Origin of the sequence: Streptomyces sp. SP17BM10 (assembly GCF_036322405.1) — a bacterium.
Taxonomy (GTDB): domain Bacteria; phylum Actinomycetota; class Actinomycetes; order Streptomycetales; family Streptomycetaceae; genus Kitasatospora.
In genome coordinates, this window is record NZ_JAQYXB010000647.1 from 54,715 (window position 1) to 109,305 (window position 54,591).

50 protein-coding genes and 2 pseudogenes (1 of these 52 only partly in view) are annotated in these 54,591 nt (G+C 73.4%); 29 read left to right on the forward strand and 23 right to left on the reverse strand.

The window, feature by feature from the left end:
* The 6 genes from PUR71_RS29805 to PUR71_RS29830 form a co-directional block, all read left to right on the forward strand.
* Positions 1 to 74, forward strand: partial view of a PP2C family protein-serine/threonine phosphatase gene (locus PUR71_RS29805; protein WP_329930272.1) — the 3' end only. 1,129 nt of this gene lie to the left of the window's left edge; only the last 74 of its 1,203 coding nucleotides appear in the window; its start codon lies beyond the left edge, outside the window; its stop codon occupies positions 72 to 74.
* Between the two features lie 189 nt (positions 75 to 263).
* A complete protein-coding gene (gene ku, locus PUR71_RS29810; RefSeq protein ID WP_329930273.1) occupies positions 264 to 1,319 on the forward strand; it encodes a non-homologous end joining protein Ku in 1,056 nt (351 codons plus the stop codon).
* Positions 1,320 to 1,376: 57 nt separating this feature from the next.
* On the forward strand, positions 1,377 to 1,619 hold the full coding sequence (locus PUR71_RS29815) for a hypothetical protein (RefSeq protein ID WP_329930274.1): 243 nt from the start codon (positions 1,377 to 1,379) through the stop codon (positions 1,617 to 1,619).
* Complete coding sequence (locus PUR71_RS29820) at positions 1,612 to 4,068, forward strand: SpoIIE family protein phosphatase (protein ID WP_329930275.1); 2,457 nt, start codon at positions 1,612 to 1,614, stop codon at positions 4,066 to 4,068. The genes PUR71_RS29815 and PUR71_RS29820 overlap by 8 nt, the downstream gene beginning before the upstream one ends.
* Positions 4,069 to 4,134: 66 nt before the next feature.
* Positions 4,135 to 4,440: a hypothetical protein gene (locus tag PUR71_RS29825; RefSeq protein WP_329930276.1), complete on the forward strand. Its 306-nt coding sequence runs from the start codon at positions 4,135 to 4,137 to the stop codon at positions 4,438 to 4,440.
* A complete protein-coding gene (locus tag PUR71_RS29830; protein WP_329930277.1) occupies positions 4,437 to 5,447 on the forward strand; it encodes an iron-containing redox enzyme family protein in 1,011 nt (336 codons plus the stop codon). Before PUR71_RS29825 ends, PUR71_RS29830 begins: the two co-directional genes overlap by 4 nt.
* On the opposite strand, the gene PUR71_RS29835 is transcribed toward PUR71_RS29830, so the two are convergent.
* The 3 genes from PUR71_RS29835 to PUR71_RS29845 form a co-directional block, all read right to left on the reverse strand.
* A complete protein-coding gene (locus PUR71_RS29835; RefSeq protein ID WP_329930278.1) occupies positions 5,406 to 5,651 on the reverse strand; it encodes a CDGSH iron-sulfur domain-containing protein in 246 nt (81 codons plus the stop codon). The genes PUR71_RS29830 and PUR71_RS29835 overlap by 42 nt on opposite strands.
* The gene (locus PUR71_RS29840; protein ID WP_329930279.1) at positions 5,635 to 6,285 is read right to left on the reverse strand and encodes a HemK2/MTQ2 family protein methyltransferase; all 651 of its coding nucleotides are present in this window, start codon (positions 6,283 to 6,285) and stop codon (positions 5,635 to 5,637) included. The genes PUR71_RS29835 and PUR71_RS29840 overlap by 17 nt, the downstream gene beginning before the upstream one ends.
* A gap of 320 nt (positions 6,286 to 6,605) precedes the next feature.
* Entirely contained in the window at positions 6,606 to 7,505 is a 900-nt protein-coding gene (locus PUR71_RS29845; protein WP_329930280.1) for a Rieske (2Fe-2S) protein, read from the reverse strand.
* 206 nt (positions 7,506 to 7,711) lie between these two features.
* Between PUR71_RS29845 and PUR71_RS29850 the strand changes: the two genes are divergently transcribed.
* Together PUR71_RS29850 and PUR71_RS29855 are read left to right on the forward strand one after the other, a co-directional pair.
* Positions 7,712 to 8,443, forward strand: a complete 732-nt coding sequence (locus PUR71_RS29850; RefSeq protein WP_329930281.1) for a GAF and ANTAR domain-containing protein — start codon at positions 7,712 to 7,714, stop codon at positions 8,441 to 8,443.
* A 199-nt stretch (positions 8,444 to 8,642) separates the two neighbouring features.
* Positions 8,643 to 8,867 carry a DUF6480 family protein gene (locus tag PUR71_RS29855; RefSeq protein WP_329930282.1) on the forward strand — a complete coding sequence of 75 codons (225 nt, stop codon included), beginning with the start codon at positions 8,643 to 8,645 and terminating at the stop codon, positions 8,865 to 8,867.
* Between the two features lie 22 nt (positions 8,868 to 8,889).
* Here PUR71_RS29855 and PUR71_RS29860 read toward each other — a convergent pair whose 3' ends face one another.
* Complete coding sequence (locus PUR71_RS29860) at positions 8,890 to 9,114, reverse strand: hypothetical protein (RefSeq protein WP_329930283.1); 225 nt, start codon at positions 9,112 to 9,114, stop codon at positions 8,890 to 8,892.
* Between the two features lie 161 nt (positions 9,115 to 9,275).
* Here PUR71_RS29860 and PUR71_RS29865 point away from each other — a divergent pair, with 161 nt between their 5' ends.
* Entirely contained in the window at positions 9,276 to 9,734 is a 459-nt protein-coding gene (locus PUR71_RS29865) for an SRPBCC family protein (RefSeq protein WP_329930284.1), read from the forward strand.
* 133 nt (positions 9,735 to 9,867) lie between these two features.
* Here the strand turns inward: PUR71_RS29865 and PUR71_RS29870 are convergent, their stop codons facing one another.
* The gene (locus PUR71_RS29870; protein ID WP_329930285.1) at positions 9,868 to 10,761 is read right to left on the reverse strand and encodes an SDR family oxidoreductase; all 894 of its coding nucleotides are present in this window, start codon (positions 10,759 to 10,761) and stop codon (positions 9,868 to 9,870) included.
* Between the two features lie 363 nt (positions 10,762 to 11,124).
* Here PUR71_RS29870 and PUR71_RS29875 point away from each other — a divergent pair, with 363 nt between their 5' ends.
* Both PUR71_RS29875 and PUR71_RS29880 read left to right on the forward strand, forming a co-directional pair.
* A complete protein-coding gene (locus PUR71_RS29875) occupies positions 11,125 to 12,591 on the forward strand; it encodes an aminotransferase class I/II-fold pyridoxal phosphate-dependent enzyme (protein WP_329930286.1) in 1,467 nt (488 codons plus the stop codon).
* 235 nt (positions 12,592 to 12,826) lie between these two features.
* Entirely contained in the window at positions 12,827 to 14,158 is a 1,332-nt protein-coding gene (locus PUR71_RS29880; protein WP_329930287.1) for an NADH-quinone oxidoreductase subunit D, read from the forward strand.
* 91 nt (positions 14,159 to 14,249) lie between these two features.
* On the opposite strand, the gene PUR71_RS29885 is transcribed toward PUR71_RS29880, so the two are convergent.
* The 3 genes from PUR71_RS29885 to PUR71_RS29895 form a co-directional block, all read right to left on the reverse strand.
* Positions 14,250 to 14,654: a DUF2267 domain-containing protein gene (locus tag PUR71_RS29885; RefSeq protein ID WP_329930288.1), complete on the reverse strand. Its 405-nt coding sequence runs from the start codon at positions 14,652 to 14,654 to the stop codon at positions 14,250 to 14,252.
* Positions 14,655 to 14,694: 40 nt separating this feature from the next.
* A complete protein-coding gene (locus PUR71_RS29890) occupies positions 14,695 to 14,988 on the reverse strand; it encodes an STAS domain-containing protein (protein WP_329930289.1) in 294 nt (97 codons plus the stop codon).
* A 135-nt stretch (positions 14,989 to 15,123) separates the two neighbouring features.
* The gene (locus PUR71_RS29895; RefSeq protein WP_329930290.1) at positions 15,124 to 15,561 is read right to left on the reverse strand and encodes an Hsp20/alpha crystallin family protein; all 438 of its coding nucleotides are present in this window, start codon (positions 15,559 to 15,561) and stop codon (positions 15,124 to 15,126) included.
* 165 nt (positions 15,562 to 15,726) lie between these two features.
* Between PUR71_RS29895 and PUR71_RS29900 the strand changes: the two genes are divergently transcribed.
* The 3 genes from PUR71_RS29900 to PUR71_RS29910 all read left to right on the forward strand — a co-directional run bounded on the left by PUR71_RS29900 (position 15,727) and on the right by PUR71_RS29910 (position 17,141).
* Positions 15,727 to 16,149 carry a hypothetical protein gene (locus tag PUR71_RS29900; protein ID WP_329930291.1) on the forward strand — a complete coding sequence of 141 codons (423 nt, stop codon included), beginning with the start codon at positions 15,727 to 15,729 and terminating at the stop codon, positions 16,147 to 16,149.
* A 16-nt stretch (positions 16,150 to 16,165) separates the two neighbouring features.
* Positions 16,166 to 16,378: a DUF6296 family protein gene (locus PUR71_RS29905; protein ID WP_329930292.1), complete on the forward strand. Its 213-nt coding sequence runs from the start codon at positions 16,166 to 16,168 to the stop codon at positions 16,376 to 16,378.
* 190 nt (positions 16,379 to 16,568) lie between these two features.
* Complete coding sequence (locus PUR71_RS29910; protein WP_329930293.1) at positions 16,569 to 17,141, forward strand: DJ-1/PfpI/YhbO family deglycase/protease; 573 nt, start codon at positions 16,569 to 16,571, stop codon at positions 17,139 to 17,141.
* A gap of 21 nt (positions 17,142 to 17,162) precedes the next feature.
* On the opposite strand, the gene PUR71_RS29915 is transcribed toward PUR71_RS29910, so the two are convergent.
* The 3 genes from PUR71_RS29915 to PUR71_RS29925 form a co-directional block, all read right to left on the reverse strand.
* Positions 17,163 to 19,346 (reverse strand): catalase, encoded by a 2,184-nt coding sequence (locus PUR71_RS29915; protein WP_329930294.1) that lies wholly within the window; start codon positions 19,344 to 19,346, stop codon positions 17,163 to 17,165.
* A 305-nt stretch (positions 19,347 to 19,651) separates the two neighbouring features.
* Positions 19,652 to 20,212, reverse strand: coding sequence for a hemerythrin domain-containing protein (locus tag PUR71_RS29920; protein ID WP_329930295.1), 561 nt, complete (start codon positions 20,210 to 20,212; stop codon positions 19,652 to 19,654).
* A 102-nt stretch (positions 20,213 to 20,314) separates the two neighbouring features.
* Positions 20,315 to 21,775: an aminotransferase class I/II-fold pyridoxal phosphate-dependent enzyme gene (locus tag PUR71_RS29925; RefSeq protein ID WP_329930296.1), complete on the reverse strand. Its 1,461-nt coding sequence runs from the start codon at positions 21,773 to 21,775 to the stop codon at positions 20,315 to 20,317.
* 105 nt (positions 21,776 to 21,880) lie between these two features.
* Here PUR71_RS29925 and PUR71_RS29930 point away from each other — a divergent pair, with 105 nt between their 5' ends.
* The 5 genes from PUR71_RS29930 (at position 21,881) to ctaF (ending at position 25,946) form a co-directional block, all read left to right on the forward strand.
* Positions 21,881 to 22,393, forward strand: coding sequence for a hemerythrin domain-containing protein (locus tag PUR71_RS29930; protein ID WP_329930297.1), 513 nt, complete (start codon positions 21,881 to 21,883; stop codon positions 22,391 to 22,393).
* Positions 22,394 to 22,505: 112 nt separating this feature from the next.
* Positions 22,506 to 23,108, forward strand: a complete 603-nt coding sequence (locus tag PUR71_RS29935; protein ID WP_329930298.1) for a hypothetical protein — start codon at positions 22,506 to 22,508, stop codon at positions 23,106 to 23,108.
* The gene (locus PUR71_RS29940) at positions 23,105 to 23,683 is read left to right on the forward strand and encodes a hypothetical protein (protein ID WP_329930299.1); all 579 of its coding nucleotides are present in this window, start codon (positions 23,105 to 23,107) and stop codon (positions 23,681 to 23,683) included. Before PUR71_RS29935 ends, PUR71_RS29940 begins: the two co-directional genes overlap by 4 nt.
* A gap of 185 nt (positions 23,684 to 23,868) precedes the next feature.
* Positions 23,869 to 25,560, forward strand: a complete 1,692-nt coding sequence (gene ctaD, locus PUR71_RS29945) for an aa3-type cytochrome oxidase subunit I (RefSeq protein WP_329930300.1) — start codon at positions 23,869 to 23,871, stop codon at positions 25,558 to 25,560.
* The gene (ctaF, locus tag PUR71_RS29950) at positions 25,557 to 25,946 is read left to right on the forward strand and encodes an aa3-type cytochrome oxidase subunit IV (protein ID WP_329930301.1); all 390 of its coding nucleotides are present in this window, start codon (positions 25,557 to 25,559) and stop codon (positions 25,944 to 25,946) included. The genes ctaD and ctaF overlap by 4 nt, the downstream gene beginning before the upstream one ends.
* Here the strand turns inward: ctaF and qcrB are convergent.
* From qcrB to PUR71_RS29965, 3 genes are all read right to left on the reverse strand, one after another.
* On the reverse strand, positions 25,918 to 27,633 hold the full coding sequence (qcrB, locus tag PUR71_RS29955; RefSeq protein ID WP_443077614.1) for a cytochrome bc1 complex cytochrome b subunit: 1,716 nt from the start codon (positions 27,631 to 27,633) through the stop codon (positions 25,918 to 25,920). The genes ctaF and qcrB overlap by 29 nt on opposite strands.
* A 206-nt stretch (positions 27,634 to 27,839) precedes the next feature.
* The gene (locus PUR71_RS29960; protein WP_329930302.1) at positions 27,840 to 28,400 is read right to left on the reverse strand and encodes a DUF1360 domain-containing protein; all 561 of its coding nucleotides are present in this window, start codon (positions 28,398 to 28,400) and stop codon (positions 27,840 to 27,842) included.
* 6 nt (positions 28,401 to 28,406) lie between these two features.
* Positions 28,407 to 28,574: a hydrophobic protein gene (locus PUR71_RS29965; RefSeq protein WP_329930303.1), complete on the reverse strand. Its 168-nt coding sequence runs from the start codon at positions 28,572 to 28,574 to the stop codon at positions 28,407 to 28,409.
* A 140-nt stretch (positions 28,575 to 28,714) separates the two neighbouring features.
* On the opposite strand from PUR71_RS29965, the gene PUR71_RS29970 reads away from it, so the two are divergent.
* Both PUR71_RS29970 and PUR71_RS29975 read left to right on the forward strand, forming a co-directional pair.
* Positions 28,715 to 29,029, forward strand: coding sequence for a helix-turn-helix transcriptional regulator (locus PUR71_RS29970; protein ID WP_329930304.1), 315 nt, complete (start codon positions 28,715 to 28,717; stop codon positions 29,027 to 29,029).
* Positions 29,030 to 29,187: 158 nt separating this feature from the next.
* Positions 29,188 to 33,759 carry a cation-translocating P-type ATPase gene (locus PUR71_RS29975; RefSeq protein ID WP_329930305.1) on the forward strand — a complete coding sequence of 1,524 codons (4,572 nt, stop codon included), beginning with the start codon at positions 29,188 to 29,190 and terminating at the stop codon, positions 33,757 to 33,759.
* 229 nt (positions 33,760 to 33,988) lie between these two features.
* On the opposite strand, the gene PUR71_RS29980 is transcribed toward PUR71_RS29975, so the two are convergent.
* A complete protein-coding gene (locus PUR71_RS29980; protein WP_329930306.1) occupies positions 33,989 to 35,179 on the reverse strand; it encodes a putative PEP-binding protein in 1,191 nt (396 codons plus the stop codon).
* A gap of 51 nt (positions 35,180 to 35,230) precedes the next feature.
* Positions 35,231 to 37,102: an FAD/NAD(P)-binding protein gene (locus PUR71_RS29985; protein ID WP_329930323.1), complete on the reverse strand. Its 1,872-nt coding sequence runs from the start codon at positions 37,100 to 37,102 to the stop codon at positions 35,231 to 35,233.
* 956 nt (positions 37,103 to 38,058) lie between these two features.
* Here PUR71_RS29985 and PUR71_RS29990 point away from each other — a divergent pair.
* The 3 genes from PUR71_RS29990 to PUR71_RS30000 all read left to right on the forward strand — a co-directional run bounded on the left by PUR71_RS29990 (position 38,059) and on the right by PUR71_RS30000 (position 42,895).
* Complete coding sequence (locus PUR71_RS29990) at positions 38,059 to 39,501, forward strand: hypothetical protein (protein WP_329930307.1); 1,443 nt, start codon at positions 38,059 to 38,061, stop codon at positions 39,499 to 39,501.
* A gap of 232 nt (positions 39,502 to 39,733) precedes the next feature.
* On the forward strand, positions 39,734 to 41,071 hold the full coding sequence (locus tag PUR71_RS29995; RefSeq protein ID WP_329930308.1) for a PP2C family protein-serine/threonine phosphatase: 1,338 nt from the start codon (positions 39,734 to 39,736) through the stop codon (positions 41,069 to 41,071).
* 210 nt (positions 41,072 to 41,281) lie between these two features.
* Positions 41,282 to 42,895: an MFS transporter gene (locus PUR71_RS30000; RefSeq protein WP_329930309.1), complete on the forward strand. Its 1,614-nt coding sequence runs from the start codon at positions 41,282 to 41,284 to the stop codon at positions 42,893 to 42,895.
* 256 nt (positions 42,896 to 43,151) lie between these two features.
* Here PUR71_RS30000 and PUR71_RS30005 read toward each other — a convergent pair whose 3' ends face one another.
* Positions 43,152 to 43,562, reverse strand: coding sequence for a hypothetical protein (locus PUR71_RS30005; protein WP_329930310.1), 411 nt, complete (start codon positions 43,560 to 43,562; stop codon positions 43,152 to 43,154).
* 347 nt (positions 43,563 to 43,909) lie between these two features.
* On the opposite strand from PUR71_RS30005, the gene PUR71_RS30010 reads away from it, so the two are divergent.
* Entirely contained in the window at positions 43,910 to 45,262 is a 1,353-nt protein-coding gene (locus PUR71_RS30010) for a RimK family alpha-L-glutamate ligase (protein ID WP_329930311.1), read from the forward strand.
* Between the two features lie 2 nt (positions 45,263 to 45,264).
* Positions 45,265 to 46,542: an MFS transporter gene (locus tag PUR71_RS30015; protein ID WP_329930312.1), complete on the forward strand. Its 1,278-nt coding sequence runs from the start codon at positions 45,265 to 45,267 to the stop codon at positions 46,540 to 46,542.
* A gap of 63 nt (positions 46,543 to 46,605) precedes the next feature.
* Here the strand turns inward: PUR71_RS30015 and PUR71_RS30020 are convergent, their stop codons facing one another.
* On the reverse strand, positions 46,606 to 46,794 hold the full coding sequence (locus PUR71_RS30020) for a hypothetical protein (protein WP_329930313.1): 189 nt from the start codon (positions 46,792 to 46,794) through the stop codon (positions 46,606 to 46,608).
* On the opposite strand from PUR71_RS30020, the gene PUR71_RS30025 reads away from it, so the two are divergent.
* Entirely contained in the window at positions 46,772 to 46,951 is a 180-nt protein-coding gene (locus PUR71_RS30025) for a hypothetical protein (RefSeq protein WP_329930314.1), read from the forward strand. The two genes, PUR71_RS30020 and PUR71_RS30025, sit on opposite strands and share 23 nt — an antisense overlap.
* Before the next feature lie 298 nt (positions 46,952 to 47,249).
* Here the strand turns inward: PUR71_RS30025 and PUR71_RS30030 are convergent, their stop codons facing one another.
* Entirely contained in the window at positions 47,250 to 48,230 is a 981-nt protein-coding gene (locus PUR71_RS30030; protein WP_329930315.1) for a pirin family protein, read from the reverse strand.
* 174 nt (positions 48,231 to 48,404) lie between these two features.
* Between PUR71_RS30030 and PUR71_RS30035 the strand changes: the two genes are divergently transcribed.
* Positions 48,405 to 48,818 (forward strand): carboxymuconolactone decarboxylase family protein, encoded by a 414-nt coding sequence (locus PUR71_RS30035; RefSeq protein WP_329930324.1) that lies wholly within the window; start codon positions 48,405 to 48,407, stop codon positions 48,816 to 48,818.
* Positions 48,819 to 49,014: 196 nt separating this feature from the next.
* Positions 49,015 to 50,509: pseudogene (locus PUR71_RS30040) on the forward strand (5-methyltetrahydropteroyltriglutamate--homocysteine S-methyltransferase); the annotation flags it as partial.
* Positions 50,510 to 50,594: 85 nt separating this feature from the next.
* On the opposite strand, the gene PUR71_RS30045 reads toward PUR71_RS30040, so the two are convergent.
* From PUR71_RS30045 to PUR71_RS30060, 4 genes and pseudogenes are all read right to left on the reverse strand, one after another.
* Positions 50,595 to 50,879, reverse strand: a complete 285-nt coding sequence (locus PUR71_RS30045; RefSeq protein WP_329930316.1) for a hypothetical protein — start codon at positions 50,877 to 50,879, stop codon at positions 50,595 to 50,597.
* Positions 50,880 to 50,889: 10 nt separating this feature from the next.
* Positions 50,890 to 51,966, reverse strand: a complete 1,077-nt coding sequence (locus tag PUR71_RS30050; RefSeq protein ID WP_329930317.1) for a glycoside hydrolase domain-containing protein — start codon at positions 51,964 to 51,966, stop codon at positions 50,890 to 50,892.
* A gap of 288 nt (positions 51,967 to 52,254) precedes the next feature.
* Positions 52,255 to 52,683 carry a hypothetical protein gene (locus PUR71_RS30055; RefSeq protein WP_329930318.1) on the reverse strand — a complete coding sequence of 143 codons (429 nt, stop codon included), beginning with the start codon at positions 52,681 to 52,683 and terminating at the stop codon, positions 52,255 to 52,257.
* Positions 52,684 to 52,811: 128 nt separating this feature from the next.
* A pseudogene (locus PUR71_RS30060) lies at positions 52,812 to 54,591 on the reverse strand (glycosyl hydrolase); the annotation flags it as partial.

A 54,591-nucleotide genomic window follows, 5' to 3' on the forward strand; every position in this document is an offset into this window, starting at 1 on the left:
ACCAGGACCACCGCCTGCGCGACGACGCCACGATCGCCCTCGCCGAATGGCACCCCGGCGGCCGGGACGGCTGACGGCGCCCGGATTCGGCGCCCGGAGTCAGAGTCCGGGGTCAGAGCCCGGACCCGTCCGTCCGGCACTCCCGGCCGATTCGCCCGGGACGGATTCGACCGTCCACGTGCGGGAACGAGCTGAGCAGGACGTCGTCCGCCCCGCGAAACCGGAGCCGGGAGAGGACGGCGGACGGCGGAAGGGAGACGGCCATGGCGAGACCGGTGTGGACGGGAGTGCTCACCTTCGGCCTGGTCACCGTGCCCGTCGCGCTGTACACGGCGACCGAGGACCACTCGGTGCGCTTCCACCAGCTCCAGCGGGGCACGTCGGACCGGGTCCGCAACAGGCGGGTCAACGAGCGCACCGGCAAGGAGGTCCCGTACGACGAGATCGTCAAGGGCTACGAGCTCACCGAGGGCGAGTACGTCATCGTCGAACCGGAGGAACTGGAGCGGATCTCGCCCGGCCGGTCGAAGACGATCGACATCTCCGGCTTCGTCGACCTGGAGCGGGTCGACCCGATCTTCTTCGACCGCACCTACTACCTCGGGCCGCGCTCGGCCGAGTACGCGAAGATCTACGCGCTGCTGGCGGCCTCGCTGGAGCGGTCGAACCGGGCCGGGCTGGCGATGTTCGCGATGCGCGGCAAGGAGTACCTGACCGCGGTGCGGGCCGACGACGGGCTGCTGGAGCTGCACACGATGCACTTCGCCGACGAGGTCCGCGACCCGCGGCGGGAGATCGACGGCCTCCCGGGCGACGACGTGAAACCCACCGCCCGGGAGCTCGACACGGCGCAGCAGCTGATCGGCATGCTCGAAGTGGACTGGGACCCGGACGCGTACCGGGACACCTTCGCCGAGGAGGTCCGCAAGCTCGTCGAGGACAAGGCCGCCGGCCGCGAGATCGCCGTCTCCGAGGGCCCGCCGGCCGAGGCCACCAACGTCGTCGACCTCATGGACGTCCTGCGCCGCAGCCTGGAGGGCGCCAAGGAGGGCAAGGGTGCGGGCACGCAGCGCACCCGCACGCAGCGCACCCCCAAGGCCGCGCCCGGCAAGAAGTCCACGTCGACGCGGACGGCCAAGGCCGGGAGCGCGCCGAAGAAGCGCGTCACCGCGAAGGAGGAGGACCTCGACGGACTCACCAAGGCGGAGCTGTACAAGCGCGCCACCGCCCTGGAGATCCCGCACCGGTCCACCATGGACCGCGACCAGCTCCGCGACGCCGTACGGAAAGCCGCCCGCAAACACCTGCGCGCAGCCTAGGCCGTCTCCGCGGCCGGTCGAGTGGGACGGCAGGGCCTAGCCTGGAAGAGGACCCAGGTGGCGAAGGTGATCCGGATGAAGGGCTTCTCCGAGCTCAACGGCTGGACGGTCGTCCCGCTGTCCGGCGGCGACCTCGACGACTTCGCGGCTCGCGGGCCGCGGAGGCTCCTCGACGTGCTGAGCGACGACGGCACGCCCCGGCTCGTCGTGGCCCCGACCGCCGTCGGCTTCGTCGTGGAGCCGAGCGGGGTGGCGGCGGTGCCACCGCTCTTCCCGGACGTGGCGGCGGCTTGTGGCTGAGCACCGGCCCCCCGCGGGCGACCGGGCCGACGACACGACCGTGCTGCTGGCGGCGGTGGACCGGCTGCGCGCCGAGGCGGAGGGGCTGCGCCGGGCGATGCGCACCCGGGGCGTGATCGAGCAGGCGAAGGGCATGCTCACCGAGCGGCTGGGCTGCACGCCGGACGAGGCCTTCGGCCACCTGGTCCGGCTGTCGCAGGACACCAACCGCAGGGTCGCGGACATCGCCGCCGGGCTGGTCGGCCTCGCGGCGCCGGTCACGGACCCCTCCGGCGACGAGTCGCTCCAGGAGGCCGTCGACGCGTTCGTCCGGCCCGCGCGACAGCCGCCCGAGCTCCTGGCCCCCGCCTCCGCGCCGCCCGTCCCCGCTCCGCCGGGCGCCACCCGGCTCGCCCCGGTGCCCGGCCTGGCCGCCCGCTACCACCTGGCCGTCTCCGCGCTGGCCGGCGCCGAGACACCGGAGGAACTGGCCCGGCTGGTGCACGAGGTGGCCACGGCGCCGCTCGGCGTCATCGCCGTCGTCCTCGGTCTGCTGGAGCCCGACGGCGCCCTCGTGCTGGTCGGCAGCCACGGGGTGGAGCCGGGCCGGGTCAGCCGGTGGCGGCGCATCCCGCCGGAGACCGGGGTGCCGCTGGTCACGGCCGCGCACGGCGGTGGCATGGTGTGGGAGTTCGACGCGGACGACAGCGGCGGCCGGTCGCCCGAGACCGGCCGGATCGTCCCCGGCCGGACGGCCTGCGCGGTGCCGCTGCGCAGCGGGGACCGGATCGTCGGGGCGATGAGCCTCGGCTGGGACGGCCCGCCCGAGCGGGCCCGCGCTGCGACCCGGTACCTCGACGCGCTGGCCGGCTTGGTGGCGGGGCACCTGCTGCGGGTGGCCGCGGCCGGCGGCGGGGAACCGGGGCTGGTGGTGCCGGGCGGCGAGTACTGGTTCCGCGGCGTGCTGGACGCGATGTTCGAACCCGTCCTGGTGCTGTCCGTGGTCCGCGAGGGCGGCGGCGCGAGGGCGGTCACCGATCTGCGCGTCCGGTACGCGAACGCGGCGGCCGGACCCGCCCCCATGGTCGGGCGGCGGCTGACCGAGATCCTCCCCGGGCTCGTCGCGACCGGGGTCTTCGCCCGGATCCTCGACGCCGCCGGGACCGGCGTCCGCTACGACGGGCGGGCCGGCGACTTCACGGGTGGAGGGCCGGGGACGGTCCTCGCCGTACGGGCGGTGCCCTTCCTGGACGGCCTGCTCCTCACCTGGCGCCCCGGTGACGGCGCCGCCGAGGCTGCGGCGCGGGCCGGCGCCACCGAACGGCTGGCCGGCGTCGGCAGCTTCGCGTGGTCGCGCGGCGGACCGGGTCTGGAGCTGTCGGCGGAGGCCCGGCGGTTGCTCGGTCTCGACCCCGGGCGGCCGGGCCCGGTCCGGGCCGCCGACGCACTGGCGGGCGTGCGCCCGCCGGACCGCGCCGCCGTGCGGGCCTTCGCCCGCCTGCTGCTGGGCGGGCGCCGCCCGGCCGCCGTGGACGTCGGCGTCGGGCCGGGCGACGCGGGCGCGCGGACGGTGCGGATCAGTGCGGAGCCCGTCGGCGATCCGGACACCGGCCGGGCGCGCGATGTGCGGGGCGTCCTCCAGGACGTGACCGAACGGCACCGCGCCGAGCAGGCCCTGGCCGGTGTCCGGAGCAAACTCGCCGAGCAGCAGCGCCGGACCGCCGCCGAACACCGCACCACCCGGGCCCTGCGGATGATGGCCGCCCCGGAGGAGCCGGCCCCGCCGATCGCCGGCCTCGACCACGCCGCCCGCTTCCTGCCGGCCGGGGACCACCACCGGGTGGGCGGCGGCTGGTACGACCTGACGGCGCTGCCCGGCGGCCCGGTCCTGCTCGCGGTCGGCGACGTCGGCGGGCACGGTCCGACGGCCGCCGTGGGAGCGTCCGAGCTGCGGCACGCCCTGCGCGGGCTCTGCGGCGGGGGCCTGGATCCGGCCGGTGCGCTGGGCCGACTCAACACCGTGCTCTGCCGGCACGGCAGCCGCCGACTCGTCGGCGTGCTGTGCGGCCTGCTCGACCCGGCCGCCCGCACGCTCACCTGGAGCGCGGCCGGTCAGGCGCCCCCGGCCGTCGTGCGCGGGGCCACCGCGGACCTCGCCAACGGCCCCACCGGGACCGCCCTCGGAGCCATCGCCGACGCCCGCTACCGCGACACCGTCCAGCCGCTGTGCTCCGGCGACACCGTGCTGTTCTGGACCGACGGCCTGCTCGACCGGCGCGAGGCCGGCCCCGACCACCCCGACCGCCTCTTGCGCGCCGCCGAGGAGAGCGCCGCCGAGGAGCTCGCGGCCGAGGGGTTCGCGGCGGCCGCCCTCGCCGACTTCCTCGAGCACATCGCCGACCGCCTCGGCGACCCCGGCCCCGCGGACGGCGGCTGCCTCCTCGCCGTCCGGCTCCAACCCGCGCGTTAGTCCGCGCCCGGACGGGGAAGCCGCACCGGCGGACCGGGGGACGGGCGCGCGAGGAGGCAGGACACGATGGACGGGCGGGAACGGGACGCATCGGCCGCGATGGGGTGCGAGCCGCGGCAGGAGCGCGGGCTCGACGCCCTGGCGAGCGGGCTGGCCTTCGGGCTGCGCAGCCGGGCCTGGGAGGTCATGCAGGGGGTGCGGCCCCGGACGGTCCTGGCGTTGGTCCTGCTGTCGCTGGGCCTGCTGGTGGCCGGACTGCGGACCGCGCCGGCGTTCGTCGTCTGGGCGTTCGCCGGCTGCTGGGGCCTGATGCTCGCGAGTGCCTGCGCGGTGCTCCGCGCGTGCGCCGCGGACGGCGGGGGCGGACGATGACCGCCCCGTTCGGCCCGCGCGGCCCGCTGTCCGCGGCGGTGCTGGGCCTGGTGACCGCCGGACCGCCGGGCGCGGGTCGGCTGCTCGCCCCGCCGGGCCCGTTCACGGACCCGTGGGGCGAGGACCACCAGCTGGCGCTGTACCTCTGCTACGAACTCCACGACCGGGGCCTCGCCGGTGTGCACCCCGGCTGGGAGTGGGAGCCCGAACTGCTGCTCCTGCGGCGGGCGTTGGAGCGCTCGTTCCTCGCCGCGGTACGCGCGGAGGCGGAGCCCGTCCCGCCGGTGCCGGACGCCCTGGACCGGCTGCTGACGGAGTCCCCGGACGACACCGGACCCTCGCACTTCCTACGCGACGAGGGCGAGCTCCGGCACGTCCGCGAGTACCTCGTGCACCGCTCGGTCTACCACCTCAAGGAGGCCGACCCGCAGGTGTGGATGCTGCCGAGGATCCACGGACCGGCGCAGGCGGTCCTGATGGCGATCCTCTACGACGAGTACGGCGCCGGGCGTCCCGAACGCGCCCACGCGGGGCTGTACGCCCGGATGATGACCGCCTTCGGCCTCGACCCGGGTTACGCGCACTACCTGGACCTCGTCCCGGCGCCCGCCCTCGCACTGGTCAACCTGATGACGCTCTTCGGCCTGCACCGGGCGCTGCGCGGCGCGGCCGTCGGGCAGTTCGCCGCCCTGGAGATCACCTCCCCGCCCGGCGCCGCCCGGCTGGCCGCCGCGCTGGAGCGGCTCGGCGGTGGGCCGGACGGGACGCTGTTCTACCGCGAGCACGTCGAGGCCGACGCCGTCCACGAGCAGTTGGTCCGCCACGGCGTCGTGGAGCGGCTCATCGCGGACGAGCCCGGTCTGGCTCCGGATATCGCCTTCGGCCTGGCGGCCTCGGAGCTCGTCGACGGCCGGTTCGCGGACCACCTGCTCGGCCGCTGGCGGGCCGGCCGCACGTCCCTGCGCTCACCCCTGCCCGAGCCCGCCGTCCGTACCCCCGCCGCTTGAGCGGCTCCGCCCACGCCGCCGGTGGCTGGTGTCGCAGAACGGGTAGCACCGGCTCCGGCGGCACGCGCACAGCGCCACCACCGGCCGTTCGGAGAGCCGGACCTCACCGTCCGGCAGGACAACCTCCACCGGTCCCTCGACCAGGAGCGGTCCGCCGGGCACGACGATCACCCGGGTCGTCGGCCGGTCAGCGTTCCCGGACACCGCGCACCACCACCAGTTCCTCCTGCCGCTCGCCCGGGGCGATCAGCCCGAGCCCCTCGAAGAGCGCGGCGCGCGCCGTCATGACCGGCCCGAAGGCCTGCCGCCGGCGAGCCACGACGGCCGTCCGAAGCCCGGCCGCGACGAGGGCCGCCAGCGTCGCCGGGACGTCCGCGAGGGAGGACTGAACGACCAGCAGCACGCCGCCGCGCGCCAGCCGTCGGGGCGCCTCCCGGCAGATCCGGTCCAGCACGAGGCGGCCGTCCGGCCCCGCGTCCCACGCGAGCCCGCGCCCGTGCCCGCGGCGGGCGGCCGGGGCCGGGACGTAGGGCGGATTGGCGGTGATCAGGTCGTAGTCCCCGCCCGGCACCGGGGCGAGCAGGTCGCCCCTGCGCAGCCGGATCGCGAGTCCGCGGAGCCGGGCGTTGAGCCAGGTCGCGGCGACGGCCTTGGGGGACAGGTCCACCGCCGTCACGCGGGCGCCCTCGTGCGCGGCCGCGAGGGCGACGGCGCCCGTCCCGGTGCACAGGTCGAGCACCCGGCTGGCGCCGTCGAGGCGCTCGTGGTGCAGGCAGGAGAGCAGCAACTCGGTGTCGCCCTGGGGCCGGTAGACGCCGGGCGGTCTGATCAGCAGCATGTCGGGGGGCCGCCTTTCAGCGCCGGGCCGGCAGCGCCCGGTGGACGCTCCGGTGGTGTACGTCGCGAGCCATCGGCGTCCGGCGGCGCGGCGGTCCGGGTCGGCTCGGTTCCTCGGGTGGACGCCGATCGTGAAGTGCGGCCGTCGGGGCCCGGGGCGGACAAGCGGGTGCGGCAGGACGAGCGGGCTCGGGCCTCGGCGAGGTGCGTTCGGCCAGGAGATCGTGGACGACGGCGGGCATGGCTCCTCCAGCGGCTCGTTCTGCGGCTCGTGCGCCGGGCGGCTGCCCGCGGCCGCGCGGGCGAAACGGTGAGGGCAGGTCAGCCGGCGCCGGGCAGCCGTACCTCCAGGTGCCCGGAGAGCACCCGGGTCTCCAGGACCGGCTGGGGCGAGGTGGCCGGGCCGCTCGCGACCTCGCCGTCACGGAGCCGGAACTCGCTGCCGTGCCACGGGCAGCGCAGGCAGCCGTCGGTCACCGTGCCCTCGGCGAGCGGGCCGGACAGGTGCGAGCAGCGCTCCGCGAGCACGTGGTAGCGCTCGCCCTCGTGGACCACGACCACGGGCAGGTCACCGGCCGTCCGGCGGACGGGCTCGCCCGGTGGGAAGTCGTCGACCGGCCCGAGGTCGACCCAGTCCGCGGGCGCCAGCCGGGGCACGGCTGCGGCTCGGTTGGGGCCGGCGGCCTGCGCGTAGGCCAGGTGCCCGCCGAGCGTGCCACCGACCGAGACGGCGGTGAGCCCGGCCAGGCCGAGCAGTCGGGCGCGGGCGCGGCGACCTCGGCAGCGGGCCAGCAGCGATCCGCCGTACAGCAGCACTCCGGCGGTGTTGGCGAGCGCGTGGACCAGGCCGGTGCGCCGGCGCGGCGGGTCGAGCCGCGCCCAGTCCACCCACCCGGACAGCGCGGCGGGGGCGGCGCCCAGCAGCCCGACGGCCACCATGGCGTCGGCCGAACGGTGCGCGCCCGGGAGGAAGTCCAGCAGACCGGCCGACGTCCAGCAGCCGATCGGCACCTGGACCAGCACCGGGTGCAGAGGATGGCCGAGCCACGCGCCGTGCAGGGCGTCGCGGTAGGGGCCGAGGGGGAGGGCTTCCACGGCGTCGGCGACCTTCCCCGCCGGGCGGTCCAGGACCTCCCAGTGCGCCGGAGCGTCGAGCGCGCGCCGCAGCCGACGGGACCACCGGTCGACGGGCAGGGCAGAGGCATACAGGTGTGCGTCCATGCCCGGCGGCTTGCCGGGTTCCGGGCGCTCAAACCCCGGGCCGGACGTGTGCCGGGCGCCGATCCGGGTACGCGCGCAGCGCCGGACGGGCCGTGACGGCGGCCCGGCCACCTACTGCGGTGATCACGCCGCGGTGCGGACCGCCGTGACCACCGACGACAGTCGGCCCCCTGAACGGCGGGGCGGAGGAGACACGAGGCGCGGAGATGGCCGATCTGACGCGCATCGCGCAGATCATGGCCGAGGCCGTCAACGGCCCGGGACGGCCCGCCCTGCCCGAGCGGCTCTGCGGGGCCTGCGTCGAGGCCCTGGCGGTCGAGGCCGCCTCCATCACGCTCATGGCCGACACCGGTCACCGCGCCGGTGTCTGGGCCAGCGACGGACGCGCCCGGCGGCTGGAGGAACGGCAGTTCAGCCTCGGCGAGGGCCCGGGCGTGGACGCCTTCCGCGGGCGGCGGCCGGTGGCGGTCGCCGACCTGCTCGCGCCGCACGAGGTGCGCTGGCCGGTGCTGGCGGCCGACCTCGCCTCTCCCGCGCTCGACCACCGGGGACTGCGCAGCGTCTACGCCACACCGCTCCACCTGGGTTCCTCCGGCATCGGCGTGCTGAGCCTGTACCGTTCCGAGCCGGGCCTGCCCGGTGCCGGGGAGATCGCCGACATCCGGGTCGCCGCCACCAGCGTGACCCTCGCGATCGTCGGCTCCTTCATGGCGCCGTCCGGCGGGGCGCAGGTCCAGCCGTGGCTGGACGACCCGCTGCTCAACGGCTTGGAGGTGGACCAGGCGGTCGGCATGATCATGGCGCGGCTGGGGGTGTCCGCCGACGAGGCCCTGGACCGGCTGCGCGCCCACGCGTTCGCCCACGACCGCGAGATCGACGAGGCGGCGCACGAGGTCGTGGAGCGGCGGCGGTTCATCGAAGGGACCGATGACGGCTGACCCCGACGACGGGGCACGGGCTGAGCCCGGCCCCGAAGAGCGGTCGACGTCCTGGCCGCGAGCGCCCGCAGCGGGCCCTCGAACGGGCCCGGAGCGAGGCGGGCGCGAGGAGCACGGGTTCGCCGGGCCGGTGACGTTTCCGGCCCCCGGCCCGGGGCAGCCGCCCGGCATCGGAGCCCACTCCACCCCGGGACGCATCATGACCACACCCGACCCCGACCCCGAACGCACCCCGGCGCTCGACGAACGCGGCACCCTGCCCGGCGGGGACACGCCGCCGGCGGAGGGCGGCATCTCCGGCATCTCCCACCCCGAACCCGAGGAACTCCGCACGGCCTGGGGCATCTGGCCCGCGGTCGTGATCGTGGTGCTCGCCCTGGCCGTGTCGGTCATGCTCGTCGCCATGATCTTCGTGCTGACCTGAACGGCCACCGACCTGACGGAGGTCAGTGCCCGGCGGCCGCCATCGCCTCGCGGACGGTCCCCAGGCAGGGATCGCAGTACCGGTCCGGTGTCGCCGGACCGGTTTCGTCCGTCGACGGGACCACGCGCTGGGACGGTTCGAGGAACCGCCCGCACAGCGAGGCACTCGCGTCGTCCTTGGCCACCACGTGCCAGACCACGGCGGGCGGGGACACCGCCGGGTCGAACTCGGCCCACATCTCGTACACGGCACAACCTCCGGATCGCTGGGCGCGGTCGCTCCATGCAAACCCCTGGGGCCCCGATCGGCCACCCGGCCGGGGCCGCTGGGATGGTTATGTCGCCGAGCAGCGGGCAGACGCGGGGCCGACCGGGAAACACCCGGCCGCGATCCGTGAGGAGGCCCCGGATGAGCATGGTCAAGGAGTCGGTCGACGTCGAGGTGCCGCTGCACACGGCCTACAACCAGTGGACGCTGTTCGAGGAGTTCCCCCGCTTCATGGAGGGCGTGGACTCGGTGACCCAGCTGGACGAGCGCCACAACCACTGGCGCACGAGCATCGGCGGCGTCACCCGGGAGTTCGACACCGAGATCGTCGACCAGCTGCCCGACGAGCGCATCGCCTGGCGGACGACGGACGGCGAGGTCGAGCAGAAGGGCGTCGTCACCTTCCAGCGCCTCGACGACCTGCACACCCGCGTCAACATGGCCATCGACTTCCACCCCGAGGGCATGGCCGAGAGGGCCGGAGACATGATGGGCATGGTCGACCGGCGGGTGAAGGGCGACCTGCGACGCTTCAAGGCGTTCATCGAGGAACGCGGCCGAGAGGAGGGCGGCTGGCGAGGGCGGATCACTCCCAGTTGAGCCGCTCCATCCGCGCAGGGGCCCCGGTCCGCCAGGACCGGGGCCCGCGCGGTTTCCCGAGGAAGTCGATCGGCCACGGTGCGACCTTCGACCGGCACGCCGGGGCCCGCATCCACCTCGACGCGATGACGACTCAGGGCAGTGGGGTGCCGCCGGTCGCGTTGAGGATCTCGGCAGTGATGTAGGAGGACTCCTGGGATGCGAGGAACACGTAGGCCGGGGCCATCTCGGCGGGTTGGGCGGCACGGCCGAGCGGTGACTGCTCGCCGAAGTGGGAGACCTTCTCCTCGTCCATGGTGGCTGGGATCAGCGGTGTCCAGACCGGACCGGGGGCGACGGCGTTGACGCGGATGCCGTCGGGGGCGAGCTGCGTCGCGAGGCCCTGGGTGAAGGCGACGATCGCGGCCTTGGTCATGGCGTAGTCGAGCAGGTGCGGGCTGGGTTTGTAGGCCTGGACGGAGGCGGTGTTGATGATCGCGGCGCCAGGGTGGAGGCGGGGGAGGGCGGCGCGGGTGAGCCAGAACATGCCGTACAGGTTGGTCTTCATGACCCGGTCGAACTGTTCGCTGCTGATCGCGGCGAGGCCGTCGGGCTGGGAGCACTGGTAGGCGGCGTTGTTCACCAGGATGTCGAGGCGGCCGAACACGTCGGTGCAGCGGGCCACCAGGTCGGTGCAGAAGCCTTCGTCGCGCAGGTCACCCGCCACGGCGAGGGCCCGGCGGCCGGTCTCGGTGACGAGGCGGGTGGTCTCCTCGGCGTCGGTCTGCTCCTCGGGCAGGTGACAGAACGCGACGTCGGCGCCTTCGCGGGCGTAGGCGAGCGCGACGGCGCGGCCGATGCCGGAGTCCGCACCGGTGACCAGTGCGACGCGGCCGGTCAGTTTGCCGGTGCCGTGGTAGCTGGTCTCGCCGTGGTCGGGGGCCGGGTGCATGTGTTCGCCGGTGCCGGGGTGGGGCTGGGACTGCTCGGGGAACGGCGGTTGCGGGTGCTGGCCGGTGGGGTCGGCGGGGGTGTGCTCGTCGCTCATCACGGCTGGCGGGGCTCCTCGGTTCGTCTGGCCGCCGGGCGGGCGGGGGTGGTCGACGAGCCGAGTCTGGCGCGGCAGCCCAGGGTGCGCTCGGCGGGCTGCGCATGTGGGTGGTCTGCTCGGCGGCCCTCTGTGCATGGCAGCACTCCGGGTATCAGGGGGACCGCAGTCGGGTGCGAATGGCCAAGGTCGCCGGGGTGACTCGTGAGGTCGGCAGCGAGATCGTCGACCAGCTGCCCGACCAGGAGATCGCCCGGCGGAACCCGGGCGGCGAGGACCAGCAGACGGGCGCGGTCACGTTCGAGCGTCCTGCGCGGTCGGTGGCCCCGTTTTCCGTCCGGGGGGACGGGCACACGCAGCGGCATGGACCAGTCGCAGGCACCGGTACTCGAAGCGCTCGCCGCGTTCCACGCCAACCCGTTGACCACCTTCACCCCGCCCGGCCACAAACAGGGCCGCGGCGCCGACCCCCGCGTCCTTGAAGCACTGGGCCCGGATGTCTTCCGCGCGGACGTCCTCGCCACCGGCGGACTGGACGACCGCCTCGACTCCCGCGGCATCCTTCAGCACGCCCAGGAGCTGATGGCCGAAGCCGTCGGCGCCGACCACACGTTCTTCTCCACCTGCGGCAGCTCCCTGTCGGTGAAGGCGGCGATGCTCGCCGTCGCCGGCCCCCACGAGGAGCTGCTGGTGGGCCGGGACGCCCACAAGGCGGTCGTCGCCGGACTGATCCTGGCCGGGATCCGCCCGGTCTGGGTCGAACCCGCGTGGGATGCGCGGCTGCACCTGGCGCATCCGCCCTCCGCCGATTCCTTCCGCGCAGCCCTCGATCGGCACCCGGACGTGCGGGGCGCGCTGGTCACCTCGCCCACGCCCTACGGGACGTGCGCCGACCTCGAAGCGATCGCCGGAGCCTGTCACGAGCGCGGGACGCCGCTGATCGTGGACGAGGCCTGGGGCGCGCACCTCCCGTTCCACCCCCGTCTGCCGCGCTGGGCGATGGACGCGGGCGCGGACGTGTGCGTCACCTCGGTCCACAAGATGGGCTCCGGCCTGGAGCAGAGCTCGGTCTTCCACCTCCAGGGCGACCTCGTGGATGCGGCTGCGCTCAAGCAGCGCGAAGACCTGCTTGCCACCACCAGCCCCTCCACCCTGGTCTACGCCGCCCTCGACGGCTGGCGCCGCCAGATGGTGCAGCACGGCCGCACCCTCTACGACCACGCCCTCGACCTCGCCGACAGCGTCCGGGCCCGGGCCGAACGGATCGACGGCCTGCACGTCCACGGCCGCGACGACTTCTGCGGCCCTCACCTTGCCGCCGACCTCGACCCCCTCCAGGTCATCATCGACATCTCCGCCCTCGGCACCACCGGCTACCGAGCCGGGGACTGGCTGCGCTCCCACCGCCAGCTGACCCTGCACATCTGCGACCACCGGCGCATCAGCGCCCAGCTCACCCACGCCGACGACTCCACCACCACCGAGACGCTTCTGCGCGGACTGACCGAACTCGCCCAGATCGCCGAAGACCTGCGGCCCGCACCACGCGTCCAGATCCCCGAACCGCAGGACCTGCGGTTGGAGCAGGCCCTGCTGCCGCGTGACGCGTTCTTCGGCCCCACCGAGCAGGTGCCCATCGAGAAGGCGGCAGGAAGGATCGCCGCAGAGATGCTCACCCCCTACCCGCCCGGCATCCCCGCCGCCCTGCCGGGCGAACGCCTCACCGGCGACGTCCTCGACTACCTGCGCAGCGGGCTCAAGGCGGGCATGCTCGTCCCCGACAGCGCCGACCCCGCCCTGGACACCGTGCGCGTCACCGCCGACACCTGAGCCTCGCCGTCCCGATGCCGCACCCACCCGACCCCGCCCCACCCGCCGCCCGCCTCCCCGGGTGTTCGAGGCGGATGTGCGTGATCCTGGATCTGAGTGGGCCTGCGGCCAGGTCGTGCCCGTGCGGTCGGCGCGGGGAGCGGCCGGCCGGCACGGCGGCCTGTCGTGCCCGATCGTGCGCCGCTACCAGGGCGCTCGGACTCGACCGGCGACCCGGGCGGAGGTCATGGGACTGATGAGCGGGATCGAGCACGAGTCGGCAGGAGCGAGGGACACGACCGAAGGCCGGGTCTTCGCCGTCACCGGCGGCGACTGGGGCGAGGTGGTGGACGCCGCCGCCCGCGTGGACGACGAGCGGATCATCGTCAACATGGGCCCGCAGCACCCGTCCACCCACGGAGTGCTGCGGCTGATCCTGGAGATCGACGGCGAGACGGTGAAGGAGGCCCGCTGCGGCATCGGGTACCTGCACACCGGCATCGAGAAGAACATGGAGTTCCGCAACTGGGTCCAGGGCACCACCTTCGTGACCCGGATGGACTACCTGACCCCGCTGTTCAACGAGACCGCCTACTGCCTCGCGGTGGAGAAGCTGCTCGGGATCACCGACCAGGTCCCGGAGCGGGCGAGCGTGATCCGGGTGCTGATGATGGAGCTCAACCGGGTCTCCTCGCACCTGGTGGCGCTGGCCGCCGGCGGGATGGAGATCGGCTCCACCACGCTGATGGTCTACGGCTTCCGGGACCGCGAGGTCGTCCTCGACATCTTCGAGCTGGTGACGGGCCTGCGGATGAACCACGGCTACGTCCGGCCGGGCGGCCTGGCGCAGGACCTGCCACCGGGTGCGCTGGACCAGATCCGCGAGGGCGTGCAGCTGCTGCGCTCGCGGATGCAGGAGTACGACAAGCTGGCGACCAAGAACCCGGCCTTCAAGGCCCGACTGGTCGGCGTCGGCCGCCTGGACCTGGCCGGCTGCCTGGCGCTCGGTGCCACCGGCCCGATCCTGCGGGCCACCGGTCTGCCGCACGACCTGCGCAAGACCGACCCCTACTGCGGCTACGAGACCTACGATTTCGAGGTCGCGGTGACCGACACCGCGGACTCCTACGGGCGGTTCCTGATCCGCCTGGAGGAGATGCGCCAGTCGCTGCGGATCGTCGAGCAGTGCCTGGAGCGGCTGCGCCCGGGCCCGGTCATGGTGGCGGACAAGAAGATCGCCTGGCCCGCCCAACTGGCGGTCGGCCCGGACGGGTTGGGAAACTCGCTCGACCACATCCGCACGATCATGGGCGAGTCCATGGAGGCGCTGATCCACCACTTCAAGCTGGTGACGGAGGGCTTCCGCGTCCCGCCGGGACAGGCCTACACGGCCGTCGAATCCGCCAGGGGCGAGCTGGGCGTGCATGTCGTGTCGGACGGCGGCACGCGGCCGTACCGGGTGCACTTCCGCGACCCGAGCTTCACCAACCTGGAGGCGATGGCCGCGATGTGCGAGGGGGGTCAGGTCGCGGACGTCATCGTCGCGGTGGCGAGCATCGACCCGGTGATGGGCGGCGTGGACCGGTGAGAACCGTCGCGCCACGGACGCGCCGCCGGCGGGGGCGTCCGTGGCGCACGCGGGCACAGCAGTCCGTGGCGCACGCGGGCACGGCGGGGGTTCAACGATGCCGGGCGAGCTGGGGGCGGCCGAACAGGACGTCGTAGCCGGGCGGGAGCTGGAGCAGGATGCGCTGCATGATGTCGTCGCCGACGGCGTCGGCGACGGTGCTGAGGACGGCACCGATGTCCCACACGGCGGTGGCCTCGGTGGCACCCTCGATCCACGCGGCGGTGGCGCGGATGAACCGTTCGGGGGTGAGCGGTTCGGCGGCCTGGAGCGGGTTGAGCAGGACCAGGGCGAACGTCTCCGGCAGGTGTGCCGCGAGGTCGGCGCGGACCTGTCCCGCGAGGTGGGCGCCGAGCAGGGCCAGGACGACGCGGACCGCCCGCTCGGCTTCCTCGGGCGTGTCGTATTCTCCGCGTTCCTGGACCCGGTCCAGAAACGCTTCCCAACGCAGAGTCACCTCTCGTCTCCCTTCCGTTCGACGGCGCTCGTGCGCCTGGTCACGGTTCGACGGTCAGGCACCGGTTCGCGCCGGTGAGGTCGAGCAGGCGCCGGACCTGGCGGCCGGCCGTGCGCAGGACCAGGCGGGCACCGCGGCGGTCGGCTTCCTGCTGGGCCCGGAGGATGGCTCCCAGGCCCGAGCAGTCCATGAACTCCACCCCCGACAGGTCGAGCACCACCTCCTGGTGTGACCGGAGCGCCGCGACGAGGTCGCGGTGCAGGCCGGGGGCGGTGTCGAGGTCGATGTCGCCGCCGGCGGTCACGACCGCGGCGGTCCTGTACAGGGTGTGCATGGCGTCCTCGCTTCGGCTCGGCCTTGCACAACGCGGTGGGTCGGCTGGAGTACGGGCAGAGCCGTCCCGTGGCCGGAGGGGGAGAGATCGGCGGCGCGGGACGGCCCCGCTCACGGGGCCGGCCGGGCGGTCCGGTCAGGCCTTGATCTGCTTGCGGTCGCCGCTGTGGCTGATCGCGATCTTGCGGGGCTTGGCCCTCTCGGCGACCGGGATCCTGAGCGTCAGCACGCCGGAGTCGTAGTCGGCGCTGATCCCGTCGGGGTCGAGGGTGTCGGACAGCACGACCTGGCGGGAGAAGACACCGAGCGGGCGCTCGGACAGCTCCCACGTGACGTCCTCGCCCTCGTGGCGCGGACGGCGCTCGGCCTTGACGGTCAGCGTGTTCCGTTCGACGTCGATGTCGATCGCCTGCGGGTCCACCCCGGGCAGGTCGAAGCAGACCACGTACTCGTCGCCGACGCGGTAGGCGTCGAGCGGCATCGGGGCCGGACGCGACCACGTGCCCGTCGTCGTGTCCAGGAACTGCCGGGTCAACCGGTCCAGCTCGCGGAACGGGTCGGTGCGCATCAGCATCGCGGAACACCTCCACTCATCGATGGGTGCCAGTGCGCCTCACCTGACACCGTTCTAGCATGTCGTCCATCCGATGACAACAGGGGAAGTCGCCGGAAAGGGACCACCGGCGCGCGTGGGCCGCGGACGGCGATTGGGCCTCGGACCAGGGGGTAGGTGCGCCGTATGGAGGACTTCGGCCCCCCGGCGGACGACACGTCCGACGGCACCCCCGACACGCTCGACCTGTGCGACCTATGCGGCCAGGCCGTCCCCCGCGACGACCTGCTCAGCGCGCTCGTGCCGGACTCGTCCGCGCTGCACGTCAGCGACCCGGACCTGGACGGCAAGCGGGTGCTGACCGCCTGCAGCGTCGGCCACCTCGGCGAGCTGATCGAGCAGTACCGGCGGCGCCCGTTCGTCCAGGAGGAGCAGTGGGCCGGCAAGGTCTGCCGGGCGCTCGCGGAGTACGACGACGAACCCGTCCCCCTCAGCATGGTCGCCGCGCTCAGCGGCCTCTCCGAGGCGCAGGCCGAGCGGGGCGTCGAGTGGCACAACGCCAGGGCCCGCGAGTGGCGGGCGCGGTACGGCCATCCGGGCGACGACTGACAGCGAGGGACCGACCATGAAGAGGGCCAAGCACTACCGTCTGGTCGTCACCGACCCCTACCGCGAGGTCGTGCTCACCGCGACCGGCGCGATGGGCGACGACGGCACCGAGGTGTACGTCGACGACTCGGGTGCCGTCCGCGCCGAGATCGACGGTGACGGAGAGGTCCGGACGGTGACCACCACACTCCCGATCGGCCGGCCGGCCCGCGCCGAGCCGCTGGACTGACGCCACACCGGAGCCCCGGGCACCGCGCCCGGGGCTTCGGCGCGGTCGCGTCCTCACGGCGCCGCGCGGCCACCCGGAGGGGACTTCGGCGATCCGGTGTGGCCGTCCGGAAGCCGGGTACCCGCAGGCGTCCGGGGGCACGGACGACGACGGCCCGGCCCGCCCGCGAATCCGCCCGAAGGAGGCAGCCGTGAACCAGCACACCAAGGTCCTCGCGATCGTGAACAACTACGGCGTCGAACAGGACGAACTCCTCGTCCCCGTCCGGCACCTGCGCGACGACGGCGTCCACGTCGACATCGCCGCGCCCACCCGCGACGGCATCCGCACCCTCGTCCGCGACAAGGAGCCCGGTGAGACGGTGAGCCCGACCCACACCCTCGGCGAGGTGGACGCCACCGGATACGACCTGCTGCTCATCCCCGGCGGCACGCTCAACGTCGACAGCCTCCGGATGCGCCAGGAGGCCGTCGACATCCTCCTCGCCTTCACCACCTCCGGTCGCCCCGTCGCCGCCATCTGCCACGGCCCGTGGCTGCTCGCCGAGGCCGGCGTGGCGTACGGCAAGGAGGTCACCTCCTTCCCGTCGCTGCGCACCGACCTCGCCAACGCCGGCGCGAGCTGGACGGACGCCGCGCTCGTCACGGACGACGCGAACGGCTGGCGCCTCGTGACCTCGCGCAAGCCCGAGGACCTCGAACAGTTCCTGCGCGGGATCGACGCGGCCCTGCGGCTTCGGACCTCCGCTGCCGCAGGGCACTGAGCGCCGAGCCCGTCCGCCGGCTCAGCGCCGTCCGCCGGCTCGGCGCGACGGGAAGCGGTGGCGCTCCCCCAGGCGGGCGAAGCCGTCCCAGAACGCCCGGCCGGCCGGCTCGTCCGGGCCGCTGACAGCGACGCCGTGCAGGCCGCCGGGCGCGCCGAACCCGGCCGCTCGGGCCAGTTCGACTCCCGAGCCCAGCAGCGCGACCGGCTTGCCGTGGCGCAGCGCCTCGGCGAGGAAGCGGACCGCGTCGGGGTCGGCGGACAGCACGGGCTCGCAGCCGTCCGGCACCACCACGGCGTCGTACAGGACCGAGGCGGTGGTGGGCAGCGGACGGTCCACGGGCAGGTGGTCGCCGTCCTGGGCGAGCACCTGCCCGCCGTGCGCGGCGAGCGTCTCCACCGTCGCGCCCTCGGCGCCCAACCTCTCGTGCGCGGCCCGGACTTGATCGCCGTCCGCTCCCGCGGCGGTCAGGACGGCGACCTTGCGCGTGCGGATGCCGGAGCCGCGCAGGTTCTCCAGGCTCAGCGCGGGCGAGACCGTCGGCCCGGCCGCGTTCTCCTCCCCGGCGAGCGCACCGTCCTCGGGGGTCGCCTCCGGCTCCGGTACGCCGATCCGCCGGGCGACGTCCGCCGCCAGGCCGGGATCCACGTGCACCAGGTTGCCGACCATGCGCCGGCGCACCTCCTCACGGCCCACCTTGCCCAGCTCGAAGGCGAAGGCCTCGGTGATGTGCCGCTGCTCCCAGTCCGCCATGCTGTGCCAGAACAGCGCGGCCTGGCTGTAGTGGTCGGCGAAGCTGGCGCTGCGCAGACGGACGGCCTCGCCGTCGATCCGCTCCTGGTAGTGCTGGAAGACCCCGTCGGGCAGGTGGCCGCCACCCATCGTGGCCGGGCAGCCGCCGCCCACCGAGTTCGGGGCGTAGCCCGCGCCGTCGTGGATGACCTGTTGGCCGTACCCGTCGCGGTGGTTGGTGCGTACGTCGGCGAGCGGGCGGTTGACGGGCAACTGGGTGAAGTTGGGGCCGCCGAGGCGGATCAGCTGGGTGTCCAGGTAGGAGAAGTTGCGGCCCTGGAGCAGCGGGTCGTTGGTGAAGTCGATGCCGGGGACGACGTTGGCGGTGTGGAAGGCCACCTGCTCCGTCTCGGCGAAGAAGTTCCGCGGATTGCGGTCGAGCACCATCCGGCCGATCGGACGGACCGGCACGAGCTCCTCGGGGATCAGCTTGGTCGGGTCCAGGAGGTCGAAGGTGAAGGCGAACTCGTCCTGCTCCGGGACGAGTTGGACGCCGAGCTCGTACTCGGGGAAGTCGCCGGCCGCGATCGCCTCCCAGAGGTCGCGGCGGTGGAAGTCCGGGTCGCGTCCGGCGGTGAGCTGGGCCTCGTCCCAGACCTGGCAGGCCACGCCGAGCACCGGCCGCCAGTGGAACTTCACGAAGGTGCCGCGCCCGTGCCGGTCCACCAGGCGGAAGGTGTGCACGCCGAAGCCCTGCATCATCCGGTAGCTGCGCGGGATGGCCCGGTCGGACATCACCCACATCAGCATGTGGGTGGACTCGGGCTGGAGGGAGCAGAAGTCCCAGAAGGTGTCGTGGGCGGAGGCGCCGGTGGGGATCTCGTTCGGCGGCTCGGGCTTCACGGCGTGGACGAAGTCCGGGAACTTCGCGGCGTCCTGGATGAAGAACACCGGCATGTTGTTGCCGACCAGGTCGTAATTGCCGTGCCGGGTGTAGAACTTGGTGGCGAAGCCACGGACGTCGCGCACGGTGTCGGCGGAGCCGCGCGGGCCCTGGACGGTCGAGAAGCGGACGAAGACCGGCGTGCGGGCACCGGCCTCCTGGAGGAAGTCGGCGCAGGTGAACTCGGCGAGGGACTCGTACGTCTCGAAGAAGCCGTAGGCGCCGGCTCCGCGCGCGTGCACCACCCGCTCGGGGATGCGCTCGTGGTCGAAGTGGGTGAGTTTCTCGCGCAGGTGGAAGTCCTCCAGCAGGGTGGGGCCGCGTCCGCCGGCGGAGAGCGAGTTGTCGGTGTCGTCGACGCGCACGCCCTGGTCGGTGGTGAGCGGGCCGTCCGGGTCGGGGGCGCGGGCCGCTTCGAGGGCGGCCTCCTTGGCGTCCCCGGGCCGGCGCTCCGGCGGGCCGGGGTTGTGGCTCTCGGATGCCGGGGGTGCGGGCGGTCGGTGCTCGGGGCCTGCGGGATTGATGCTCATCGCGCGTTCTCCGTCCTGGTGGTGGGCGCGGTGGTTGGGGACAGGGATGGTGGGAGGTCAGTGCCGCAGCACGAGATCGGCGGGCTGGACCGGGCCGGCCGCCGCCCGGCGGTGGTCAGCACGCCCGCCCGGGACGGCGCCTCGGACACGCGGATCGCGTGCGCCCCGGCGGCCGGGCCGCGATGGCGACGGCGTCGCCGCGGGCGATCGGGCGCGGGACGGTGGGTACGGGCTGTCCTGGGTGGGCCACAGTCCTGCGGGTTGCCGCCGGGCCCGGCGGCAAACGGGCCACGGCCCTTCTCCGGTCAGGGCGAGTGCCGGCGTTCCGACGAGCCGTGGCCGGTGAGGCGGTCGCGGACGGCGGCGATGGAGCCGGTGCCGGGCGGAAGCCCCCACACGGGCCGGGGAGGGGCCGTCGCAGGGGCCTCGCGCACGCGCCGCGAGCAGCGCCTCAGCTCCTCGGCCGGGGCGCGCAGCCGCAGGGCGGGGAAGAGCCGGTTCTCCTCGCCGCTCAGGTGGGTGCGGAGCACGACGAGCAGCGTGTCGGTCGCGTGGTGGCGCTCGGCGACGGGCAGGCGTTCGTCGAGCGCCCGGTCGATCAGCAGGCGGATCGTCGTGTGGGTGTGGACGGCGGCGTCCGCCAGCGCGCCGCCGGCCGGAAGGTACTGGCGGACCAGCGGGTGGACGTGTTCCTCCTCGATGGCGAGGTGCCGGTCGAGCAGTTCCCGGAGCGCGTGCAGCAACCGGGTGTCGTCGTCCGGAACGGGCCCGTCGTCGGTGCGGGCGCCGTCGAGTCTGCGGAGCACCGTCTCCACGGCCCGGTGTTCGGCGCACAGTTCGCTCGGGAACGCTTCGGGGCCGTTCATGGCTGCTCCGTCCGGCTGGCTCGGGGTGGACCGGTGAACAGGAGCGCCTGCCCCGTTCGCGCCGCCGTATTCCCCGCGCCCCCGGGACGTGCGCCGGCCGGGTCAGGCGGCCACGACCCGCAGGGTCTCCAGCGAATCGTCCGCGGCGTCCGGCACGACCATTCCCGCGGCCACACCGGAGCTCAGGTAGTCCACCACCGCGCGGTCCAGCAGTTCGCCCGGCAGCGCGACGGGCACCCCGGGCGGGTACGGGGTGAGGACCTCGGCCGCGATCCGCCCGGCCGCGTGCTCCACCGGGACCGCCTCGCTGTCGCCGAAGAACGCCTCGCGCGGGGTCAGTACCTGGTCGAGGCGCAGGTCCGCCGGGTCGGGCACGTCGATCGCGGCGGCCGGCCGCAGTTCGCCGACGTGGTCGACGAGGTCGCGCAGCGCCACCACCAGGGCGTCGACCGTGTCGCGGCCATCGGCGACGGTGAGCTGCGCGCCGATCCGGCGGTGGTCGGCGAGGTGGAGGTCCATGCGGTGGTGCGCCCGGAGCCAGTCGGCCGCCTGGTAGCCGTCGGTGCGCAGCGCGGCCAGGTCGATCACCAGTTGGAGCGGGTCGAAGTCCGCGGCCCGGTGCATCGCACAGAACTGGGAGCGGCCGTAGAGCCGCAGACCGGGGATCAGCCCGATCCGCTGGCGGGTGGTGGCGGCCAGCCGCAGGGCGTGGTCGTACAACTCCCGGCCGTGCTCGACCATGTGGCGCCGCCAGCCGTCCAGGGCCGCGTAAACGAGGACGGACGGACTGGTCGTGCCGAGGAGGTCGGCCCGCGCCCGGAGCTTCGCGGGATCGACCAGGTCGCCCTGGAGGTGGGACACCGAGCTCTGCTCCAGGCCGGCGCCCGCCTTGTGCACCGAGGTGACGCCCAGGTCCGCGCCCACGTCCATCGCCCAGGTCGGGAGCCGCGGGTGGAAGGGCAGGTGGGCGCCCCAGGCCTCGTCGACGATCAGGGGCACGCGGCGTTCGTGGCAGGCCCGGACGATCCCGGTGAGGTCGGCGCAGCCGCCGTAGGGGGTGGGGCTGGTGACCAGCGCACCGGCCGCCTCGGGGTGCTCGGCGAAGGCCTTGGCGAACGCGCGTGCCGACGGCGGGTGGGCGAAGTGCAGCTGGGGGTCCCACTCCGGGTCGACCCACACGGGGTGCACTCCCGAGAGGATCAGACCGGAGGCGACGGACTTGTGCACGTCGCGGCCGATCAGCAGCCGCTCCCCGGGCCCGGCGACGGCGAGCATGGCGGCCTTGACGGAGAGCGAACTGCCGCACGTGGAGAAGTAGGTGAGGTCCGCGTGGACGGCGTCGGCCATCAGCTCCTCGGCCCGCTGGAGGACCCGCCCGGTCGAGCGCCGGTCGTCCAGGCCGGCGACGGCGACGTCGGCCCGGAACAGGGCGTCGCCGAGGACGGCCCGGACCCGCGGATCGGCGCCGCGGCCCTGCTTGTGGCCCGGCGGCGCGTACGACAGCCGACCCTCCTCGTGGTAGTCGCCGAGGGCGTCGAGGACGGGAGCTCGTGAGTGGTCCATGATCAGGCGGCTGCCCGGGGACGCACGGCGGAAACACCGTTTGGCCGTGGACCGCCCGGGGAGACGCCCGGGCGGACCCCGGAAGCCGGCGAAGAGGAGCGAACGATGTCGAACGACGCCATCGTGCTGCTGCGCGAGGACCACCGGAAGGTGCGCCACCTGTTCCGCGAGTACCGCGGGCTCGTCGACGGCGACGGGCAGGGGGGCGACGACGCGCGGCGCGAGAAGATCGAACGGATCGTCGAGGAGCTGACCGTCCACACCTACCTGGAGGACGAGCTCTTCTACCCCAGGGTCCGGCGGGAGGTGCCCGGCCTCGCCGACGACATGGACCTCGCCAAGGAGGAGCACCACGTCGCCGACGTGCTCTGCGAGGAACTGACCCGGATGACCCCCGCCGACGCGGGCTACGACGCGAAGGCGGCAGTGTTGATCGACGCGGTCGAGCGGCACATCGACAAGGAGGAGAGCTCCTGGTTCCCGCAGGTCCGGGCCGCGCTCGGCCGCAAGGAGCTCCAGGAGTTGGGCGAGCGGATGCGGGCCGTGCGCGAGACCGCGCCGCGCCGTCCGACCGGCAGCGGCGTGCTGCACCGCATCGCTGACGCGCTGGAGGGCTGACCGGCCCGGTCGCCGCTTTTCCGGGGAAGGAGCAACCTGTGCGCCACCCCGGCGGGTTTCGAGCCCTCGATAGTGGGCAGCGGCCCGGGACCGAAGAAGCAAGGAGGGCCCGATGTCGACAGGAGAACTCGTCGCGATCATCGTGCCGATCGCCGTCGTGGTGGTCCTCGTCGCCGCGGCGCTGTGGTTCGTCAACCGCCGCCGCCGGCTGCGGGAACGCTTCGGCCCCGAGTACGAACGGGCCGTGGACCGGTCGGACAGCCGGCTGGCGGCCGAACGCGACCTGCGGGAACGCGAGCAGCGCCACCGCGAGCTGGACATCAGACCGCTGCCGGCCGAGGCGAGGCAGCGCTACAGCCGGGACTGGATCCACGTCCAACAGGAGTTCGTCGACCGGCCCGGTACGGCGGTCCAGGATGCCGACCGGCTGGTCACGACCCTGATGCGGGACCGCGGCTACCCGACGGACGACTACGAACAGCGGCTGCGCGACCTGTCGGTCGAGCACGGCCGCACCCTGGAGCACTACCGCGCCGCGCACGCCGTCAACGCCCAGGCCGGGCGCGGCGAGGCCACCACCGAGGAGCTGCGGGGCGCGATGGTGCACTACCACGCGCTGTTCGACGAGCTCCTCGACGGCGGCCCCGGCGGCCCGGAGCGGGACGGAACGGACCGGGGCGGAACGGACCGAGGCGGAACGGAGCGACCGAGATGACGCCGATGAACCACGACGACGAGCGGCGGTCGTCGACCGAGGACATCCTGGCGGGTGTGCGGGCCGACGAGCAGCCGCAGACGAGGGAGCGGCCCGTCTACCCCGGCGAGGCCACGGCCGTGCCGGAGGGGGAGGCGGCCACGCCGGAGGGGGAGAGGGCGGCACCGGAGGGGGAGGCGGCCACGCCGGAGGGCGAGACGGCGGTACCGGAGGGGGAGACGGCGGGCACGGACAGCGGCGGGGGAACGACGGGCCGGGCCGCGGAGAGTGAGCTGCCGTCCGACGGCGAGGGGGAGCGGCATGAGCGCGAAGCCCTCCTGCCGCCGGGCGAGGCGGACGAACTGCGCTCGCGGTGGCAGGAGGTCCAGACGCGCTTCGTCGACGACCCCCGCGAGGCCGTCCGCGACGCGGACGCGCTGGTCGCCGACCTGATGCGCCGTCTGGCCGAGTACTTCGCGGGCCGCAAGCACGGCCTGGAGAGCCAGTGGAACCGGGACGGGGAGGCGGACACGGAGGAGCTGAGGGTGGCGCTGAAGCAGTACCGCGCCTTCTTCGACCGGCTCCTCAGCAGCTGAGGACCGGCGGCGGGACCGGTGGCGCGGGTCGGCCGGAGCACCGTCCCGCGCCACCGGTGGGTGGGCCGGTCGGAGGGCGTGCAGCGTGGCAAGCCGGGCGGGCCGTCGGGCGCCGCTAGGGTCGCCGGTGGCGCGCGAAGCCCGCCCGTCTTCGCGGACGCCGCCCGTCCCGCTGCGGAGGTTCCATGACTGCTCCGACCACCGCGCCGCCCCGCGTCCGGACCCGGCTCCACCAGGGCAGTACGGTGCTGCGCTGGCTGTTCACCACCGACCACAAGGTCATCGGGAACCTCTACCTGGTGACGGCCTTCGGGTTCTTCCTGGTCGGCGGGGTGATGGCCCTGCTGATGCGCGTCCAGTTGATGGGGCCGGACACCGGGTTCCTGTCGCACGAGCGCTACAACCAGATGTTCACCATGCACGGCACGATCATGCTGCTGCTGTTCGCGACCCCGACGTTCGCCGGCTTCGCCAACGCGATCATGCCGCTGCAGATCGGGGCGCCCGACGTCGCGTTCCCCCGTCTGAACGCCTTCACCTACTGGGCCTTCCTGCTGGGCGGGCTGCTGGTCCTGAGCGGCTTCCTCACCTCGACGGGGGCGCCGGCGTTCGGCTGGTTCGCGTACGCGCCGCTGAACGGTCCGGTGTTCTCGCCCGGCACCGGCGGCGACCTGTGGGCGCTGGGGCTGGTCGTGGCGGGCCTCGGCACGATCCTCGGCTCGGTCAACTTCATCACCACGATCACCTGCCTGCGGGCCCCCGGCATGACGCTGTTCCGGATGCCCATCTTCACCTGGAACGTGCTGTTCACGTCGATCATGGTGCTGCTGGCCTTCCCGGTGCTGACCGCGGCCCTGCTGCTCCTGGAGGCCGACCGGAAGTTCGGCGCGCACGTCTTCGACGCGGCCAACGGCGGTGCGCTGCTGTGGCAGCACCTCTTCTGGTTCTTCGGGCACCCGGAGGTCTACATCGTCGCGGTGCCGTTCTTCGGCATCGTCACCGAGATCATCCCCGTCTTCAGCCGCAAGCCGGTGTTCGGCTACAACGGCATGATCGGCGCGACGATCGCCATCACCTCGCTGTCGATGTCCGTGTGGGCGCACCACATGTTCGCCACCGGTCAGGTGCTGCTCCCGTTCTTCTCCATGATGTCGTTCCTCATCGCGGTGCCCACCGGCGTGAAGTTCTTCAACTGGGTCGGGACGATGTGGCACGGCTCGCTGTCCTTCGAGACGCCCATGCTCTGGTCGATCGGCTTCCTGGTGACCTTCCTGTTCGGCGGGCTGAGCGGGGTGCTGCTGGCCGCCCCGCCGATCGACTTCCACGTCACCGACAGCTACTTCGTCGTGGCGCACCTCCACTACGTCCTGTTCGGCACCGTCGTGTTCGCGACCTTCGGGGGCTTCTACTTCTGGTGGCCGAAGCTGACGGGGAAGATGCTGGACGAGCGGATCGGGAAGGCGCACTTCTGGATCCTGTTCGTGGGGTTCCAGGCCACCTTCCTGGTCATGCACTGGCTGGGCGCCCAGGGCATGCCCCGGCGCTACGCGACGTACCTGGACGTGGACGGCTTCACCGCGCTCAACGTGCTCGCCTCGTGCGGCGCGTTCCTGCTCGGGATCTCCAACCTGCCGTTCTTCTACAACGTCTGGATCACCACCCGGCACGGCCGCACGGTCGACCGGGACGATCCCTGGGGCTGGGGCCGGTCGCTGGAGTGGGCGACGTCCTGTCCGCCGCCCGCGCACAACTTCCACGTGCTGCCGCGCATCCGTTCCGAATCCCCGGCCTTCGACCTGCACCACCCGGAGGTTCCGGCGCGGGAGAGCGAAAGCCGGTCCTCCGGCGACCCGGGCACGAGGGGGCACGCGCGATGAAGGCCGAAGGATGGCTGTTCTCCGTCATGGCGGCGTTCTTCGCCGTGACGGGGCTCGTGTACGGACTCTGGGCGCGGGAGCCCGCGGGCAAGGCGATCCTGACGGTCGGGTTCCTGATGTCGGCGCTGATCGCCCTCTTCTGGTTCGTCCAGCACCAGCGGCGGGGCCACGGCCGGCCGCAGGACCGCAAGGACGCCGAGATCGCGGAGACCGCGGGCCCGATCGGGTTCTTCCCGCCCCGCAGCGGCTACCCGGTGCTCGCGGCCGTGGCCGTGACGGTCTTCGCGCTGGGCGTGGTGTTCGCCCTGTGGCTGGTCGTCGTCGGCGCCGTGATGCTCGCGCTGGCCGTGTTCGGGTTCATCTTCCAGTACCGCGACGGCGCGTGATCCGGCGAAGCAGTCGGCGCAGGGGGCCGGCCGCGGCCGCCCGGGGCGTCCGCCCGGCAGGGGTACGGGGGTGTTCCGGGGCGGTGAGGATGGCCGCGACCCGCTCCGACTCCCGCTCGGAGGCGGGCAGGTCGACCCGGTCGCGGTAGAACCAGGAGCTCGCGGCGGCCCGCGCCCGATCCCGTCGCGGGGCCCCTTCCGGGGCCGGCGGCGGGACCGGCGCGTCGCGCACCAGCATGACTTGGCGCTCGGCGGGCCGCACGCGCCGGTGGTGGCCCTCGAAACCGCCGTCGATGGACTGGTCGATCCGGCCGGTCTCGTCGCCGTCCAGGAGCCGGGAGCGGTCCCTGGCCTGGAGGGCCAGGCACAGCCGCCGGGTGATCGTGAACGCCAGGACCGGCAGGACGATCAGGCAGACGCGCAGCACGTCGGTGAGCGCGTTGACGGACACGCCGAACTCGAACGCGATCACGTCGTTGCCGCCGGCGATGAGCAGCACCGCGTAGAACGTGATCCCGGCGACCCCCAGCCCGGTGCGGGTGGGCTTGTTGCGCGGCCGGTCGCACAGGTGGTGCTCGCCCGGGTGGGGGTCGAGCCACCGCTCGGCGAAGGGGTACGCGTACAGCAGCGCGAACATCAGGCCGGGCAGGACCACCGCGGGGAGCAGGACGTTCCAGGACACCGTGTGCCCGAACACGCGGGTCTCCGCCGCGGGCATCAGCCGCAGCGCGCCCTCGATGAAGCCGATGTACCAGTCGGGCTGGGCGCCGGACCCGGCGACGTCGGGCCGGTAGGCGCCGTAGCGCCAGATCGGGTTGATCTCCGCGAGGAAGGCCGACAGCGTCATGACGCCGCCGACCGTGAACATCAGGCCCGTGCTCCGGGAGAGGAACTGCGGGAAGAAGGGCATGCCGACCACGTTCCGGTTGGTGCGTCCGGGGCCGGCCCAGTGCGTGTGCTTCAGCACGACGACGAGGGTCAGGTGCGCCCCGATGAGTGCCAGCAGCAGGCCGGGCACGAGGAGGATGTGCACGGTGAACAGCCGGGGGATGATCGCGTGCCCGGGGAACTCGCCGCCGAAGGCGAAGAACGTGAGGTAGGTGCCGACCAGGGGCAGCGACAGCAGCACGCCCTCGGCGATCCGCAGCCCGGTGCCCGAGAGGGTGTCGTCGGGCAGCGAGTAGCCGGAGAACCCTTCGAGCAGGGCGAGGGTGAACAGCGTCACGCCGATGACCCAGTTCAGCTCGCGCGGGCGGCGGAAGGCACCGGTGAAGAACACGCGCAGCAGGTGGACGCCGATCGCGGAGGTGAACAGCAGCGCCGACCAGTGGTGGATCTGCCGGATCATCAGGCCGCCGCGCACGTCGAAGCTGATGCGCAGCGTCGAGGTGTAGGCCTCGGACAGCCGTACGCCGCGCAGCGGCAGGTAGGAGCCGTCGTAGACGGACTCGCTCATGCTCGGCTGGAAGAAGAGCGTCAGGTAGACGCCCGTCAGCAGCAGGACGACGAAGCTGTACAGCGCGAGCTCGCCCAGGAGGAAGGACCAGTGGTCGGGGAACACCTTGCGCAGGAACTCCCGGCCGCTTTCCATGACCGGGAGGCGCTTGTCCAGGGCGGTGGCGGCGCGTTCCCCTGCGGGGGGCTTGCTCGTGACCTCGGGTGACTCGACCCGCTCGCTTGGCTCCACGCGAGGCAACCTAGTGCGAGGCCGGGAGCGAAGGACGGCCGAGCGCGGCGGCTCCGCCGTCGGGCGGTGGCAGAACACTCCAACGGCGTAGGCCGGCGCCGTGCCCGGCGGGCGTCAGACCTCCGCCCCGCGGTCGCCCGGCGGGCGGGGCTTCGAGAAGGTGCAGCGCCTCGGCGAACCGGTGCTCGCCCTCGGTCCGGGCCGGCTCACTCGACGGCGTGCTGGAGGCCGACGCGGGCGAAGTGCAGCAGGTCGGCGACGGTGAGAGCGGTGAGGCCGGAACAGACCAGCCTGGTCGTCCGCGGCGCGAGGACCTGGCCGCCGGTGACTGCGGTGGCGATCCACAGGCCAGTGCAGAACGGACAGGTGACCAACTCGCCGACGGCGCGGCGCACGCCCGTGCCTCGGGCGTCCTCGTTGACCTCGGCGGGGCCGGCCTGGCCGCGCAAGCGGGCGAAGGGCAGCCGCAACGGGCTGGTCACCGGGTCCTTGGCGAGGAGGCGCGAGAGGCGGTGCACGGCGCCCGCCATGAGCAGGACGTCCCACGGCCCGGGCGCCGGGACCGGCCGGCCGGTGCGGCGCGCGGCGGCGGTGAGGGCGGCCACCCCGCCCACGTACGCGGCCATGACCGCCAGGTAGCCGCCGATCGGGCGCTCGTCGCCGGCTTCGTAGGCCTCGCGCTCCCGGTGCAGGGCGGCCCGAGCACCCGGGCCTCGGGCGGCCCGGGGAGCGGGCCGGTCACGGCCGGCCCCGGCCGGAGGCGTCACGGATGGTCACCATCGGTACCACCGTCCTCGGTGGCCGCCGCTGCCCGAGGCGAAGACGAAGCCCAGGACCCAGATCACCAGGACGGCCAGCGCGACCCACCAGATGACGTGCACGGCGAAGCCGACACCGCCCAGGATCAGGGCCAGGAGCAGGACAAGGACGAGTATCAGCATGGGACTCGGCCCCCTCGGGGGTAGCGGACGTTCGAACACGGCGTGTGCCCGTCCCCGGCCGGTCCATTCCCGGTCGCACGAATGTGTTTTCGTGCGTTCGAGGACACCCTCGAGGTGGCGACGGGGCCTAACCTGGAGCCGTGGAACCGCAGCCGCCGGTCGGCCGTCAGTGGACGTTCCTGACCAGTCACGCACGGGTGCTGGTGCAGATCGCCCGCGACCCGGGCATCCGGGTGCGGGACATCGCCGGCCGGTGCCTGCTGACGGAGCGCGCGGTCCAGCGGATCATCGTCGACCTCGAGGAGGCCGGCTACCTGGCTCACCACCGGGTCGGCCGGACCAACCGGTACCGGGTCATCGGCGGCAAGCAGCTGCGCCACCCCGCCGACAGCGGCCCGACCCTGGCGGAGCTGCTGGCGGTCCTGCTGCGGCAGCACGTGCGGGGGCCCGGGTGAACGTGGGCGCCTCGGGCACCGTCGCGGGCGAGCCGGGTTCGTTGGGGTCCTGGTGCTGATGGCGCCCTGAGCGCCGTGACACCCTGACGGCGTTCCCGTTTATGCGGGCGGAGCCGGGCATACGCGACCGGTAGGACGCCTGATCGGAAACAAGAGCCATGGTTCTCCGCCACGTGACCCGCCTGTCGGCCGCCGGCCTCGGCCTGACCCTCGCCGTGCCGGTCGCCGTCGCGCGCACGGCGCTGCCCGTGGCCCGTGCCGCCACCCGGGTCGCGGCCGAGGCCGCCGGGGCCGGCGTCCGCACGACGGCGCACACCGCCGGCGCGGCCGCCGCCACCGCGCGGCGGGTGGGGCGGGTGACCCGCAACGCGGCCGAGGCCGGCCGGGGCTACTGGCAGGCGGGTTCCCGCGTGCAGGTGCCGCTGCGCCCGACGCCCGGGGCCGCCGGGCGGGTGCGCAGCGTGGAGGCGGCGGCGCGGAAGGTGGCGCTGGGGCTGGCCAAGCGGCCGGACGTGGTGGCCGCGTACTGGGACGGCGGGCTCGCCCGGCTCGTCGTCCAGCTCACCGAGGACGCCGTCGCCGAGCGCGTCGTCGACCGGGCCACTGAGCTGGCCGCCGACCAGCGCCTGGAACGGGCGGACGAAGAGGTCCTGGAGTCCGCGCACCCCGGCCGGGTCGGCAGCGTTCGCGCGCAGGCGATCGCGCTCGGCTGCGACGCCGTCGGCTTCGCGACCGCCGTCGGCGCACGGACGGTCCGGCTGCGGACCGCGCCCCGGCTCGCCACCGCCGCGGCCGCGCTGCTCCGTGAGGACCCGCTGGTCCGCACCCTGCTCCGGCGCCGCCTCGGCGACACCGCCTCCGACCTCGTCCTGGCGGCGGCCGGGGCGGCGGCGTACGGCGTCGGGCAGTCGCCCGCCGCGCTCGCGCTGGACGCGGTGTTGCGCACCGGGCGGCTGCTGGAGGCGCTGGCCGGTGCCGCCGCCTTCGACACCGCGCACGACAGGGTCTGCGCGCCCGGCCGGATGAGCCTCGCGGGGGAGGGGCTGGCCCGTCCGGCGCTGCGCCGGCTGCCGTGCGACCGCTTCGCGGACCAGGCGGTGGGCAGCACGCTGCTCGGTTCCGCCGCGGCCCTGCTGTTCACCCGGAACGTCGCCGAGGCGGCCGAAGGATTGATGGCCGGGAACCCGAAGGCCGCGCGCTGCGGCCCGGCCGCGTTCACCGCCGTGTTCGGCACCGAGCTCGCCCGCGAAGGCGTCCTGGTCCGCTCCCCGGAGCGGCTGCGCCGGCTGGAGCTCGTCGACACCGTCGTCCTGCACCCCGACTCCCTGCGCGGTGCGGGCCGGACCGTCCTGGAGGTCCATCCCACTGCGACTGGCTGGGACCACGACCGGCTGTGGCAGTCGGCCGAAGCCGCCCTGGGGCCGTCGGAATCCGGTCGTGGTCTCGAACTCCGTCCGGTGCCAGGTCAGTTGGACGACGGTGTCGGCTTGATGGTCGCGGCCGCGGACGGGGTCGACGTCGGTACCGTCCTGATCGGGCGGGAGATCGACCCGCTCGCCGAAGCCGCGCTGGACGCCGCCCGCCGTGCAGGACTGCACGTCGTGGTGGTGGATGACGGAACGCTCGGCGACTTCAGTTCACTGGCCGATCAACTCGAGGGTGCGGAAAGAGCATTGGAGGATGTCGTGCGCCAACTCCGGCGCGAGGGAAAGGTGGTGCTCACCATCGCCCGCGTGCCGGCCGACGGGGCACAGGAGTTGACGGACGAGGGGCGGGACCTGCTCGCCGCACTGCGGCGCAGCGACCTCGCCGCGGCCGTCGTCGACGACCGCAGCGCGGTGGTGTGGGGTGCGGACCTCATGCTGCTGAACGGCCTCGCATCGGCATGGCGCCTGCTGGCCGCGATCCCCGCGGCCCGTACGGTCGCGCGGCACTCCAGGACCCTCGCCGAAGCGAGCGCCGCACTGTCCGGGCTCCTGGTCGTCACCCGGGGCCGGCGGCCGCACGCCACTCTCCCGGTGGGGCTCCGGCTCTCGCCCGTCGACGTCGCCACGGCCGCCGCCCTGGTCTCGGGCTGGCGAGCCGCCCTGCGGGTGAGCGCACGGAGCGCTCCTCACCCGCCGCCGCGCGTGCCCTGGCACGCCCTCGGTCCCCGCGAGGCGCTCGCCCGGCTGAAGGCCGTCGGCCGTCCGGAGCCGTCCGCCGGCCTGCGGGTCGCACGGGCGGCCGTGCGGCGCGTCCTGCGGTGGCCGGCGCTCACGCCCGTGCGCCTGGCGGGCCGGCTGGTCGCAGCCACGCGCTCGGAGCTCGACGATCCGCTGACGCCGGTGCTGCTGGTCGGCGCCGTCGCGTCGGCCCTGCTGGGCTCGACCGTGGATGCCCTGCTGGTCGCCGGCGCGCTGACGATGAACGCGCTGATCGGCGGCGTCCAGCGCATGCGTGCCGAACAGGCGATCGCTGAACTGGAAGTGACGCAGCGACAGACCGCCCGCGTGGTGGAAGGTGAGCGGACCCGCACGGTCAGGTCCACCGCTCTGACGCAGGGCCAGGTCATCGAGCTGGACACCGGCGACATCGTCCCCGCCGACGCCCGGTTGCTCGACGTCGACGACCTGGAGGTCGACGAGTCCTCGCTGACCGGCGAGTCGCTGCCCGTCACCAAGCAGCTGGACGCCACCCCGCAGGCGCCCGTCGCCGACCGCCGGTGCATGGTCTTCGAAGGCACCACCGTCGTGGCCGGCCACGCCCGCGCCGTGGTCGTCGGCACCGGCGGCGACACCGAGGCGGGCCGGGCCGCGCACCTCGCCGCCCGCACGCCGCCGGCCGGGGGCGTCCAGGCCCGGCTGCGTGAGCTGACCAGCCGTAGCCTGCCGTTCACCCTGCTCGGCGGGGCCGCCGTCGCGGGCCTCGCGGTCCTGCGGGGACGCCCGGTGCGCGAGGCCGTCCGCGGCGGGCTCGCGGTCGCGGTGGCCGCCGTGCCGGAGGGCCTGCCGCTGGTCGCGACCGTCGCCCAGTTGGCGGCGGCCCGCCGGCTCAGCCGTCGCGGCGTCCTGGTCCGCACGCCGCGCGCCCTGGAGGCCCTCGGCCGGATGGACACGATCTGCTTCGACAAGACCGGCACCCTGACGGAGAACCGCCTGCGCGTGGCGCTCGTCGGGATGCCCGACGGAGCCCGGCACGCCGCTGCCGACGACGCCGCGACGCCCGTCCTGCGGATGGCGGCCCGCGCCTGCCCGCCGGCCGGCGATGCCACGGCCGTCCACGCGCACTCCACCGACGAGGCGGTCCTCGCCGCCGCCCCGGACGACCTCGACTGGACCCCCGCCCGGACACTCGCGTTCGAGGCGGCCCGCGGCTACGCCGCCGCGACCGGGACGAGCGGCGACGGCCGCCACCTGTTCGTGGTCAAGGGCGCCCCCGAGAGCGTCCTGCCCGCCTGCACCGGCGCCGGGGACGCGCAGGCCGCGACCGTGGCCGCCCTCGGCGCGGACGGCCTGCGCGTCCTCGCCGTCGCCGTCCGGCCCGTCGAGTCCGCGGGAGAGCCGGTGGACCGTCCGCTGAGCGGTCTGGAACTGGTCGGGTTCGTCGCCCTCGCGGACGCTCCGCGCTCCGGGTCCGCGGAACTCGTCGCCGCTCTGCGCAAGGCCGGGGTGCGGCCGGTCATGCTCACCGGCGACCACCCGGCCACGGCGCGCGCGGTGGCCCTCACCCTCGGCTGGCCCGAGGACGTCGACCTGGCCACCGGCGACGAGCTGGCCGGCCTGGACCGGAGGGGGCGCGCCGAACGGCTGCGCGACTGCGGCGTGGTGGCCCGCGTCGCGCCGGAGCAGAAGGTGCTGGTCGTCGAGGCACTGCGGGAAGCCGGACGCGTCGTGGCCATGGTCGGCGACGGCGCCAACGACGCGGCCGCCATCCGCTCCGCCGACGTCGGGATCGGCATCGCGGCCCGGGGCTCGGCGGCCGCCCGGAACGCCGCCGACCTCGTGGTCACGGACGACGAACTGACCGTCCTGACCGGTGCCGTCGACGAGGGCCGGGCGCTGTGGCGCAGCGTGGCGGACGCGATCACGATCCTGATCGGCGGCAACGCGGGCGAGATCGGCTTCTCGCTGCTCGGCACCCTGCTCTCCGGCCGGGCCCCGATGTCCACCCGCCAGATCATGCTGGTCAACCTGCTGACCGACATGTTCCCGGCGATGGCCGTCGCGGTCACGCCGAGGGACGAACCGCCGGCCGAGGACGATCCGGACACCGAGGGGGAGCCGCGGACCGGCGCGCACACCCCGCGCGCGGGCGCCACCGCCCTCGACGAGCCGCTCGCCCGCGGGATCCGGCACCGGGGCCTGGTGACCGCCCTGGGCGCCACCACCGCGTGGCTCATCGGCACCGCGACCCCCGGCTCCGCCAGGCGCACCGGCACGATGGCCCTGTGCGGGGTCGTCGGCGCCCAGCTCGCCCAGACGCTGACCGGGCGGCGGCGCAGCCCGCTCGTCCTCGCGACGGTCCTGGGCTCGGCCGCCGTTCTCGCGGCCGTGGTGCAGACACCGGGTGTGAGCCGGTTCTTCGGGTGCACCCCGCTCGGCCCGGTCGCCTGGGCGGGAGTCGCCGCGTCCATCGCCGTCGCGGTGGCGGCACCGCCCCTGATCCCGCAGGTCGAACGCCTGCTGCGGACGGCCCTCCCGCGGGCCCGGTCGGCGGAACGGAACACGAGCCGCAGGCACACGCCGTGAACGCCACCCTGACCGAGTACCACCGGCGCCGGGACTTCTCGAAGACCGCCGAACCGGAGGGCGGCCGCAGCGGGCCGGGCGGGCGGCCCTCGTTCGTCGTCCAGATCCGGTCGCCGGGACTTCGACCACGGCTGGCTGTTCGAGCGGAAGCCCGACGGCATCCGCGTCCTCGCCGACCGGAGCGCGCGGGGCAGCCTGCTGCTCTCCCGCAACGGCGACTGGCCGAAGCTCAAGTGCGGGGGTGGCCAGGAAGCCGCGAGTGCCGGATCACCTGCCGGAGTTCGGCCGTACACATCATGTAGCCGTCCGGAGTCGGCAGGCGTTCCAGGTAGTGGGTGAGGTCGGCGCCCAGTGCGAACACCCGCACCGGGGTGTCCGCTGCGCGTGCGGACTCCACCACCCTCCGCACTCCGTCGATGACCGCCGGGTGGCGGGTCTGGTAGGAGTCGGCCACCAGGTGGTTGGTGCGGTCCGCGGCGAGGTAGAACTGCACGAGGTCCTTCGTGCCGACGAACAGTTCGGTGGCGCCCGCGGCGCAGAGTGCCGGGGTGGCGTGCACCGCTGCGGGTGTCTCGACGAACGCGGACACGGGGACGTCGGGCGGTAGCCGGAGATGTGCTTTGAGCCGGGCGAATTCCGTCGCGTCGTTGAGGAACGGCACCGAGAGGTGTACGCGGCGCGCCTCGTCGCCGAGTCGCTCGCGCAGGGTCCCGAGGACGGCGTGCAGGGCGTCGCGGTAGGCGGTCGAGCCCAGCAGCCAGCGGGCGCCGTGCAGGCCCAGCTCGGGGTTCGGTTCGACCGCGACCGGGGCCAGCTCGGTGACGCCGGCGGCGTGGTCGGAGCGGAGGTCGAGGAGCCGCAGGACAAGGCGTTGATCGGGCAGGAGCGCCTCGACGAAGGTGCAGAGCCGGTCCGCGACGGCCCGCCCGTAGGCCACGACGTCGGCGGGGCCGCCGTGGAGGGAGTCGAGCGGGCGCAGGCCCGCGGCCAGGCAGAGGAACTCCTCCCGGATGAAGAAGGATTCGACCCGCTTCGCGTTCGGCCCGCACGAGTTGATCGTCTGGATGTCCTGGAGGTCCGCGATGACCGCGCACGCCGAGCCGAGGTCGTCCAGCAGGGAGGTCTCGGCCCGCGAGCCGGCGGCCCCGGCGCTCGCGTCGGGGCCGATGACGACGGTCTGGCTCTCCAGGTGCAGCGTCACCTCGCCGGTCAGGTCGGCGAGGTCCGCGTGGTCGACGCGGAGCACGGGGATGCCCCGGCCGCGGCAGAGGGACTGCATGTGGCCGGTCAGCCCGCCCGAACTGCAGACGACGGCACGCGCGGAGATGATCGCGTCGTACAGGGCCGCTTCGAGGGTGGGGGCGACGAGAATGGATCCGTTGAGCGGACTTCTGGTGCGGTTGCAGGTGCCTCGTAACACGCTCTGTGTACCGCCGGTCAGTAGGAATCCCTGAATCCGTCGCCCGTTCAACTAATCCTCCAGATCGTCGGCGTTCGCTATCCCCAGGTGTCGACGCAGTTGCCTCGGTGTCACGGTGACGTCGGTGAGCCGTTCGACGGCGGCCCGGTTCACGGCGGCCCTCATCAGGCGGTCGTTCCGAGGCGTAGCCGCTGGAAGGAGCGGGAGTTCGCCCAGTGAGCGGATGCTCGCGTCGAGCCGGGAATCGAGCCGTTCCCGCTCGTTTCGAGCGCGCGTGGCCAACCTCCTCACCTCCAGGCTTACAGCGTCCTCGAATCCGGCGCGGGCCGCTTCCTCTGAATTGCTGTCGTGGCCACGGAATCGAGCCATCACCCGGGGCGGGCTGTCTTCCCCCAGTTCCAGCAGCTCGATCACCCGCGCGGCGACCGCGATCGAATGGTTCTTGATGGCGGCGAGATTGAAGGCGAACGCACCGGTCCGGCCGTTCCGCACGATCTCGTCGCCTTCCCTCGGCACACCGACCGCCGAGATCGGTCCGGCCGGCTCCCCACCGGGGCTCAGCAGCGTTCCGTGTTCGTCGACTTCCACGCCGCGCCCGGTGCGTTCGTGGGGCACCGCGATCCCCCTGCGGAGGAGGTTCCGCCACAGCGACTGGCCGACCCTGCTGTAGTCCGACTCCCGGCCGACGTTGGACACCACCAGGTCGGCCTCGACGGTGCGTTTCTCCTCCGAGGACGCGACCGAGACGACCAGCCGGCCCGACGCCGTCGGCCTGATCCCCTCCACGTTGCCGACGACCAGCTTCACCGGCCCGTCCGCCGCGCGTATCGCGCGCTCGATGACCGCCATCGTGTACTCCACCGCGCCGACCCGGAGCGCGGCTATCAGGGTGCCGAACTCGTCCAGCAGACTGCGCAGTTCGGCGGAGGGAATCCGCTCGATGGCCGCGGGCAGGTGCGGCTCCCACGCCTTGGCCACCCGCTCCGCGATCACCGCCGGGTCGACGTCGGGGCGCTCGCGGAGGATCGTCGAGCGCGCCGCCTCCCACTCGGACCGGACCCGGGCGAGGAACTCCTCACGATTCCGGTATGGCTCCAGCAGTGCTTTGGGACAGGGGAGTTGCAAGACTCCGTGCTCGTGACCGGAGGGGTACGTCCGGAACATCGTCCCGGTCTTGGATATCAGGTGGATCCTCCCGGTGTGGCCCTGGCGCAACAGGAGGCCCGCCGAGTCGTACGCGCTCAGCACGGATCCGACGATCGCGACGGTCGCCTCGGGCGGGAGCGTCTCGAGCTTCCGGACGCCGGTCGCGGAGTACGGGTTCCGTACGAAGGACGGGTGCGCGCGCACGTCGGCGGCGAAGGGCGGATCCCTCAGCTCGAGACCGGTCGCGAGGACGACGTGGTCGGCGAAGAGCACGGTCGGCTCCTCTCCGCGCTCAACTCCCGCTGGCTGACGTACGGTCAATGTGACGCGTCCAGAGCGTACGTCCAGGTCGACAGCCTCGCCGTCCATTTCGACGAGCACGACGCCGGGACAGGATTCCCGCCGGGCCTCGGCCAGCCGGTCGGTCAGGTAGTCCTGGAAGATCCGCCGGGGCGCCGGGCCCTGCTCGACGAACTCCAGCTCGTCCCAGGGGGCCGGCCAGTCCCGGCGGTCGGCTTCGCGGTTGGCCCAGCGGACGAAGTCGAGGACGTCCTCCCGGAACACCGACATCCGGCCCGCCTGGATGTTGAACACGTGGTCCCAGGGGTTGCCGTCGCGGTGGTAGGCGACGCCGGCGGACCGGTAGTCGGACCGCCGTTCGAGCAGGACGACCTCGAGCGGGCTGCGGGCGAAGCGGAGCAGCCGGATCGCCGTGGCGGTGCCGGCCAGGCCCGCCCCGACGATGAGCACTCTCGGGCGGGTATGCGTTGGGCTCATGGCGAAGCCTTCCGGGTTGAGCGACGGGGACGCGGCTCCGCTGTCCTGCACCGGGGACAACGGCCGCTGATGGACGGTGACTTCGCGCTTCGGCGCGCTGTTCCTGGCAGATCGCGTCCGGGGCTGGGTCATGAGCCAAGAATGGCCTGACAACAGCTCGCCCGGCGGGCTTTTGGCATCGTTTCCGAAGGTCGGCTTCTCCCGGTCTGATCAAGGAGTCGGCATGTCCCGGATCGTCAATGTGCCGTCGGTCGCCAGCGCCGATCACGATCACGGTTACGGCCCGGATGTGCCCGCCGGCACGTCGGCGGTGGTGAGTTGCTCGCGCGTCAGACTGGACCGACGACAGGCCCGGCTGGTGGATGACGAGTCTGGCGCAGTGTGCCGCAGAGCAGGTCGACCCGCGCGAGTGACCCCGACACTGCAGAGGACTGTTCCGTAGCGCGGGAATCACGGGCTCGGACCGCTCGCCCCCGCCGGACGATCCGCACGGAAACCACAACCCCGGATCAGCGGCCAACTGGTCCGCGCTACCGGCGCCAGCCGGGCACGACGACCCCGAGACGGCCCGGGCCCAGCCAGACCCGGCAACCGCGACGGCGCGGCCCTCCCGGGAACCCGTCGCGGTCGTGGAGGCCGCGGCCATCGCTCTTCGGGCGGCACGTGATCGAACCGGCGGGGGTGGCGTTTACTCACCGGTCTTCCGCACGCGCCCGGCCGCCGTTCCCGTCGGGCTCGGACCGCGGCCGGGCTGCCCACGGTGCGTTACGAACTGCGCCGGCGGACGGCGCCTCCAGCCCTCACGGTCTCCCCGGCTCCGGGGACCCGGCGCAGGCGGGATCACCCGAGCAGTCGCCTTCGGTCGCGACAAGGTCACTCACGGTATCTCCTGAAAGGGGAGCGTCGACAGTCCGGCCGTCTCCCTCTGCCGGAGGACCCGACCCAAGGAGCATGCCATGCCGAGCGGTGAACCCGATCCGACGGGCGACCACAGCCCGCAGCAGGGCCCGGCCGGCGACGAGCCACCCGGGAGCGGCCGACCGCCGAAATCCGCGGCCGAGTCCCGGGCCGCCATCGAGCACGCCGAGCTGGAAGAGCTCCGGAAGCGTCTCGCCGCACTCGAGGCGTCGACAGCGCCGCCCAGGGCGCGTCACCACCGCCTGCGCACCTCCGGCTCGGTCGTCCTGATCGTCATCTCGTCCCTGTTGGCGCTGCTCTCGGTCATCGCGGTGTGGACGAACTCGATCATCGGTGACACCGACCGGTACGTCGCCACGGTGGCGCCGCTGGCGAGCAACCCGGACATCCAGGCCGCGCTCACCAACCGGGTCACGTCGGAGGTCCTGGCCCAGATCGACGTGAAGGCCGTGGTGGACCAGCTCTCGCAGGCAGCCGTCCAACAGGGTGCGCCGCCGGAGCTCGGCAAGCTGATCGGCGGTCTGAGCGGGCCGATCACCAGCGGCCTCACCCAGCTGGTCAGCAGCACGGTCAACAAGGTGGTGACCAGCGATCAGTTCGAGACTCTGTGGGTCGAGGCGAACCGGGCGGTGCACTCCTCGCTCGACAAGGCGCTGACGGGCAAGGGCGGTGGCGCGGTCTCGCTGGAGAACAATCAGGTCGCCATCGACATCGGCCCGTTCGTCGCCAAGGTCAAGGACCAGCTGGTGGCCTCGGGCTTCGGCCCCGCCGCGAAGATCCCGGAGGTGCACACCAGCTTCGTGGTCTACCAGTCGAAGGACATCGGCAAGTTCAAGAGCTACTTCCGGCTCCTGCAGATCATGGGCACCTGGCTGCCGATCATCGCCGTGCTGGTCGCCGCTGCCGGTGTGTTCACCGCCGTGAACCGGCGCCACGGACTGATCGGCGCAGCGCTCGGGGTGGCGATCGCCATGCTCCTGCTGGGTGTCGTACTGACCGTGTTCCGGTCCTTCTACCTCGACCATCTGCCGCCCGGCGCGTCCCAGGCCGCCGCCGGTGCGATCTACGACGCGCTGATCCGCTTTCTGCGTGCGAGCATCCGCGCCGTGGGCGTGACCGCGCTGGTGACGGCTGTCGGCGCCCTGCTGATCGGCCCGTCCAGGCCTGCGGTGGCGATCCGCACCGCCTGCAGCTCGTCGATCGGTGCGCTGCGCGGGGTGTTGACAGTGCACGGAATGCGGCTCGGGCCGGTCGGCCGGTTCGTGCACCGGTACAAGCGGTGGATCGGCGCCGGGATCCTCGTCGTGGCGGCGGTCGTCCTCGCCACCTGGAGCTACCCGACGGCGGCGGTGGTGTGGTGGATCGTCGTGGTGGTGCTGGTCGGTTTCGCCATCCGCGAGTTCCTCGACACCGGGCCGACGACCTCCGCCACCTCGCCGACCGGCACCGGTCACGCGAGCGCGCCACCCCCGGCTGCTTGAGGCAGACGGCCCAAGGCGTCGCCCATGAGAGTGCCGCTCGTGGATCGGCATGATCTGGCCTCCACGGGAGATCGGATGCGGTGCCGCTCGAGCGGGAGTCGGGGCACGGACGGGCCGCCTGTGCGACTGCCCCCGATCGGGTCAGGCGGAAGTCGCGCCTACTGGGCGCGCCAGGACGCGTCGATGTGAGTGTTGCGGCGGTTGCTCAGCAGGTCGAGGGAAGGCGGTTGTGATGGATCCGGAGGACGGGCCCGCGCGGTCGGACATTCCGGGCCTCGGCCGTCGCCTCGACGACGAGATGGACCAGATCGTCGGGCGCCTGTGGGATCTGGCCCATGCCCAGAGCCGTTTCCAGGATCTGCTGGACGCGGTGATGGCGGTGGGCCGGGAGTTGGAGCTCCCGGTCGTGCTGCGGCGGGTGATCACCACGGCGATGGGCCTGGTCGACGCCCGCTACGGCGCGCTCGGCGTGCTCAGCGAGGACGGCGAACACCTGGAGGAGTTCATCCCCGTCGGCCTGAGCGAACAGGAGGCGGCGGACCTGGCCGGAGTCGCCCTTCCACACGGCCGCGGACTGCTCGGGCACCTCATCCACCACCCCGAACCACTGCGCGTCGCCGACATCGGCACCCACCCGGACGCGGTCGGCTTCCCGCCCGGCCACCCGCCGATGCACACACTCCTCGGAGTCGCGGTCAGCTCCCGCGGACGCGTCTACGGCAACCTCTACCTCACCCAGCGGCGCGACGGACAGCCATTCGACCGCCAGGACCAGGACATCGTCGTGGCGCTCGCCGGCGCGGCCGGCCTCGCGATCGAGAACGCCCGCCTCTACCGGCAGGTCCGCGCCGGCGCCGAGTACTTCCAGCGCCTCCTGCTCCCGCAACTGCCGGACCTCGCCCCCTTCGTCACCGCCGCCGTCTACCGGCCCGCCGCCACCCCGCACCACGTCGGTGGCGACTGGTACGACGCCCTCATGCTCCCCGACGGCACCTGCGCCCTGGTCATCGGCGACGTCGGCGGCCACGACCTCAAGGCCGCGGCCACCATGGCCCAGACCCGCAACATGCTCCGAGCCCTGCTCTATGACCGCCGCACCCCGCCCAGCGCGATCCTGACCCAGCTCGACCGCACCCTCGACGCGATCACCGACAACCCGATCACCACCGCCTGCGTGGTACGCATCGAGCCCGCCGAGAACGGCTGGACGCTGCACTGGAGCACCGCCGGCCACCCGCCGCCGCTCCTGATCGGGCCCGACGGCACCGCCCGCTACCTGGACTCCGAACCCGGTCTGCCGCTCGGGGTGGACACCGATGTGCCCCGACCCGACCACAAGCACCCGATGCCCGCGAACGCCACCCTGGTGCTGTACACCGACGGGCTGATCGAACACCCGGTGCGTCCCCTGGACGAGGGGCTCACCGCGCTCGCCCGGACCGCTGCCGCCCACGCGGACGTGCCCCTCGACGGCCTGTGCCGGACGCTGGCCGACGCCCACCTCGGCGACGGCCGCGACGACCTCGCCGTCCTCGCCCTGCGCACCCCGCCCGGGCCGCACGGTGCCTGAAGCCGTCCGTGCTCCTCCACGGGGACGACCGCCGGGGGGTCGCTGATGATCTGTCGCCGCCCGTCGGCCAGGACGGTGAGCTTGCCCAGCGCCTGCGTGCTGTCGCGGGTGTGGGCCTTGGCGAGCAAGGACTCGGCGGTACGCCGCCGACCGGCTGAACCCTTCGGCGGGTCCCGCAGCGTTTTCCCGGGGCGCCGCGACGATACGACCATGACACCTCAGTCGGGAACCGCGGATTCGGCCAAGGCGAGACTCATCCTGCTGACGCTCGCCGCCGGGCAGTTCCTGATGGCGCTCGACAGCTCCGTCATGAACGTCTCGATCGCGACGGTGGCCCAGGACCTGGGCACGACCGTGACCGGGGTCCAGGGTGCGATCACGGCCTACACGCTCGTGATGGCGATGTTCATGATCCCGGGCGGCAAGGTCGGCGCGATCATCGGCCGCAAGCGCGCCTTCCTGATCGGCTGCGCCATCTACGGTTGCGGGTCTCTGACCACGGCGGTCGCCCCGAACCTCACCGTTCTCCTGATCGGCTGGTCGTTCCTCGAAGGGATCGGGGCGTCGCTCATCCTGCCGGCGATCGTCGCCCTCGTCGCCGGCAACTTCGCCCCCGAACGCCGTCCCGCCGCCTACGGACTCGTCGCCGCCGCAGGCGCCATCGCGATCGCGCTCGGACCGCTCATCGGCGGAGTCGCCACGACGTACTTCTCCTGGCGCTGGGTGTTCGCCGGCGAGGTCGTGATCGTGCTCGGCATCCTGCTGCTCGCCCGCCGCGTCACGGACGCGCCGGTCGACGAGCGGCACCGCATCGATCTCGTCGGCACCGTACTCTCGGCCCTCGGGCTCGGGGCCTTCGTCTACGGCGTCCTGCGCTCCGACGAGTGGGGCTGGTTCCAGCCGAAGCCCGACGCGCCCGCCTGGCTCGGCATCTCGCTGGTCGTCTGGCTGATGCTCGCCGGCATCCTGCTGGTCTGGCTCTTCCTGCGCTGGGAGGCCCACCTCGTGGCCCAGCGCAAGGAGCCGCTCGTGGACCCGGCGCTCCTGCAGAACCGGCAGCTGACCGGCGGCCTGACGATGTTCTTCTTCCAGTACCTCGTTCAGATGGGCGTCTTCTTCGTCGTACCGCTCTACCTCTCGGTCGCCCTCGGCCTGTCTGCCCTCGAAACCGGCACCCGCCTCCTGCCCCTCTCGCTGACCTTGCTGGCCGCCGCGGTCCTGATCCCCAAACTGCTCCCCGATGTCTCGCCCCGGCGGGTGGTGCGGATCGGAATCCTCGCCCTGCTGGCCGGCACGGTGACGCTGATGGCCGCCCTGGACGCGGACGCGGGCGCGGAAGTCGTCACTTTTCCCCTGCTGCTGGTCGGGCTCGGCATGGGCGCGCTGGCCTCGCAGCTGGGGTCGGTCACCGTGTCCGCCGTACCGGACGAGCAGAGTGCCGAGGTGGGTGGTGTCCAGAACGCGGTCACCAACCTCGGCGCCTCGATCGGCACGGCACTTGCCGGATCGATCCTGATCGCCGCACTGACCACGTCGTTCCTGACCACCATCGAGCAGAACCCGGCGGTCCCGGCCGCGGTCACGAGCCAGGCGAGTGTCGAACTCGAAAGCGGCGTTCCCTTCCTGTCGGACGCCCAGGTCGAGACCGCACTCCGCGAAGCGGGCACCAGTCCGGAGATCACCCAGGCCGCGCTCGACGCGAACGCGGCAGCGAGACTCGACGGCCTCCGCGCAGCGCTCGCCATTCTCGCCCTCAGCGCACTCCTCGCGTTGTTCTTCACCGGTCGGATCCCGGCCACCCAGCCCGGCTCGGGGAAGGAGTAGCGCGGGTCGGGTCGCATCCGGAATCCGGGGCGCTGCCCGGTGGCACGTCGCATGCGCCGGCGAGACCTTGGTGATGAGCAGCGTGGGCAGGGCAGCCTTTCTACGCACCCAAGAGACGGCGGGGCGCTCGCCGGAGCGGCCGCCCCCGCGTGCGAACCCATGACCGGGCGGCCACTCGCCATTCCTGGATCACCGTGGCGCTGGCGGCCGGTGTTCAGCGGAGGCCTGACACTCTGCCATCCGCGTGCTGCTTCAGTCACGGTCGGTCGGTGGCGTCCGCCGGGCTCCCTGGCCACACTTCGAAGGACTGTGAAATCCCCGTCGGCGGTCCCGCGCGGAAACGGGCGCGGATCAGCGCATCAACCTTGGCGGACGCCTGGGCCCGACCGCTGAGCTCCACCTTCACCGTGTCGGAGTCGGCATCGGCGAGGGCGACCGGCTGGGCGGCGGCTTCTTCGACCGGCGCCGACGTGTCCACCTGCCAGCGGCTGCGGACCACCTGGTCGGCGGGTGAGACGTAGTCCCCTGCTGTGCTCGCACCGGGGACGGTGATCAACCGGTACGACTGTCCCACCGTGTCGGCGACGATGTTGGCCATGCGTGGTGCACCGGAGATCGACATGTGCACCATGGCGCTCGGTTCCCGTGAGCCACTGGTACTCGTCATTGCTCTCCTCCGAGGTCGGCTCCTCTGCCAGGGTCTGCCAGAACCGGGGCTCCCGCATCTGTTCAGCAGGGAGTCCCGTTCGTCTGCGCGGCTGTGTGTCACGTCCGCCGCTGTCTCTTGACGTAGACGGACCGCTCAATGCGTTCGGCGCGGCGCCCGAGCAGGATCCGGCCCGTCCGACCGAACCTCGAAGCTGTACAGCCCCCCTTCGACGGACCGGCAAGGGCGGACCGGACGACTACCGGGCGGACCGGGCCCAGGAGGCCATCCGGCACCGCGCGCGCCGGCCCAAGCACGACGCGCCCCAGGCGCCGCCGCTCGCCGATGGCCGGGGCCGCGACCCACGGGTGGTCCGGGACGTCGCGGAGTCGGTCGCCAAGCTCATCGAGCAGCAGGGCATGCCCGCGATGACGGCCAAGGTGCTGGTCTGCCTGCTCGTGACCGACGAGGGCACTCTCACGGCCGCCGACCTGGTCCAGCAGCTCCGGGTCAGCCCGGCCTCCGTCTCGCACGCCGTCGCCTTCCTCGAACAGCAGGGCCTGCTCCGCCGGGAACGCGTCCCCGGCGAGCGCCGTGAGCGCTACGTCATCGACAGCGAGATCTGGCTCCGCTCCACCCTCGCCGCTGTGCAGATGCACACCGCCCTAGACCCGATTGTCGGCGTGGCGCGCCGCTGCCCGGGCCAATGCCCGGCCCTGCCGGGCGTCGGGTGTCAGCATCGCAGGGTTGCCGGTTGGGCCAGGGGAGGAGTTGTTGTGGTGACGGTGAGTGATGCCTCGGAGCGGCGACGGCTCGGCGGCCGGACAGGTGCCCAGTGCTGGCTGCTGACCGGGCCTGGGCTGCTGGACAACGGCATCGTCGCCGGCCTCACCACGGCTCTTGAGGACGCGCTGCCCGGCCGGTTCGCCGTGTGGCGCACCGACGAGCTGCTGCTCGGGATCGAGGGCGGGACGCTGACGCTGCGGGATCTGGACGGCTGCCGGTTGGAGGCGCCGGGTGTGGTCTACGCCCGGCTGGCGTCCCCGAGCCTGAGCACCGACCGGGAGGGCACGCTGCTGCGTCAGCTGGTGGCGATGGGCACGGTGCTGCTCAACCCGTTGGAGGCGGTGCTGGCGGGTGCGAACAAGTTCTGGCAGCTGCAGCAGCTGGCCCTGGCGGGTCTTCCCGTTCCCGACACCCGCAGCTACGCACACGCGGAGCTGGAGGATGTGATCGCGGCCGGGGTCCTCGTGCCGTCGGTGGTGAAGTCGGTGCGCGGCCAGCGCGGCGGGCAGGTGTTCCTGGCCCCCGACACCCAGATGCTGCGGGAGGTCCACGGCAGCCTGAGGGCGGAGTCGCCGTACCTGTTCCAGCGGTACGTGGCCCACTCGCACGGCCGTGACCTGCGGGTGGTGGTGGTCGACGGCCGGGCCGTCGCGGCCCAGGTCCGCTCCGCCTCCGACGGCGGGTTGAGGTCGAACCTGGCGCTCGGCGCGACCTCCGTGCTCTGCCCCGGCCGGCACCCCGAGGGCGAGGCACTGGCCGTCCGTGCCGCCCAGGCGCTGGGCCTGGCGGTGGCGGGGGTGGACCTGCTCTTCGAAGCGGACGGCGGGTTCACGATCTGCGAGGTCAACGCCAACGTCGGCTGGCGCGAGCACATGGGTGAGGTCACCCCGGCCGTCGTGGCCGCCTGCGTGGCCAGACTGACCGCCCGGGTGTAGCGATGGCCCACCCCCGCGGACCGGCCGCACCGACCCCACCCGCGCGCACATCGACCCTCGCACCATTGCGCCACCGCAACTACCGCCTCCTCGCGATCGGCCAGGCGGTCTCCAACACCGGCACCTGGATGCAGAACATCGCCCAGGGCTGGCTCGTCCTGCAGCTGTCCCACGGCGACGGCACACAGCTGGGCATCACCACCGCCTTGCAACTCCTGCCGATACTGCTGTTCGGCGCCTGCGGCGGATCACTCGCCGACCGCTTCCCCAAACGCCGGCTGCTGCTGCTCACCCAGACCCTCCACGGCACGCTCGCCCTCGCCGCGGCCCTGCTCACCGCCACCGGCTCCGCCACCCTGGGCGCCGTCTACGCGCTCTGCCTCGCACTGGGCCTGACCATGGTCGTCGACAAGCCCACCCTGCAAGCCTTCATCGCCGAGGCCGTCGAGCCCGACGACCTGCCGAGCGCGCTGGCGCTGAACAGCGCGGTGCTCAACCTCGCCCGAGTGGTCGGCCCCGCACTGGCCGGCCCCGTCATCGCCGCCTTCGGCGTCGCCCCGGCCTTCGCCCTCAACTCCCTCTCCTACGCCGTGGTCCTGGCCAACCTGCTGCGCATGGACACCCGCGCCCTGCGCCCGGCACCGGCTCCCGCAGGCGCCGCCGGGCGGCAGGTGCGGGCCGGGCTGCGGTACGTACGCGAGCGCCCCGAGCTGGGCCTGACACTCGTGCTGGTGGCCCTCGTCGCCGCCTTCGGGATGAACTTCCAGATCACCACCGCGCTGATGGCCACCCAGGTCTTCCACAGCCCGGACGACGCCTTCGGCATCGGTTCCGCCGCGCTCGCCGTGGGCGCGGTGACCGGCTCGCTGCGCGCGGCCCGCGCGCGCCCCCGCGGCTGGCGGCACACGGCCGGCTACGCGCTCGCCTTCGGGGCGCTGGAGGCCGCGAGCGGCCTGATGCCCGACTTCCGCACCTTCGTCCTGACGCTGGTGCCGACCGGAGCGGCGCTCCTGCTCTTCATGACGGCCGCCAAGGCCCGGCTGCAGCTCGCCGTCGCCCCCGCGCTGCGCGGCCGGGTCATGGGCCTCTACATGCTCGCCTCACTGGGCACCACCCCGCTGGCCGCACCCGGCATCGGCTGGCTCTGCCAGACGGCGGGCCCACGCTACGGACTCCTGCTCGGCGGCACCGTGTCGGTGCTCTCCGCGGTCGGGACGGGCGTACTGCTCGGCCGACGTCCCAGGACCCGGCCCACCACGACCGCGGCCCTGCCCGCGTGACCGGGCTCCGAGGAGCCGAACACCGGCAGAGCCGCCGTCGTGGTGCGCGTCAGCGCCCCGGGGTCAGGTACGGGAAGCGGTGAAGTCGAGCTTGCCCTCGACCCCGGCAGTGGAGACCTTCCCCGTGATCGTGGTGACCCGGGTGCCGACGGGGCAGAGCGTCCCGGTGGTGACACCGCTCTCCCCCGCGTAGGTCGGGAAGGTGATCTGCCCGCGCCCGAGGCTGTTGATGCGCAGGACGAAGTTCCCCACCGCCGCACGCGACTCCTCGGCCGACGCCGTCACCTCGGCCGCCCGGACCCGCCCGGCCGTGCACGTGACCCGCTACCCCCTGCGACGGGCGGACGAGGGGCTCGCGGACCTCGCCACGGACCGGGTCACCGGCGTCGCCGTACTCCTCCCGGAGTAGGGGGAGCGAGCGGAAGGCCGGGACAGAACCTCACGGGCAGGTCGTCCGGCGTGCCGGAGGACCTGAGCGCCAGGTACCGAAGATCTGATTCACCGTCAGGTACGTCAGCAAAAGGTCAGCATTCATCCGAGCAAGCGCTGTCACACCCACACAGGTAAGACTCTGCGGATCTTCGACTCCCGTCTCGCCCGCCCTCCGGCACACGACCCATCCATCGCCGCCCGGGCAGGGTCGACGGGCCACCGCAGCTCCGGCGGCCGACCGTCCCTACCAATCCACCGGCACGCGTCTCCGCAGCTCAGCGCACCCGCCCCCGCGCCTTCAAGGGAATCGAGGGCAGCTCCGGGGCGGGCAGTCGGCCGCCGTCGTAGCCGTGCACTTCGCCGAACCGGGAACCCTTCTCCCAGTCGTTTCGTGCCTGTACGATCTCGTCACCGGATCGGCCGATGAAGTTCCACCACATGACGATCTCCTCCTCGAACGGCGTGCCGCCGATCAGGACCGTCCGGGCCGGCTCGTCGCCCGTGTTGGTGACGGTGATGGTGGTGGATCCGGGAGCCAGGTATCCGAGTGCGGCCGGGCGCACCGGGGTGCCCGCGCGCTCGACGTCGCCCGCCAGCGTGACGTCGCCGCGGTCGACGAGCAGGGCGTGCTCGAAGGCGGGGTCGACGGTGAGGGCGATCGTGGAGTGCGGGTGGACCGTGAGCTCGGCGCCCAGCAGCGGGGTGAAGGTCGGGACGGGGGAGGTGTCGCCGGCGAGGGTGCCGAGGAAGACGCGGGCCTCGCCGCCGTCCAGGGCGACGGGCCGCGGCGCGTGGTGGTGGAAGTCCCGTGCGGTGTGCCGGTGTTGCTCGGGGAGCGCCACCCAGAGCTGGACGCCGTGCAGGACGGTGGTCACGGGCGTCGAGACCTCGCTGTGGCTGATGCCGTGGCCGCCCGTCATCAGGTTGAGCTCGCCGGGGCGGACGAAGGCGTGGACGCCGAGGCTGTCGCGGTGCTCGATCTCGCCGCTGAACAGCCAGCTGACGGTCTGGAGGCCGGTGTGGGGGTGCGGGGCGACGTCCATGCCGCCGGTGTCGGCGACGTCGTCGGGGCCGTAGTGGTCGACGAAGCACCAGGCGCCGATGAGCGTGCGGGCGCGCTGGGGCAGGGTCCGGCGCACCGTCATCGCCCGCGGCCCGCCGAGCGGCACGTCCCGCGCGGGCAGGATCTCGACCCGGGGCCCGGCCTCCCGGGTTCCGGCGTGCGGTTCGGCAGGATTGGTGCCGGTGGTGGTCACGGTGTGCTCGCTTCCCAGAAAGTTCTATTTTCAACTATCATGCCATGGCGCAGTGCCGACCGACAGTGAAACGTCCAGGGAGTTCCCGTGACCGATGTGACGACGACCGTGACCGCCGCCCCCGCCCGCCGCCGGGTGTTCATCGACAAGGAGACACCGGCGGCCTTCCGCGCCATGCGTGCCACGGCCGACGCGGCGGGCGGCGCGGCGGCGGAGGCCGGGCTGGACCGGCGGCTCGTGGAACTCGTCAACCTGCGCGTGTCCCAGGTCAACGGCTGCGCCTACTGCCTCGACCTCCACACCGCGGCAGCCCTGCGGGCCGGCGAGACCACCCAGCGCCTCGGTACCCTCCCGGCCTGGCGCGACACCCGGCTGTTCACCCCGCAGGAGCGCGCCGCCCTCGCCCTCGCGGAGGCCACCACGACGCCCGCTGACGCAGCTCTCCAGGAGGAGGCGTACGCCGCCGCGCGCGAGGCGCTGACGGACGAGCAGATCTCCGCGGTGATCTGGGTGGCCATCGCCATCAACGCCTTCAACCGGGTGTCGATCCTCAGCAAGCACCCGGTGCGCCCGGCCGCGGTGCGCTGACGGTGCGGCGGGAGCCCGGCGCGGCTCCCGCCCCGCAACCCGCACGGACCACGGGCGTTCCGTGTGCGTGGCGAACCCCGGTCCGGCCCCGCGGGTTGGCGTGTGACCGCCACTGGCGGCATCACGCCTGGTCAAGGCCGGGTCATGGTGGTCAAAGCCTCGGTCATGGCATGGACACCGACCTTGTCGGCCGGTCCGGGCTCCGCTACACGGCTACCCCCGCCAGGGGCAGGGCCGCGAGCTCAAGAAGGCGATCGAGGGCTACTGGAAGGGCGTCGTCACCGCCGAACAGCTCCAGGCCACCGCCGCCGGGCTGCGCCGCGAAGGCTGGGCGCTGCTCGCAGAGGCCGGTGTCGCCGAGGTCCCGACCGGCGACTTCTCGCTGTACGACCACGTGCTGGACGCCTCGGTGGCCGTCGGCGCGATCCCCGGCCGCCACCGGACCGCCGTCGACGCGGACCCGCTGGACGGGTACTTCGCCATGGCGCGCGGCACGCAGGACGTCGCGCCGCTGGAGATGACCAAGTGGTTCGACACCAACTACCACTACCTGGTGCCCGAGTTGGGCCCGGGTACGGTCTTCGCCGCCAACCCCGCCAAGGCGGTCGGCGAGCTGACCGAGGCACTCGCGCTCGGCCACCGCGCCCGCCCGGTGCTGATCGGCCCGGTCACCTACCTGCTGCTCGCCAAGCCCGCCCCCGGCGTCGACGAGGACTTCCAGCCGATCACCCTGCTGGACCGCCTGCTGCCCGTCTACGCGGAGCTGCTCGCCGCCCTGAAGGCCGCGGGCGCCGAGTGGGTGCAGCTGGACGAGCCCGCGCTCGTCCAGGACCGCACGCCGGCCGAGCTCAACGTCGCCGCCCGCGCCTACCACGAGCTCGGCGCGCCGGCCGACCGTCCGAAGCTGCTGGTCGCGAGCTACTTCGACCGCCTCGGCGAGGCCCTGCCCGTCCTCGCCAAGGCCCCCGTCGACGGCCTCGCGCTGGACTTCACCGGGCCGGCCGCCGCCAATCTGGACGACCTCGCCACCCTCGCCACCCTGCTCGGCCTCGCCGACCGGGTCGACGTCGCGCCGTCCTGCTCCCTCCTCCACGTGCCCATCGACGCCGCCGCGGAGCGCGACGTCGACCCGCAGATCCTGCGCTGGTTCGCCTTCGCCAAGCAGAAGGCGCGGGAGACCGCCCTGCTGGCCCGCGGCCTGCGCGAGGGCACCGCGGCGATCACCGCCGAACTCGCCGCCAACCGCGCCGACCTCGCCTCCCGGGCCGCCTCCCCGATCACCCGCGACCCGGCCGTCCGCGCCCGCTCCGCCGCCGTCACCCTCGATGACACCCGCCGCGCCCAGGCCTACCCCCAGCGCCGAGGCCCAGCACGCCCGCCTCGGCCTGCCCCTGCTGCCGACCACCACCATCGGCTCCTTCCCGCAGACCACCGAACTGCGCGTCGCCCGCGCCGATTTGTCCGCCGGACGGATCGGCGCCGCCGCCTACCGCGAGCGCATGGAGGCGGAGGTCCGCGAGGTCATCGCCTACCAGGAGAAGGCTGGCCTCGACGTCCTCGTCCACGGCGAACCCGAGCGCAACGACATGGTCCAGTACTTCGCCGAACAGCTCACCGGCTACCTCGCCACCCGGCACGGCTGGGTGCAGTCCTCCGGCACCCGCTACGTCCGCCCGCCGGTCCTCGCCGGCTGAGGCGGCCGAGGCGTCTGAGGCGGCCGAGGGGCGGGCGCAGCGCACATGCTGCGCCCGCCCCTCCGGCGTGACCGGAGGGCGGTTATGACGCTTCGGGAGCTCCGGCGGTGCTCGCCTCCGCCGGAGTGGGCGGTGCGGGCGGTGCGGGAGGTGCGGAAGGTGCCATCTTGAGCCAGGCCGGCAGGAGCGCGTCCACGGCCGGCAGCGCCATGACGCGGGTGATCGCGGCGGCGACGGCGAGGGCGACGCCGAGGCCGGGCAGGGCCGAGGGCACGCCGGTCGTGTGGACCAGGACGGGCAGGGCCGCGGCGAGGCCGAGCACCGTCTGGAGGATCGTGCGGATCGTGCGGCGCAGGGAGTCGGACATCTGGGTCTCCTCAGGAAGTCGCAGGAGTCGGGGCCGGGGGAGGGACGGGGGTGGTCGGGGCCGGGCCGGTGGTGACGTGCATCTCCACGCCGGCCGCCAGGGCCTTCGCCACGGCGGCTTCGATCGCGGCCGTGACGGTCGCCGTGTCGACGCCGCTCGCGTGCTCGAGCAGGGTCTTCATCACGGCGGCCTGCGCCGCGATCTGGGCCTGGGCCGCGGCGAGTTGCAGCTGGATCGGGTTGGCGGCGGCGAGCAGCCACTGGGCCGGGACGACGGCGTCCGGCCCGGTCTTCTGGCGCCAGTCGGCGGTGACGTTCGGCAGGCCGTGCTCCCAGACCTGCTGGGGCAGCGACCGGACCAGGGTCCGGATGCCGTCCGCGTTGTCGTCCCCGTAGTGGACGGCGTAGGCGATCGCGTCGCGGACGGGCTGGCTGCTGACCGCGTTGGCGGCCTCCTCGCGGATCATCGCGCGGAGTTGCTCCTCGGTGTACGGCATGTCGTCCTCCTGCAGGATCGGGGCGCGGCCGGGCATCCACTGCCCGTAGTCGGCGACGGTGGCGTCGTTGCGGTCGCATTCGACCCGGCCGATCGTGATCGATCCGCCCTGCCGCAGGTGCGCGCGCGGATCCCAGACGCCACCGGACCAGGCGGAGGTCTGCCAGTAGAAGGTGACGAGCCCGGAGGCGGCTGCGCCCCGGACGACGTGCAGGCCGCCGTAGACACCCGTCCGCGCCGCGCCGAGGACGCCCGACACGCCCGCGAAGTACGGCTCGACGCGGGCCCACGAGGTGTCGGTGTCGACGGCGAAGTAGATCGGCCGGTCCGCGGGCATGCCGCAGGCCGCGGCCTGTGCTGCCGCCTCGCCGGCGTCGCAGACGCCGGCGGCGTGCCCCGCGAGGGCCCGGCCTTCGGTGGTCTCCCACACGACGCCGGACCAAATGCCGTGCGCGGCAAGGTCGGTGGCTTCGGCGAACGTCAGGTTCTTACTCTGGTCGGTGGAGAGGTAGCGCATGGCGAAGGACGCGCCGGCGGCCTTAAGCGCACTGGCCGACGGATGCGTCCACGGGTAGTCGACTCCCCAGGTCACTGGGCGCCTCCGCGTGGGGACGGACGAGGTGAGGGTGGGGGTGGGTTGCGGGTGGCGAGTCGGGCGCGCAGGAGCGCGAGCTCTTCGCGAATGAGGTCCTGGTCGGCGGGGACGGCGTCATGAGTCGCACGGGCCCGCCGGTCCGCGGACCTTCCGAGTACGGTCTACCCCGCCATCAAGAGCGGCAAAGCGACGAGTTGGACGACGTTGCTCCAACGGCCGCCGACGAGCACTCGAGCACGTTCGTCCCGTGCACCGTGTGCCCGGATGAGGAGCGCCAGGAGGCCGTCAGCCCGTCGGGCGGACGGGGCCGCCGCCGGGGCGGTGCTGGAGGTCGACCGGGTTCTCGCCGTCGTTCGGTGGGAGCGTGGGCGCGGGGCTCACCTGCGGCGGAGGCGCCTGCTTCGGCGTCGGGGCCGTGGTGCCCGCGGGGGCCGCGCCGGTGCCGCCCGCAGGGGCCGTTCGGCCGGGGGCCGCGCCCGTGGCCGCGCCCGTGGCCGGGGGCGGGGGCGGTGCGGTGGGGCTCGTGCCGGCCGGGGCCGGTACGGGGGCGGGCTCGCCGGAGGCGATGCCGGGCGGTGGCCCGGGGACCACCGTCGACGCCGGGACGGTGGTCCGGGCGGGCGGCGTCGGGGCGGTTCCGCCGCCGGATGCGCAGGCGGTCGCGGTGAGGGCGAGGAGCAGGGCGGTTGCCGGGAGGGCGGCGGTTCTCTTCACGGGCAGTGGTCTCCGGTCTCGGTCGGCTCCGCGGTTGGACGTCGGCGGCGCGCCGACGGTTCCGAGTGTGCCGGTGCCCGGCGCGCTCGGGTGAGCGTGCCGGGCACCGGTGTTCGGGTGTGTCGCGGTCAGCCCTGGCTGTCGCCGTCCTCGTACAGCTCGCGCGGGTTGATCGACCAGATGCCGCGGCCGAAGGTCGCCGCGTACAGGCGGCCGTCGGGGCCGGTCTTGAGCTGCTGCACCGAGGTGGTGGGCAGGTTCTTGCCGAGCACCGAGAAGCGGGTCTCGCCCGGGGCGCGGTAGAAGACCGCGAGGTCGGTGCCGAGCGCGAGGCCGCCGTTCGGCAGGAGTTTGACCGAGGTGGCCGGGACGTCGGGCAGGTTGGCCGAGACGTCGGTCCAGGTGGCGCCGCCGTCGTGGGTCTCGAAGAGGTGCCCGATGCCGGCGCCGGGGCCCTCGGTCCAGGTCCGGGAGAAGCCGCTCATGGCGACGAAGACGTGCTGGGCGTCGTTCTCGTCGACCGCGAACGAGGACACGTACCGGTTCGGGACGGTGCCGTCCACGGGCAGGTTGAGCTGGTGCCAGCCGGTGCCGTCGGTCTTGCCGACCGCGATGCCGCGGGTGAAGCCCTGGTTGTTGCAGGGGCCGCACCAGCCCGCGTACACGGTGCCGTTGACGATCGCGACGGCGGTGGCGAAGTGGCCGGCGCCGAGGTCGTAGGCGGCGGTCCACTCGCCGCCGCTGCGGATCGCGTAGCCCTTGTGCTGCACCCAGACGTGCTGGCCGCCGGCGATCCAGGTGTTGACGTCCTTCGGGTCGCTGGTGATCGGTGCGATGAAGCGGGCGGAGCTGGTGGCCTTGTCGGGCGGGGCGACCTCGTAGGAGGTGGCCTTGCTCGGGTCGCTGTTGCCCGAGCCGTCGTTGACGGCGCAGTTCTGGGTGACCCACATGTCGAGGTAGACGTACTCCTCGGCGATGTTGCACCCGTTGTTCGGGTCCACCAGGGTGTCGGCGCCGTCGCCGCCGAAGTTGGAGCCCATCACCTTGTCGTGGGCGCGAAGGATCGACTCGCCGTTGTCCTGCATGCCGCCGCTGACGATGACGCCCTTGCCGGAGCGGTCCGCGGGGTCCTTGCCGACGCCGACCGAGTAGTACTGCAGGGTGTCGATGGTGCCGTCGGCCAGCGACTTCCAGTCCGTGGCGTGGCCGGACGCGTCCGCCGAACCGTTCACGGGGCGGGTGTAGATGCCGCCGTCGTTGCCGACGTACACGCTGGGCTTGCCCTGGTAGGTGCCGATGGCGACGGCGTGCTGGTCGGAGTGGACGGTCGGCGAGCAGTCGCCGGTCACCTTGGTGGGGTCGATGCTCCAGCACGGGAACGGGAAGTTCCAGTACGGGCCCGGGACGGACCACGACGCTCCGCCGTCCTTCGTCTCCAGCACCTCTTCCAGGCCGGCGTAGACGTGGTCGGGGTTGGCCGGGTCGACCTGGAGGAACTGGTTGTACCAGGACTGGATGCCCGGCTGGTACCCGGCGCCCTGGAGCGCGGAGCCCGAGTTCTTGATCTTGTCCTTGTCCGCGATCAGCGTCCAAGGACCGAACGGGGAGCCGGACTTGGAGACGTAGATCCCCTTGAGACCGGTGTCCGGGTTGCTCGCCATCACGGCCGGCGACTGGTCGATCGCGTAGTAGCGCGAACCGTCCGCCGAGCGGGCGAAGGTCATGTTGCCGACGTTCGCCGCGTCCGTCGGCAGGTCGCCCAGCGAGGCGACGCGCTGCCAACTGCCGTCCGCGGCCTTGCTGTAGAAGCCGTTGTACGTGTCGCCACCGCGCCAGCCGACGGCCAGGATCACCTTCGACGGGTCCTTGGGATCGATCGCGATGTCGTTGGCGATGTTCTTGTACGGC

Excerpts from the sequence above, each read along its gene's own strand:
- ku (WP_329930273.1), top strand. The coding sequence starts at position 264 with ATGGCGAGACCGGTGTGGACGGGAGTGCTCACCTTCGGCCTGGTCACC.
- PUR71_RS29825 (WP_329930276.1), top strand. The coding sequence starts at position 4,135 with ATGGACGGGCGGGAACGGGACGCATCGGCCGCGATGGGGTGCGAGCCG.
- PUR71_RS29830 (WP_329930277.1), top strand. The coding sequence starts at position 4,437 with ATGACCGCCCCGTTCGGCCCGCGCGGCCCGCTGTCCGCGGCGGTGCTG.
- PUR71_RS29840 (WP_329930279.1), bottom strand. The coding sequence starts at position 6,285 with ATGCTGCTGATCAGACCGCCCGGCGTCTACCGGCCCCAGGGCGACACC.
- PUR71_RS29845 (WP_329930280.1), bottom strand. The coding sequence starts at position 7,505 with ATGGACGCACACCTGTATGCCTCTGCCCTGCCCGTCGACCGGTGGTCC.
- PUR71_RS29850 (WP_329930281.1), top strand. The coding sequence starts at position 7,712 with ATGGCCGATCTGACGCGCATCGCGCAGATCATGGCCGAGGCCGTCAAC.
- PUR71_RS29855 (WP_329930282.1), top strand. The coding sequence starts at position 8,643 with ATGACCACACCCGACCCCGACCCCGAACGCACCCCGGCGCTCGACGAA.
- PUR71_RS29865 (WP_329930284.1), top strand. The coding sequence starts at position 9,276 with ATGAGCATGGTCAAGGAGTCGGTCGACGTCGAGGTGCCGCTGCACACG.
- PUR71_RS29870 (WP_329930285.1), bottom strand. The coding sequence starts at position 10,761 with ATGAGCGACGAGCACACCCCCGCCGACCCCACCGGCCAGCACCCGCAA.
- PUR71_RS29875 (WP_329930286.1), top strand. The coding sequence starts at position 11,125 with ATGGACCAGTCGCAGGCACCGGTACTCGAAGCGCTCGCCGCGTTCCAC.
- PUR71_RS29880 (WP_329930287.1), top strand. The coding sequence starts at position 12,827 with ATGAGCGGGATCGAGCACGAGTCGGCAGGAGCGAGGGACACGACCGAA.
- PUR71_RS29890 (WP_329930289.1), bottom strand. The coding sequence starts at position 14,988 with ATGCACACCCTGTACAGGACCGCCGCGGTCGTGACCGCCGGCGGCGAC.
- PUR71_RS29895 (WP_329930290.1), bottom strand. The coding sequence starts at position 15,561 with ATGCTGATGCGCACCGACCCGTTCCGCGAGCTGGACCGGTTGACCCGG.
- PUR71_RS29900 (WP_329930291.1), top strand. The coding sequence starts at position 15,727 with ATGGAGGACTTCGGCCCCCCGGCGGACGACACGTCCGACGGCACCCCC.
- PUR71_RS29905 (WP_329930292.1), top strand. The coding sequence starts at position 16,166 with ATGAAGAGGGCCAAGCACTACCGTCTGGTCGTCACCGACCCCTACCGC.
- PUR71_RS29915 (WP_329930294.1), bottom strand. The coding sequence starts at position 19,346 with ATGAGCATCAATCCCGCAGGCCCCGAGCACCGACCGCCCGCACCCCCG.
- PUR71_RS29920 (WP_329930295.1), bottom strand. The coding sequence starts at position 20,212 with ATGAACGGCCCCGAAGCGTTCCCGAGCGAACTGTGCGCCGAACACCGG.
- PUR71_RS29925 (WP_329930296.1), bottom strand. The coding sequence starts at position 21,775 with ATGGACCACTCACGAGCTCCCGTCCTCGACGCCCTCGGCGACTACCAC.
- PUR71_RS29930 (WP_329930297.1), top strand. The coding sequence starts at position 21,881 with ATGTCGAACGACGCCATCGTGCTGCTGCGCGAGGACCACCGGAAGGTG.
- PUR71_RS29935 (WP_329930298.1), top strand. The coding sequence starts at position 22,506 with ATGTCGACAGGAGAACTCGTCGCGATCATCGTGCCGATCGCCGTCGTG.
- PUR71_RS29940 (WP_329930299.1), top strand. The coding sequence starts at position 23,105 with ATGACGCCGATGAACCACGACGACGAGCGGCGGTCGTCGACCGAGGAC.
- ctaD (WP_329930300.1), top strand. The coding sequence starts at position 23,869 with ATGACTGCTCCGACCACCGCGCCGCCCCGCGTCCGGACCCGGCTCCAC.
- ctaF (WP_329930301.1), top strand. The coding sequence starts at position 25,557 with ATGAAGGCCGAAGGATGGCTGTTCTCCGTCATGGCGGCGTTCTTCGCC.
- PUR71_RS29965 (WP_329930303.1), bottom strand. The coding sequence starts at position 28,574 with ATGCTGATACTCGTCCTTGTCCTGCTCCTGGCCCTGATCCTGGGCGGT.
- PUR71_RS29975 (WP_329930305.1), top strand. The coding sequence starts at position 29,188 with ATGGTTCTCCGCCACGTGACCCGCCTGTCGGCCGCCGGCCTCGGCCTG.
- PUR71_RS29985 (WP_329930323.1), bottom strand. The coding sequence starts at position 37,102 with ATGAGCCCAACGCATACCCGCCCGAGAGTGCTCATCGTCGGGGCGGGC.
- PUR71_RS29990 (WP_329930307.1), top strand. The coding sequence starts at position 38,059 with ATGCCGAGCGGTGAACCCGATCCGACGGGCGACCACAGCCCGCAGCAG.
- PUR71_RS29995 (WP_329930308.1), top strand. The coding sequence starts at position 39,734 with ATGGATCCGGAGGACGGGCCCGCGCGGTCGGACATTCCGGGCCTCGGC.
- PUR71_RS30000 (WP_329930309.1), top strand. The coding sequence starts at position 41,282 with ATGACACCTCAGTCGGGAACCGCGGATTCGGCCAAGGCGAGACTCATC.
- PUR71_RS30005 (WP_329930310.1), bottom strand. The coding sequence starts at position 43,562 with ATGACGAGTACCAGTGGCTCACGGGAACCGAGCGCCATGGTGCACATG.
- PUR71_RS30015 (WP_329930312.1), top strand. The coding sequence starts at position 45,265 with ATGGCCCACCCCCGCGGACCGGCCGCACCGACCCCACCCGCGCGCACA.
- PUR71_RS30025 (WP_329930314.1), top strand. The coding sequence starts at position 46,772 with ATGCGCAGGACGAAGTTCCCCACCGCCGCACGCGACTCCTCGGCCGAC.
- PUR71_RS30035 (WP_329930324.1), top strand. The coding sequence starts at position 48,405 with ATGCGTGCCACGGCCGACGCGGCGGGCGGCGCGGCGGCGGAGGCCGGG.
- PUR71_RS30045 (WP_329930316.1), bottom strand. The coding sequence starts at position 50,879 with ATGTCCGACTCCCTGCGCCGCACGATCCGCACGATCCTCCAGACGGTG.